Source organism: Pseudomonas fulva, from assembly GCF_023517795.1.
Classification (GTDB): Bacteria; Pseudomonadota; Gammaproteobacteria; order Pseudomonadales; family Pseudomonadaceae; genus Aquipseudomonas; species Aquipseudomonas fulva_D.
Window position 1 is genome coordinate 3,583,768 of the sequence record NZ_CP082928.1, and the last position, 56,159, is coordinate 3,639,926.

Below are 56,159 nucleotides of genomic sequence, written 5' to 3' on the forward strand. Positions count from 1 at the left end.
GCGCAGGCCGCCGCCAAGGAGAAGGACGGCCTGGCGGACGCCAAGGTACTGGAAGAGAAGCTGGGCGCCCAGGCGCGCGGCGAGGAGCAACTCGGTGTGGCCAAGGCCAAGGCCACCCAGGATCTGGGTATGGCCGAAGCTCAGGTGTTGCTGGAGCGCCTGAACGCCGAAGCCGAAGGCCTGGGCAAGAAGTTCGGCGCCCTGGATGCACTCAGCGACAACGCCCGCCAGCACGAAGAGTTCCGCATGCAGCTGGAGAAGAGCTTCGAGGAAGCCATGGCCGCCATCGCCGCCAACAAGGACATCGCCAAGGATCAGGCCGAAGTGCTGGCCACCGCGCTGGCCAAGGCGAAGATCGAGATCGTCGGCGGCGAAGGCGACTTCTTCAACTCGTTCGCCAAGTCCCTGTCGGTGGGCAAGGCCATCGAAGGCGTGGTCGGCAAGAGCCCGGTGGTGCAGGACGTGCTCGCGCGTCTGCTGCAGGGCCGCGCCGCTGAAGCCAAACCGGCGACGGTAGGCGACGCGGACGCGGTGTAAACCTGGGTGCCGGCGTCAGCCCGTGCGGGCTGGCGCCGCTCATGGAATTCGGTGCGGGCCGGGCCCGCGCATTCAGGCCGTTATGGCCTGCCTCGATGACAAGGAAAGTGGCATGTCGCAATCAAGAGATCACCTGGAAATGACCTTTCGCAGCATCCAGTGCTTTGCCGATGACGGCCGTCTGGACGCCGCCGAGCTGGGCTCGCTGCTGGACATCGCCGAGCGTGACGGCGTGATCGATGACGACGAGATCCGCGTGCTGACGCGCATCATCGCCCGCATCAAACCCGAGGAACTCGACCCCGCGATGGGCGAGAAACTCGCCGAGATCGCCCGCAAGATCGGTGCCTGAGCACCGCCTCATCCGTTTCGGCCCCGCCCATGACGGGGCCTTGCTTGCAGACCGCGCAGATTCAGGAAGACCATGATGTCGGACGCCCAAGCCGAAAACACCCAGCAGGACATTCTCGACAAGGCCGTGGCCGAAGGCGGCGCCTACGAGGTGCTGCACAAACGCCTGCAGGAGCAGGGCCTGCGCCTGCGCCAGCGCACCGAGGCGCTCAACGAGCAGCGCCTGCAGGAGTTCGGCAGCAGCCAGATGGAAGTGATCGGGCGGGTGCGCATCCGGACCGAGAACAACTGCATCGCCCGCGACATCGTACAGGTCGGCGACTGGCTGCTGTTCGGCTACAACGTGTTCATGGGCCTGAAGAAGGAAACCGCGGTCGCCGACGTGTTCTCCCTCTATCGCCTGGTCGAGGGCAGCGAGGGTTATGAGGCCGAAGCGGTGGCCCTGGACGACACCTTCCTGAGCCAGAGCGGCTTCGTCAACGACTTCAACGAGCTGTACACCTACTACAAGAACACCCGGCTGCTGCAGCTGGCGATCCGCGACGGCAAGCTGCTCGCCAGCTTCCAGATCGGCGAACGGATCACCGACATCCGCGTGTTCCGCTGGTCGCTGTCCCTCGACGGCAAGGACGTGCGCTACATCGACAACCGCGGCGAGCGCGATATCGCGCTGCCCGCACCCTTCGATTTCGAGTGGCAGAAGACCACCCGCGAGATGACGGTCAACGGCCGCCATCCGCACCTGAACATCCTCGACACGGTGTTCGTCGAGACGGTCGGCGGCGACCTGACCATCAAGGTCGAGAACAATACCGAAAGCGGCCAGGGCATTTACCGCGAAGAGGTGATGGACAAGACCCAGTCGCTGGACGATGCGCAGATCGAATACGCCGCCCTGGGCAGCCTGATCCTGCTCAAGGTGCTGCCGTACCGCGAGGAGCAGTGTCGCTACCTGGTGTTCAACCGCCTGACCCGCAAGGTCGAGCGCATCGACGCCATCGGCCTGGCCTGCGTGCAGCTACCCGAAGACCACGGCATCATCTTTCCCGGCGGCTACTACCTGCAGAACGGCGAGCACAAGACCTTCGAGCAGTCGATGGCCGGCATGCGCTTCAAGCGCTCGGTGCGCTCGCCCAACGGCGAGGACGTGCAGTACATCTTCTACCACCCGGGCGAAGGCCGGGCGGTGCTGCTGACCTACAACATGGTCACCCGCCAGCTGCAGAACCCGATCTTCGGCCACGGCTACGCGCGCCTGGAAGACGGGCGCATGGTGATCTTCTCCGCCGAAGGCGATGAGCCGACGCGCATCCACCCCATGCAGGTCTGGCAGACGCCGTTCGAGAGCGAGGAATACGCCGCCCGCCAGCCGGCGCGCAGCGGCTTCTTCGGGCGCATCGGCAATGCCGAGCTGGTGCGCGGGGTCTCCGATCTGTTCAACCTCAGCCGCGAGATCGACAGCCGCGAAGTGTCGGTGGCGCGCTACAGCCTGTTGTGTCAGAACACCCGCCGGCTGTTCGACATCTACCACTGGCTGAGCGACCCGCAGTGCGCCGAACTGGCGCCGCTGCTGCGCGAGATCGCCGCCACCGGCGAGCTGGTGCTCGACGAGTTCGAGAAGGTCGAGAGCATTCGCCAGCAGTCCGCGGCGGCCATGGCCGAGGCCGAAAGCCGCCAGAAGGCCTTGCTGGAAAGCGTGCGCTCGGATACCTGGGACAAGGTCGAGCAATACGTCGAGGCCCTCAATGCGATCACCGCCCAGCGTGGCCAGCTGCTGACCATCCGCGACTACCGCTACATCGACGTGGCGCGCATCGACGCCATGGAAACCGCGCTGCTCGAAGCCCGCGAGCAGACCGCCGCGGCCACCTCGCGCTTTCTGGCCGGCGACGCTGCGCTGCAGCCCTATCACCACGATCTGCAGCTGTTCGACGAGCAGGCGCAGAAGGCCGAGAGCGTCGCGCAACTGGCCGAACCGCTGGCCGGGCTCAACGAGATGGCCGGCAACCTGGACATGCTGTCCGGGCTGATGGCCTCGTTGCAGATCGACGACGCCACCGAACGCACCCGTATCGTCGACGCCATTTCCGAGGTGTATGCCAAGCTCAACCAGGCCAAGGCCCGCGCCGAGCAGCGCCGCAAGGGCCTGGGCTCGGCCGAGACCGTGGCGCAGTTCGGCGCCCAGTTCAAGCTGTTCAGCCAGAGCATCACCAACGCCCTGGCGCTGGCCCAGGACCCGGAGAAGTGTGACGAGCAGTTGTCGCGGCTGCTGGTGCAGCTCGAAGAGCTGGAAAGCCAGTTCGGTGACCACGAACAGTTTCTCGGCGACATCCTGGCCAAGCGCGAGGAGCTGCTGGAAACCTTCGAGGCGCACAAGCAGAGCCTGCTCGACGAGCGTCAACGCAAGGCCCAGGGCCTGCTCGACGCCGCGCGGCGGATTCTCGACAGCCTTGGCCGGCGCACCGCCAAGTTCACCGAGGCCCAGGAACTCAATGCCTTCTTCGCCGCCGACCCACTGATCCTCAAGCTGCGCGAACTGGCCGAGCGCCTGCGCGAGCTCAGGGACAGCGTCAAGGCCGATGACGTCGAGGCGCGCCTCAAAAGCGCCCGCGACCAGGCCGTGCGTGCGCTGCGCGACAAGAGCGAGCTGTTCGAGGCCGGCGGCGACGTCATCAAGCTGGGGCCGCGCCATCGCTTCGCGGTCAATACCCAGGAACTCGACCTGACCCTGCTGCCCCGTGGCGACGGGCTGTTCCTGCACCTGACCGGCACCGACTTTCTCGAGCCGCTGCATGATGCCGAGCTCGACGGCCTGCGCGATTACTGGCAGGTCAGCCTGGAGTCCGAGTCGGCCGCGCTGTACCGCGGCGAGTACCTGGCCGGCCTGGTACTCGACGCGGCGGTGAATAATACCGACGGCCTGAGCCTGGATCAGCTCAAGGTGCATATGAGCCAGCCGGATGAGCTGATCAAGCGTATCCGCGAGTTCGCCGCGCCGCGCTACAAGGAGGGCTACCAGAAGGGCATCCACGACCAGGACGCCATGGCCATCCTGCTGCGTCTGCTGGCGCTGCGCGAAGCGGCCGGCCTGCTCACCTATTCGCCACGGGCCCGCGGCCTGGCGCTGTTCTTCTGGAACCGCTGGCGCGAAGACGTGGAGGCCGCCCACTGGCCGGAGCGTGCCCGTACCTGTGCCAACATCCGCCAGCTGTTCGGTCGCGACGAGGGCATCCGCCAGCTACGCGAGGAAGTGCTCAAGGCGCTGCATGGTTTTATCGTCCGCCACCCGATGCCGTTCGACGCCGCGCTGCAGCGCGAGGCAGCCGAATACCTGGTCGAGGAGCTGACCGCCCCGCGTATCGAATTCGTGGTCAGCAAGTACGCCCGCGACCTGTTCGAGGGTCTGCGCCAGCATCTGCAGGCCGCCCATATGTGGGAGGGCTACCTGCAGGCCCAGGAGCGCCTGCGCGGGCGCCCGGACCAGCGCTGGGCACTGGCCGAAAACTGGTTGCAGGCCTATTGCGCGCAGCAGGGTCAGGAACATCTGCAGGCATACGTCGCCGAGGCCGTGGCCCTGGGCCTGATCGACAGCGACCTGCCGCAGCGCGTCACCGAGGCCGACCTGCAGGTGCGCGTCGAGGGGCTGCTGGGTGATCACCCACGCATCCAGGACGGCACCCTGAGTTTCGCCCTGCACGATTTCTTCCAGCGCCTGCGTCACCATCGCGAAACCTTCCTGCCCGAGTTGCAGCGTTACCAGAGCCTGCGCCAGGAGGTGGTCAACCGCGAGCGCACGGCGCTGCGCCTGAGTGAGTTCAAGCCGCGGCCGCTGTCGTCGTTCGTGCGTAACAAGCTGATCAACGACGTGTACCTGGGCTTCATCGGCGACAACCTGGCCAAGCAGATGGGCACCGCTGGCGAGAACAAACGCACCGACCTGATGGGCCTGCTGATGCTCATCTCGCCGCCCGGCTACGGCAAGACCACGCTGATGGAGTACGTGGCCCATCGCCTGGGGCTGATCTTCATGAAGATCAACGGCCCGGCCCTCGGCCACGAGGTGCGCTCCATCGACCCGGCCCAGGCGCCGGACGCCACCTCGCGCCAGGAGCTGGAAAAGCTCAACCTGGCGCTGGAAATGGGCAACAACGTGATGCTCTATGTCGATGACATCCAGCACACCCACCCTGAATTCCTGCAGAAGTTCATCTCCCTGTGCGACGGCACGCGGCGCATCGAGGGCGTGTGGAAGGGCAAGACCAAGACCTACGACATGCGCGGCAAGAAGTTCTGCGTGGTGATGAGCGGCAACCCGTACACCGAGTCCGGCGACGTGTTCAAGATCCCCGACATGCTCGCCAACCGCGCCGACATCTACAACCTGGGCGACACCCTGGGCGGCATGCAGGAGGCCTTCGCGCTGTCCTACATCGAGAACGGCCTGACCTCCAACCCGGTGCTGGCGCCGCTGGCCACCCGCGACATGGCCGACGTCTACCGCTTCGTCGCCAAGGCCGAGGGCAAGCCGTTCTCCGCCAACGAGCTGTCGCACAGCTACAGCGGCGCCGAGATCAACGAGATCGTCGCCACCCTGCAGCGCCTGATGCAGGTGCGCGACGTGGTCGGCCGGGTCAACCAGCAATACATCATCAGCGCCGCCCAGGCCGACAGCTACCGCACCGAGCCGCCGTTCAAGCTGCAGGGCAGCTACCGCAACATGAACAAGATGGCCGAGAAGATCAGCGCGGTGATGAACGACGCCGAGCTGCTGCAACTGATCGCCGACCACTACCAGGGCGAGTCGCAACTGCTCACCACCGGCGCCGAGGAGAACCTGCTCAAGCTCGCCGAGCTGCGCGGCAACCAGACGCCCGAGCAGGCCGAGCGCTGGGCGCAGATCAAGCGTGACTTCATGCGCAACAAGGCCATGGGCGGCAGCGACTCGGACGTCGGCGCCCGCGTGGTGGCCCAGCTCAACGACCTGGTCGAGGGCGTACGCGGTCTTGCCCGCAGCGAGCCGGCCGCACCAGCGCCTGCCGCCGTGCCCTGGCAGGAACTGCTGGCCGGCCTGGAGCGGTTGCGCGACGTGCCGCCGAAGGTGGAGGTGGCCGTGCAGGCCGCGCCGCAGCCCGGTGTGCAGGCGTTGCTGGAGCGCCTGGCCGATGGCCTGCAGGACGGCGTGCTGCCGCTGATCAATGCCATGGACAAGAAGATCGACATCGACCTGGGCACCCACAAGCGCATGGGCGACATGGCCCAGCAGCTGCGGGAGATCGCCCGGATGATGGGGCAGGGTGGCGAGACGCCGTGACGCTCTGGCTGTTACCGCGCCTGAAGCTGCTGTTCGGCATCGCCGCGGTGATGGTCGTGCTGCAGCTGATCAACAGCCTGGACGGTTACAGCCTCAACCGCTTTGGGCTGATCCCGCGCGAGGTGCAGGCACTGCCAGGCATCCTGCTGGCGCCCTGGCTGCACGGCAGCTGGCTGCACCTGTTCGGCAACCTCAGCGGTTTCATGGTGCTCGGCGCCCTGGCGCTGCTGGAGTCGCGGGGCGAGTTCATCCGCGCCAGCCTGTTCATCATCGTCGCCAGTGGCGTGCTGGTCTGGCTGTTCGGCCGCACCGGCATTCATGTCGGCTCCAGCGGCTGGCTGTTCGGCTTGTGGGGTCTGCTGCTGGGCCGCGCCTGGTTTCGCCGCAGCCTTGCCGACCTGTTGCTGGCGGCGTTAGCGCTGGTGCTGTACGGCGGTTTTTTCTACGGCCTGCTGCCCCAGCAGGGCGTGTCGTTCGAATATCACCTGGCCGGCGCGCTGTGCGGCGGCCTGTATGCCTCATGGCAACGCGGCGGCCCCAAGCGCCGCACCCGGAAACGGACTCGACAGGGTTAAAAATGGATTTCAATCGCCTTGATCAGCACCTGCGTGACAGCCTCACCGACCTCAAGCTCAGCAACGAGGAGCGCGACGAGCTACGCGAGCTGGGCAACGACCTGACGCCCGACCACGTGCGCTATATGCGCAACCGCGCCTTCGACCTGGTGCGCGAACTAGTCGGCAACCCGGACAATGCCGTGCCGGCCCTGAAGTGGCTGGAGCAGGTGATCAAGACCCTGGAGGTGCGCTGCTCACCGCTGCGCGGGCAGTGCAGTGCGCATTTCAGCCCGGGTGAAAGCTGCCGCCAGCGCATTCGCGACCTGTGCCGCAACGCCAGGAAATCGGTGGACGTGTGCGTGTACACCATTTCCGACGACCTGCTCAGCGACGAGCTGATCGCGGTGCACCGCCGCGGCCTGGCTGTGCGCATCATCAGCGATAGCGAAAAACGCTTCGACGTGGGCAGCGACATCCAGCAGCTGATCGATGCCGGCGTGCCGCTGCGCATCGACAACAGCCCCTTTCACATGCATCACAAGTTCGCTCTGTTCGATGGCCGCCTGCTGCTCAACGGCAGCTTCAACTGGACGCGCAGTGCCAGCACCAGCAACGAGGAGAACCTGCTGGTGACCGACGATCCCCACCTGGTCGCCGAGTACCGCCGCGAGTTCGAGATGCTTTGGGAGCGCTACCGGCCCTAGCGGCGCAGCGCCGGCAGAAGTGCCAGGAGACCCGCTGGTAGCTGCCGGCGCAACGCCTCGCTCATCGCCTCCCGGCGTTTCTGGTAGAGCAGGCCGAGGCCCATCACGCCCAGGCCGATCAGGCTGACTACGACGGGGAACAGCAGCGAGTCCTCGAACACGTTGTGGGCCAGGTAGCCGAGATAGCCGGCCACGCCCAGGGCGCCGAAGACCATGAACAGTGGACGGCGCAGCAGGATCGACAGGCCGATCAGGCCCAGGTTGATCAGGCAGTAGAGCGCCTTGCCCAGTTGGCTGCCGCTGTCCATCAGGCTCAGGCCACCCCAGAATGCCGTCAGCCCGGCCAGGTAGCCCCAGAAGGCGAAATCCTGTTTGCTGCGCCCGTCCACCAGCAGGCTGACGAGCAGGATCACCAGGCCGAACCACAGCGATACCTCGCGGCGCTGCTCCCAATTGAAGTACTCACCGTGCAGCAGCTCGCTCAAGTCCATGGACATGAACCACAGCGCCACGGCGATCGGCATGACGATGAACGGGAAGGGCAGCAGGCGCAGCACCAGTAAGCCGGCCAGCACCGTGGCCACCTCCATGACCAGCCAGCCGCCCTGCACGTAGCGGTAGTAGTCGACGTAGTCCGACTGCGCGTCATCCAGGGGCCACAGGCCCAGCAGCCTTTGTGCGGCGAACACCACCAGCGGCGTCAGGCTCACCGCCACGGCGCCGAGCAGGCCGCCGGGAATCGGCAGGCCGCGGCGCCACAGGCTGCGCCCGCAGAGCAGGAACAGCAGCAGATAAGCCGTGCTGATCACCAGCAACGCCAGGTCGCCGATATTCATCCAGGCTTCGGTAAGCAGCCAACCCATGGCGGCCATGATCAGCAGGGCGCCGAAGTAATAAGCGATATGGGAGAGCTGGAAGCTGGAGCGCTCAGTGGGGATCTGCTGCAGAAAGGCTAGCAGCGCCTGGTCCTGGCCGGGCTGCAGGACGCCGGCCTGAACGGCGCGGCTGAGGTCACTGGAATCAACATTCAGCTTCATGGGCGTGGCCGTCCTCTCTTAGGAGCCTGTTCACGATTCTTATGTGCCTAAAAAGCGGCAAGTACAAAAGCGGCCGTTCGTACTGCGATTTCAAACCTGCTCACATCGGTGGGCTGAAGCGGATCGCCGCCCGGCCCACCCTACGAGGCTGGCACTATCGGTAGGGTGGGCTTTAGCCCACCACTGCAAATGATCGCTTGCGCCAACTAGCCGTCGAAATCAACAAACTTGTACTCAAGAATCATGAACGGGCGCTTAGGGTCGCTGCCCGGAAACTGCAGCGGCGCGCCCAGGCATTGCACCTGGGCGTGTTCGATCAATGCTTGCGCGGTACGGCCTTGAGCAGCTCGTCCGGCGGCATTTCGCAGTGGATCTTGCGGCCGATCAGCTCTTCGATCGGGGGCAGGGCGAAGGCGTCGTCCTCACCGGCGAAGCTGATCGAGGTGCCGCTGGTGCCGGCGCGGCCGGTACGGCCAATGCGGTGCACATAGTCGTCCGGGTCTTCCGGCAGGGTGAAGTTGATCACGTGGCTGATGCCGTCGACATGGATGCCGCGGCCGGCCACATCGGTGGCAACCATGACGCGGATCTTGCCCTCGCGAAAACCTTCCAGGGCGCGAATGCGCTTGTGCTGGGGGATGTCGCCGGACATCTGTACCGCGCTGATACCGTCACGGGTCAGGCGTTCCTCGATACGGCGCACTTCGTCCTTGCGGTTGGCGAAGACCATTACCCGGGTCCAGTCGTTCTGCACGATCAGGTTGTAGAGCAGCTTGTACTTGTCCGCCGAGGCGACGGCGTAGACGTGCTGTTCGACGGTGTCGCTGGCGACGTTTTCCGGCTCGATCTCGACGATGGCCGGGTTGGTGGTCCATTGCTTGGCCAGGTTCATCACGTCTTCGGTGAAGGTGGCGGAGAACAGCAGGGTCTGGCGCTCGCCCTTCATCGGGGTCTGGCGGATGATCTGGCGGACTTGGGGGATGAAGCCCATGTCGAGCATGCGGTCGGCTTCGTCGAGCACCATCACCTCGACCATGTCCAGGTGCACTTCGCCGCGCTGGTTGAAGTCCAGCAGGCGCCCCGGCGTAGCCACCAGAATGTCGCAAAAGCGCGACTCCAGCTGCTTGAGCTGCTTGTCGAAGTCCATGCCACCGACGAAGCTCATCACGTTGAGGCCGGTGTACTTGGTCAGCTCCTTGGCGTCGTTGGCGATCTGCACCACCAGCTCGCGGGTCGGCGCGATGATCAGCGCCCGCGGCTCGCCCATGTAGCGATCCTTGGGCGGCGGGGTCTGCTGCAGCTGGGTGATGATCGAGATCAGGAAGGCGGCGGTCTTGCCGGTGCCGGTCTGGGCGCGGCCGATGGCGTCCTGGCCCTTGAGCGTGTAGCCCAGTACGCCGGCCTGGATCGGCGTGCAGTACGGAAAGCCCAGGTCGTGGATGGCGTGCATCAGCTCCGGCGACAGCTTGAAGTCGTGGAAGCGTGTCTTGCCAGGGGCGGGTTCGACCTTGAAATCCTCGAGCTTCCAGGTGTCGACCGGCTTGGGCGCACGTTCGCGGCGCGGCTTGGCGGGTTTGCTCTGGGGCTTCTGTTCGGCGCTGACTGCTTCTTTGGGCGGGCGCGGCTGGCGCTCCTCGCGGGGAGCGGCGGCGGGAGGCGAAGTGGCTTCGAGGCTCGGGGAGACTGAGCTGTGTGGCTCATTTTCGGCTTTGCCGAATATTTTTTTGAGTGCTTTGAGCACGGTCATCTCGTCGATTGATTAAGGAATGAACGCCAGGGTCTGTTGCCGTTTCAGCGCGAGCCGCGTTGCCGCGAGAAATCTCGCCAGGCTAGGCGGAGGACGCAGGGAATGGTTGTTCCCTTGCCAAGTCCTCCAACAACGCATGGCGAGATTTCTCGCGCAACCCGCAGGGCCGGGCCCGTTTTGCCGCGATACTACGTTTCTCGCCGACTCATTTAGCCAGCTAAACTTCGCGGCTCGTGCCTTGCCTCGCGGCAAAACGGGCTCCGGCGCGGCTGTGCGTGAAGCGGCAACAGACCCTTGCCAGTGTAAAGCAAGACGCGGGCAGGGCGAAGTACTCTGCCACCGCCGTCATGCGTGGCTGTCGATCAGTTCCCGGGCAGGCTGGCGAGTAGCAGGCGCTGGACGTTGCCGCCCATGATCGCGGCGATGTCGGCGCGGCTGAAGCCGGCGCCGAGCAGACCTTCGGTCAGCTGGGCCAGGCCGGTGACATCGAAGGGGGCGTGGATGGTGCCGTTGAAGTCCGAGCCCAGGGCTAGGTGCTTGACGCCCACCAGGTCGGCCGTGTAGCGGATCGCCTTGACGATGGCCGCCACCGAGGTGGCGCACACCGCCGTGTCCCAGTAGCCGATGCCGATCACCCCACCGGTCGCGGCGATGGCGCGGATATGCCGGTCGCTGAGGTTGCGGGTGCCGGGGCAGGTGCCCTCGACGCCGCCGTGGGACACCAGCACCGGGCGCGTGGCCATGGCCAGCACGTCGTCCATCAGCGGGCGCGAGGCGTGGGCCAGGTCGATGAGCATGGATTTATCTTCCAAACGCGCGACGACCTGGCGGCCGAACGGTGTCAGCCCGCCCTTGTCCAGGCCGTGGGCCGAGCCGCCGACCTCGTTGTCGAAGAAATGGGTCAGGCCGGCCATGCGAAAGCCGGCATCGTAGAGCCGGTCGAGGTTTTCCAGCCGGCCCTCCAGCGGGTGCAGGCCTTCGGTAGCCAAGAGGGTGGCGACGCGCTGCGGGTCCTGCTTCCAGGCCTGCAGAAAGTCCGTCAGATCCTCGCGCGTGCGGATCTGCACCAGGCGGCCGTCGCTGCCGGCAGCCGCTTCGCGCAGTTTCTCGGCCTGGTACAGGGCGCGCTGCAGCAGGCTGTTCCAGGTCGCCCGCGGCCAGCGCTGGGCCATGGCGAGCAGGGTGATGGTGTCGCTGTCGGCGCCGTTGCTTTCGTAGTTCAGGCCGCGCGGCGATTGGGTGACCGTGGAAAACACCTGCAACCCGACGCGCCCGTCGAGCATGCGCGGCAGGTCCGAGTGGCCGTGGCTGTAGCGTTTGAGCAGATCACGCTCCCAGAGCAGGGCGTCGTCGTGCAGGTCGGCGATGAACAGGGTGCCGTGCAGGCGCGTGGCGGCCTGGCTGGCCGGATAGGGCGCCGGGGATTCGACGCTGTTCATGCGTCGGTCGAGCACGCCCGGCAGGGTGAAGAACACCGCGGCGGCAAGACCCAGGGCAATCGGGACGATGAGCAGGCGCTTGCGCATGGGGGGCGTTCCACAAAAACGGTGGCCGTCAGCTTGTCACGCGCTCACGGCAATTCAATGACAGAGTCGGTTGCGACCGCTGTTCTTGGCCTGGTAGAGGGCCTTGTCGGCCCGGGCGATGAGGCTGGCGAGGCCATCGCGGGCATGCAGCTGGGCCAGTCCCAGGGAGATGGTCACGCCGGGCTGGGCGCCCAGGGGCGAATAGAAGGAGCCGATGCGTTCCAGGCTCTCGCGCAGGCGCTCGGCCACCTCGACGGCCTGCTGCAGCGCCAGCTCGGGCAACAGCACCACGAATTCCTCGCCGCCATAGCGCACCAGGCTGTCCCGGGCCCTGAGCTGGCGGCGCAGGGTATGGGCAACCAGGCACAGCGCATAATCGCCGGCCAGGTGGCCGTGCTGATCGTTGTAATCCTTGAAGTGGTCGACGTCGAGCATCAGCAGGCACAGCGGCTGCTTGTCGATCACGCAGCGCGCCCGCTCGCGCTCGAACACGTGCTCCAGCCAGCGGCGGTTGAAGGCGCCGGTGAGCTTGTCGACGTTGGCATTCTGTTCGCTGTTGATCAGCTGCCGGTTGCCCTGGCGCACGCGGTCGCAGAGTACCTTGAGCAGGTTGTGCATCATCTGCGGCGATTGCTGGAACAGCGAGTTGAGCGCGTCGCGGTGCAGGCGCAGCACGCTGCTGGGCTCGGTGGCCACCACGTAGGCGCTGGGGTGCTCGTTATCGAGGAAGCTGATCTCGCCCGCACAGTCGCCGGGACCCAGGGTGGTGACCGGCTGGTTGTCCAGCGAGCCCAGGTACACCTTGAGGCTGCCGGTGACGACTATATAAAGGTACTGGTTGCGGTCGAACGGCGAGAGCAGCACTTCGGCCGCGTCCAGCTCGCAGGGGCGAAAGGCGTCGAGCAGTCGGTTGAGGCTACCCAGCGCGACATTGTCGAACAGGCGCAGCTGGCGAATCTGCTGCAGGTCGGTTTGCCAGTGGGCCGCCTTCATGGCATCAGCATCCTTGCTCGAAACGCCTAACGATGCGCATCGCTAACGCTCCCATGGGTCGATGACGGCGTTCGTAATCAATGAACGGGTCTCATTGCCGTGACAGTAGCGTTCGCCACCCGGGCTGACAATCGTCTTGCGACCTGCGCACGACCGGCGGCACGGGGACTGTGAAGGCCGTCACAGGCGCGCCGCCAAAAGCCGCGTTACAGACGGGCGGAGAGCCAGGCGGCGATATCCCGGATCTCCTGCGGTAACACTTCGTGGGCCATCGGATACTCCTGCCAGTCCACACAGACGCCACGGCTGTGCAGCCAGTCGTGAGCGGTACGGCCCATGCTCGGCAGCACCACGCCGTCCTGGGTGCCGTGCAGGCAGCAGACCGGTATGCCGCGCTGGATGTCGCTCAACTGCACGTCCTCCGAGAAGGTTGGCGAATAGGTCGAAAGCGCCAGCACGCCGCCCAGCGGCCCCTCCCAGCGCAGGAAGGCGCTGTGCAGCACCACCGCGCCGCCCTGGGAAAAACCGGCCAGGAAGATGCGCTGCGGGTCGATGCCGTCATCGCGCTGCGCCTCGATCAGCGCGATGACCTGCTGGGCCGACTGCTCGAGCTGCTCGCGATCGATGGCCCTGGCCGGGCTCATGGCCAGAATGTCGTACCAACTGGGCATCGCGTAGCCACCGTTGATGGTCACCGCCCGGGTGGGCGCCTGGGGCAGTACGAAGCGCGTGCTGCGCAGCGATTGCTGCAGGACCTCGGCGACCGGCTGGAAATCGAAGCGGTCGGCGCCCAGACCGTGCAGCCAGATGACGCACGAATCGGCGGGAAGTGGGGGCTGCAGTAGCAATGTGGTATCCATGTGTTGCTCCAATGTGGGGCCTGTGCATTGTTTTGGTGCGTGACTGTTTTCCGTCACTGTACTGATCCATGAACTAGATGTCGCAAGATTACAACTTTGCCCCCTTGACCCGCCTCTCTCGCGGGTAAAAACAGCCTGTGGTATGGCCTTTGCTATAGAGCAGGAGACTGATGTCGCCGGCCTGGCGTGGTAACACCACAGCAGGCCGCGGAGCAGACGGGAAAGCCGATTTGATGGGTTTCCAAAAGGTTCGCCGGGCGCTGCATGCCCGTCGATGTGCAAATTCGCGATCCGTCTCGAGCCCGTTCACCAACGGGCTGGTGCCAGCGCCGAAGGCCTGCTCTCGAACAGGTCGGGGTACTGGCGCCGAGGTCTGGTCACCGGTCTACACTGTTGCTGCCAATAGTGACGACATGCCCCAAAAGGGTACGGCGATCGGGCTGAGACTCCAACACAACAAAAGCAACCGGAGAATGTTCAATGAAGATGGTTAAAACCACCCTGGCGATGTTGACCGCCGCCGCCGTTCTGGGCGCTGCAGGCATGGCTCACGCCGGTGCTACCCTGGACGCCGTAAAGAAGAAGGGCTTTGTACAGTGTGGCGTCAGTGACGGCTTGCCGGGTTTCTCGGTGCCGGATGAGAAGGGCAACTACCAGGGCATCGACGTCGATATCTGCCGCGGTGTGGCCGCTGCAGTACTGGGCGACGCGACCAAGGTCAAGTACAGCCCGCTGACCGCCAAGGAGCGTTTCACCGCCATTCAGTCCGGTGAAGTCGATGTGCTGTCGCGCAACACCACCTGGACCAGCTCCCGCGACGGCGGCATGGGCCTGGTGTTCACCGGCGTGACCTACTACGACGGCATCGGCTTCCTGGTCAACAAGAAGCTGGGCGTTGCCAGCGCCAAGGAACTCGATGGCGCGACCATCTGTATCCAGGCGGGCACCACCACCGAGCTGAACGTCTCCGACTACTTCCGCTCGAACGGCCTGAAATACACCCCGATCACCTTCGACACCTCCGACGAGAGCGCCAAGTCGCTGGAAGCCGGCCGTTGCGACGTGCTGACCTCCGACCAGTCGCAGCTGTACGCACAGCGCATCAAGCTGGGCGCGCCGGATGACTGGGTGGTACTGCCGGAAGTGATCTCCAAGGAGCCGCTGGGCCCGCTGGTTCGTCGTGGCGACGAAGACTGGATGGCTATCGTCAAGTGGACCCTGTTCGCCATGCTCAACGCCGAAGAGCTGGGTGTCGACTCCAAGAACGTCGAAGCCCTGGCCAAGGAAACCAAGAACCCTGACGTCGCCCGTATGCTGGGTGCCGACGGCGAGTACGGCAAGGACCTGAAACTGCCGAAGGACTGGGTCGTCCAGATCGTCAAGCAGGTCGGTAACTACGGTGAAGTGTTCGAGCGCAACATCGGCAAGGGCAGCGAGCTGAAAATCGAGCGTGGTCTCAACGCTCTGTGGAACAAAGGCGGTCTGCACTACGCTCCTCCAGTGCGTTGATTGACCTGTCGCCCGGCAGTGCACTGCCGGGCGATTTTCGTTCCGTTATACCTGGGGCATTCCCATGCAGAAAAACATCGGCGCACCGCAGGGGTTCTCCCTTAGCGATCCACGTGTGCGCGCCTGGCTATTCCAGATCATTACCGTTGTGGCCGTGGTCGCAATGGGCTGGTTCCTGTTCAGCAATACACAGACCAACCTGCAACACCGGGGCATCACCTCGGGCTTCGATTTCCTCGAGCGCAGTGCCGGCTTCGGCATCGCCCAGCACCTGATCAGCTACACCGAAGCGGACAGCTATGCCCGCGTCTTCGTGATCGGCCTGCTCAACACCCTGCTGGTGTCCTTCATCGGCATCGTGCTGGCCACCATCCTCGGCTTCGTCATCGGTGTCGCGCGCCTGTCGCCGAACTGGATGATCAGCAAGCTGGCGACCGTCTACATCGAGATCTTCCGCAACATTCCGCCGTTGCTGCAGATTCTCTTCTGGTACTTCGCCGTGCTGCTGCCGCTGCCCGGCCCACGTGCCAGCATCAACCTGGGCGACAGCTTCTTCCTCAGCAACCGTGGCCTGAACATGCCCGCTGCCGAGGCGACTGGTGCCTTCTGGCCATTCGCGATCGGCCTGGTGGTCACCGTCGTGGCCATCGCGATGATGACCCGCTGGGCCAACAAGCGCTTCGAAGCCACCGGCCAGCCGTTCCACAAGTTCTGGGTCGGCCTGGGCATGGCGATCGTCATCCCCACCCTGGTTGCCCTGGTTTTCGGCAGCCCGCTGCACTGGTCGGTACCGGAGCTCAAGGGCTTCAACTTCGTCGGCGGCTGGGTGATGATCCCCGAACTGCTGGCGCTGACCATCGCGCTGACCGTCTACACCGCGGCGTTCATCGCCGAAAACGTGCGTTCCGGGATCAACTCGGTGAGCCACGGCCAGACCGAAGCCGCCCGCTCCCTGGGCCTGCGCCCCGGCCCGACGCTGCGCAAGGTGATCATTCCCCAGGCCATGCGGGTGATCATTCCGCCGCTGACCAGCCAGTACCTGAACCTGGCGAAGAATTCGTCTCTGGCCGCCGGTATCGGCTACCCGGACATGGTGTCGCTATTCGCCGGTACCGTACTCAACCAGACCGGTCAGGCCATCGAGGTGATCGCCATCACCATGAGCGTCTACCTGGCGATCAGTATCAGCATTTCCCTGCTGATGAACTGGTACAACAAGCGCATCGCGCTGATCGAGCGGTGAGGACCTAGCGCAATGAGCACTCATACTTTCAAACCGGATCTGCCGCCACCGAGCGCCAGCGTTGGCGCGCTCGCCTGGATGCGCAGCAACCTGTTCTCCAGCTGGCTCAATACGCTGCTGACCGTGTTCGCCATCTACCTCATCTGGCTGATGGTGCCGCCGCTGCTCAAGTGGGCGGTCATCGACGCCAACTGGGTGGGCACCACCCGCGCTGATTGCACCAAGGAGGGCGCCTGCTGGGTGTTCATCCAGGCGCGTTTCAGCCAGTTCATGTACGGCTTCTACCCCAGCGAACTGCGCTGGCGCGTGGACCTGACCGCGGTACTGGCGATCGTTGGCGCCGCACCGCTGTTCATCTCCAGGTTCCCGCGCAAGGCCGTTTACGGCATCGCCTTCCTGGTGATCTATCCGGTCGTCGCCTGGTGCCTGCTGCACGGTGGCGTGTTCGGCCTGGACACCGTGGCGACCAGCCGTTGGGGCGGTCTGATGCTGACCCTGGTGATCGCCGCCGTCGGTATCGCCGGTGCACTGCCGCTGGGCATCCTGCTGGCGCTGGGGCGTCGCTCCAACCTGCCGGCGGTGAAGGTGGTCTGCGTGACCTTCATCGAGTTCTGGCGGGGTGTGCCGCTGATCACCGTGCTGTTCATGTCCTCGGTGATGCTGCCGCTGTTCCTGCCCGAAGGCATGAGCTTCGACAAGCTGATGCGCGCACTGATCGGCGTGATCCTGTTCCAGTCGGCCTACATCGCCGAAGTGGTACGCGGTGGCCTGCAGGCGATTCCCAAGGGGCAATACGAGGCAGCCGGCGCCATGGGCCTGGGCTACTGGCGGATGATGGGTCTGGTGATCCTGCCGCAAGCGCTCAAGCTGGTGATCCCGGGCATCGTCAACACCTTCATCGCCCTGTTCAAGGACACCAGCCTGGTGATCATCATCGGCCTGTTCGACCTGCTCAACAGCGTCAAGCAGGCGGCTGCCGACCCGGCGTGGCTGGGCATGGCGACCGAGGGCTATGTGTTCGCCGCCCTGATTTTCTGGATTTTCTGTTTCGGTATGTCCCGCTATTCCCTCCATCTGGAGAGAAAGCTGGACACTGGCCACAAGCGTTAGGAGTTACGTAGATGAGCGAAGCAAACAAGCAACCCAGCGCCGAGCCGATCATTCAGTTGCAGGGCGTGAACAAGTGGTACGGCCAGTTCCACGTTCTCAAGGACATCAACCTGGACGTGCGTCAGGGCGAGCGCATCGTGCTGTGCGGCCCGTCGGGTTCGGGCAAGTCGACCACCATCCGCTGCATCAACCGCCTGGAAGAACACCAGGCCGGTCGCATCGTGGTCGATGGCACCGAGCTGACCCGCGACCTCAAGGACATCGAAACCGTGCGCCGCGAAGTGGGCATGGTGTTCCAGCACTTCAACCTGTTCCCGCACCTGACCGTGCTGCAGAACTGCATCCTGGCGCCGATGTGGGTACGCAAGATGCCCAAGCGCAAGGCCGAGGAAATCGCCATGCACTACCTGGAGCGCGTACGCATCCCGGAGCAGGCGCACAAGTACCCGGGGCAGCTGTCCGGTGGTCAGCAGCAGCGTGTGGCCATCGCCCGCGCCCTGTGCATGAAGCCCAAGATCATGCTGTTCGACGAGCCGACCTCGGCTCTCGACCCGGAAATGGTCAAGGAAGTACTGGACACCATGATCGGCCTGGCGCAGGACGGCATGACCATGCTCTGCGTGACCCACGAGATGGGCTTCGCCCGCACTGTGGCCGACCGCGTGATCTTCATGGACAAGGGCGAGATCGTCGAACAGGCCGAGCCGAACGCCTTCTTCGACAACCCGCAGAACGAGCGTACCAAGCTGTTCCTGGGGCAGATTCTGCACTGAGAACGGGCGGGCAGGGCGCAGGCATCGGTCTGCGTAATGAGCGAAATGAAAAAACGCCGGGGCTCATGCCCGGCGTTTTTTTTGGTTCTTGACATTGTTTGGGCAGCGGGCGGGTTAACACCAGACTGGCAAATAAGTGTTCGCTGTCGATGATTTGGCACTCTCCATTAACCCGCCGCCTGGCCTGTTGGGTTTCGCCCCTTACGGGCGAGTCACTTTCTCTTGCTTGCCCAAGAGAAAGTAACCAAAGAGAAGGGCACCCCACCATCCGGCCCCGGCTGCGCCGGGGTTCCCTCGCTCCATCACTGTTCCAGGGGCACGCTGCGAAGGGCCATCCCTGGCCCATCGCAGCTCTCGCGGCATCCATGCCGCTCAACCCCTTACACAGCGATTCCACTCGGCCTCCTGAAGGGGACTTGGGCGTCGCCTGTGCGATCGCAGCCCAAGCGAACAATTCTCCGCCGGGAGGCGACTCACCGGCACAAGCATGTCGCTGGCCTGCCATGGCGTACTGCCTTCGGCGAGTACGCCCAGTCTGAAACGATGTAACCCTATACTAGGACCTTTTGGGCGGTAATACGCTCAGTCCTCTGCGCGCATTGCCGAGCATCAGGACTTGTCCTGGGGCTTCAGGTAGCTATTGATGATCGCCGAGAAATCCAGGCCACCGTGCCCGTCGCAGCTGAAGCGCTGATAGAGCTGCTGAGCGAGGGCGCCGAGTATCACCGGTTGCTTGATCTGCCGCGCTGCCTCGGTGGCCAGGCCCAGGTCCTTGAGCATCAGGTCGGTGCCGAAGCCGCCGCTGTAGCCCCGCGAGGCCGGCACGTTGTCGAGCACGCCGGGGTAGGGGTTGTTGGTGTCCGAGCTCCAGCAGCGCCCGCTGGAGGTGTTGATGATGTTCGCCAGCACCTTGGCGTCGATGCCCAGTGACACGCCCAGCGCCATGGCCTCGGCGACGCCGATCATGGAGATGCCGAGCAGCATGTTGTTGGCCACTTTCGCCACCTGACCGTTACCGCTGCCGCCGCAATGCACGATATTGCGGCCCATGGCTGCCAGGATCGGCTGGGCCTTGGCGAAGTCCGCTTCGGCGCCGCCGACCATAAAGGTCAGGGTTCCGGCAGCCGCGCCACCCGTGCCGCCAGACACCGGTGCATCGAGCATCGGGTTACCGTGGGCAGCCGCCGCCTTAGCGACTTCCCGGGCAGACAACGGGTCGATGGTCGAGGAGTCGATCAGCAGCACGCTGGGTGCCACCTTGGCCAACAGGCCGTCTTCGCCGAGATACACCGCCTTCACATGGGCCGAGGCCGGCAGCATGGTGATGACGATCTCGGCATCCTGCAGCACGCCGCAGGCGCTGTCGGCACCCTTGGCGCCGGCGTCCACCAGGGCCGCGACGGCGCCGGTAGACAGGTCGAAGACGCGCAGCGAATGACCTGCCTCGAGCAGGTTGTGGGCCATGGGCTCGCCCATGTTGCCCAGGCCGATGAATCCGATATTCATGGTCGTCGCCTCACTTCAGGGTGATGGTGGTGTTCACCGCGCCGCCGACGTCGCTCTCGTCGAACCAGCGCTGGGTCACGGTCTTGGTCTGGGTGTAGAACTGCACCACCTGCTTGCCGTACGGGCCCAGGTCGCCGAGCTTGGAAGCCCGCGAGCCGGTGAACGAGAACATCGGCACCGGCACCGGAATCGGCACGTTGATGCCCACCTGGCCAACGTCGATTTCCTCCTGGAAATGCCGGGCGGCGGCGCCGGAGCGGGTGAAGATCGCCGTGCCGTTGCCATTGGGGTTGGCGTTGATCAGCGCGATGGCTTCATCCAGGGTCGTGGCGTGCATCACGCACAGCACCGGGCCGAAGATTTCCTCGCGGTAGATGCTCATCTGTGGGGTCACCGCGTCGAAGACGGTCGGGCCGACGAAGTTGCCCTGTTCAAAGCCGGCTACCCCCGGGTTGCGGCCGTCGAGCACCAGGCGTGCGCCTTCGCTGGCGCCGCGCTCGATCAGGCTGCTGACCCGGTCCAGCGCCGCGCGGGAAATCAGCGGCCCGACATCGGTGCCGCTTTCCACGCCAGCGCTGACCTTGAGCGTTTCGGCCTTGGCGACCAGCTCCGGCAGCCAGCCCTGGGCCTCACCGACCAGAATCACCACCGACAGGGCCATGCAGCGCTGCCCGGCGGCACCGAACGCCGCGCCGGCCAGGTTGTTGAGGGTCTGTTCCTTGTGGGCATCGGCCAGCACGATGGCGTGGTTCTTGGCGCCCATCATGCACTGCACGCGTTTACCGGCCTGGCTGGCGCGGTTGTAGACGTGGGTGCCGACACGGGTCGAACCGACGAAGGACACCGCCTTGATGTCCGGGTGATCGCAGATCGCATTCACCGCGTCCTCACCGCCATGCACCACATTGAGCACGCCGGGTGGCACACCGGCTTCCAGGGCCAGCTCACAGAGGCGCATGGTCACCATCGGATCCTGCTCGGAGGGCTTGAGTACGAAGGTGTTGCCGGTGGCGATGGCCATCGGGAACATCCACAGCGGAATCATCGCCGGGAAATTGAACGGTGTGATGCCGGCGCACACGCCCAGCGGTTGCAGCAGGGTGTAGGTATCCACCCCCCCAGCCACATTGTTGGCCAGCTCACCCAGTTGCAGGTTGCCGATGCCGGCGGCGTGTTCCACCACCTCCAGGCCACGAAACACGTCGCCCTCGGCGTCGGCGAGGGTCTTGCCCTGTTCGGCGGTGAGAATGGCCGCCAGTGCCTTCATGTTTTCGCGGATCAGTTGCTGGTACTTGAGAAAGATCCGCGCGCGTACGCCGATCGGCGTCTTGCGCCAGGTCTTGAACGCCTGGCTGGCGCTGGCCACGGCGGCGTCGATTTCCTCGCCGGTGGCGAAGGGCACCCGGGCCAGCACTTGCTGGGTGGCCGGGTTGACGACATCGCGCCATTGCTGGGTGCGTGACTCGACGAATTCGCCGTTGATGAGCAGCTTGACGGTAGCGGTCATGGTTCGATCCTTTATCGATCAACGGGCGCGCAGGGGCGCGGGGTGTGCGGTATCCAGCGCGGGGCTGGCGATTGGCTGGCGGGGCGGGTCGCTGCGCATCAGGGCGGTACAGCCCAGGGCGACCAGGCCCATGCCGATCAGGTAGGCGATCACGTAGCGCGGGCTGCCGTCGGCGGCAGCCAGCAGGCTGGTGGCGATCATCGGTGCGAAGCCGCCACCGAGCACGCCGGCCAGCTGTACCGACAGGGAGATGCCGCTGTAGCGAATCTCGGCCGGAAACTGGCGGGCGAACAGTAAAGATTCCGGCGCATAGAGGATCGGGAACACCACGCCCACCGCCAGCACCATGGCCCACCACACCAGCAGCGGCTCGCGGGTGCCGAGCATGGCGAAGAACGGGTAGACGAAGGCGCAGAGCAACAGCAGGCCGGTGAAGTACAGGCGCTTCTGGCCGACGCGATCGGACAGCCAGCCGCAGAACGGCATGGTCGCCAGCGACAGCGCGGCGCCGGCGGTGATGGCGTGCAGCACGTCGGCCCGGGGAATCTGCAACTGGTTGGCGGCGTAGGCGAGGGCGAAGGTGACCGCCATGTAGAACCAGGCGTTCTCGGCGGTGCGCGCGCCGATGATGGTCAGGGTGGCGCGCGGATGTTTACGCACCACCTCCACCAGCGGCAGGCTGACGCGGCGGTTCTGTTGCTTGAGCTTCTCGAAGTCCGGTGACTCGGCGACCTTGACGCGAATCAGCCAGCCCACCGCCAGCAGCACCACGCTGGCCAGGAACGGCAGGCGCCAGCCCCAGGCGAGCATCTGCTCCTCGGGCAGCGTGGCGACCGCGCCCATGGCCAGGGTGGACAGCACCAGGCCCGCGCCCACGCCGGTCTGTGGCAGGCTGCCATAGAAGCCCTTCTTGCCTTCCGGCGCATGCTCGACGGCCATCAACACCGCGCCGCCCCATTCGCCACCCACGGCCATGCCCTGCAGGAAACGCATGACCACCAGCAGCGCCGCGGCCCAGTAGCCGATCTGCTCGTAGGTGGGCAGCAGGCCGATGGCGATGGTCGGGATGCCCATCATCAGCAGGGTGAGCATCAGCATCGACTTGCGGCCGATGCGGTCACCGAAGTGGCCGAACAGGATGCCGCCCAGGGGCCGGCCGATAAAACCGACCGCGTAGGTGGCGAACGCCGCCAGTACGCCGGTGATCGGGTCGAGGGTGGGGAAGAACAGTTTGTTGAAGACCAGGGCGGCGGCGGTGCCGTAGAGAAAGAAGTCGTACCACTCGATGGTGGTACCCGCCATGCTGGCCAGGCCAGCGATGCGATAGTGCTTGCGGCCGGCAGCCGGCCCTTGGGCGTGGGAGTCGTTCATGAGTTGCCTGCTTTTGTTTTTGTCGTAGGAAACTGGAACTGCTGACAGCTGGTAGGCGCTGCGTGTCTGGAGTATAGGTATGCAAACTTTCTGTTCCAGCACCTAAAAAGACAGGTTCGTTATGCAAAAAAGCATGATGTCGGCCGGCCAGATGAACTGGGACGACCTCAAGTTCTTTCTCGAAGTGGCGCGTACCCGAACCGCCAGCAGCGCCGCCAGGCGCCTGGGCGTGGACTACACCACCGTGTCGCGGCGTATCGGCGCGCTGGAGAAGGCGCTCGGCACCCTGTTGTTCGAACGCTCACGGGCCAGCGGCTTCGTGCTGACTACGGAGGGGCAGCACCTGCTGGGTTATGCCGAGGCCCTGGAAAGCACCCTGCAGACCGCCTGCGAGCAGGTGTCGGGCGCCAGCCTGGCGCTCTCGGGCCACGTGCGCATCGGCTCGACCGAGGGCTTCGGCAGCTACTTCGTGGCGCCGCAGCTGGGCGGCTTCCAGGCTATCTACCCGAATATCGCCATCGACCTGTTGCCGGTGCCGCACTTCATCAGCCTGTCGCGCCGTGAGGCGGATATCGCCATCACCCTGGAACGCCCGGAACGCGGGCCCTACGTCTGCTCGCGGCTGTGCGACTACGCCCTGAAGCTGTATGCCACACCCGGGTACCTGGACCGGCACCCGTCGATCCGCCAGGTGGAGGATCTGGGCCGGCATTCGTTCATCACCTACGTCGATGACCTGGCATTCAGCCCCGAGCTGCTCTACCTGGAAGGCATCGTGCCCAATGCCAGCAGCACGCTGCGCAGCACCAGCGTGGTGGCCCAGTACCTGGCCACCTTGCAGGGGCGGGCGCTGGCGATCCTGCCGTGCTTTCTGGCCGGCCCGGATGCCCGGCTGGTCGAGGTGCTGCCTAGTGAGGTGAAGGTCACGCGGCAGTTCTGGCTCTACTACCGCGAGGATCTGCGCAAGCTCAAACGCATCACCCTGGTGGCCGATTACCTGCGCGCCTGCGCCGAGCGCAATCGCGCGTTTCTGCTCGGTGATAACGCCGAAATGGCGTTTGCGTGACTGATCTGCCCATGGCGGTCACGCACGGCTCGGGCGATACTTCGGGCCATTTCCCGGAGGTCATGCCATGTCTGCAGAAAACGCCCAGTTGATCACCCGTTTTTACCAGGCGTTCCAGCGCCTCGACGCCGAGGAAATGGCGCGTTGCTACGCGCCGGACGTGCGTTTCAGCGACCCGGCCTTCGGCCAGTTGAGCGGTGACGATGCCCGCGACATGTGGCGCATGCTGACCTCCCGCGCCAAGAAATTCTCGCTGACCTTTTCCGACGTGCAGGCCGATGCCACCGGCGGCAGTGCCAAATGGGTGGCCACCTACCTGTTCACCCAGACCGGGCGCACCGTGGTCAATCGCATCGACGCATCGTTCGTGATTCGCGGTGGATTGATCGTCGAGCATCGCGACCACTTCGACATGTGGCGCTGGGCCGCTCAGGCACTGGGCTTCCAGGGCATGCTGATCGGCTGGACGCCGTTGCTCAAGAACACCGTGCGCAAGCAGGCGCGTAACGGTCTGCGGCAGTTCCAGGCCGCCCGTGCGTCAGACGGGCAGCACGGCGGAGAAGCGCGCGGCTGAACGGAGTGGTACGCTCTCCGGTCAGAACTTCATCGCTGAATGGCCGAGTGCATGTAAAGGCTGCATTCATCGTGTGAAAGCCCGTCCGCCAGAGTATTTCGATCATGAGTGTTATGTCCCTATCCCCCCGTAAAGCCAAGGCCTGGAGCGTGCACGCGGTCACCGCGAGCGGAGTCATCCTTGGCATGTTGGCGTTGCTTGCATTGATCGAAGGGCGGGCGGAAAGCTGCTTGCTCTGGTTGGGGCTGGCGCTGCTGGTCGATGGCCTGGACGGCACCCTGGCGCGCAAGTACGACGTGAAGGTGGTATTGCCGCATTTCGACGGCTCTACCCTCGACCTGGTGATCGACTACCTCACCTACGTGTTCATCCCGGCGATCTTCGTCTATCGCTTCATCCCGCTGCCCGAATACACATTGCTGCTGTCGGTGGGCGTGATCCTGCTGTCGTCGCTGTTCTGCTTCTGCAACGTCAACATGAAGAGCAAGGACAACTACTTCGTCGGCTTCCCCGCCGCCTGGAACGTGGTGGTGGTGTACCTCTATCTGCTCGACTTCGAGCCCTGGGTCACCTTCGCGGTGATCATGGTGCTGGCCGGCCTGACCCTGACCCGCATGAAGTTCCTGCACCCGTTCCGGGTCAAGCAGTTCATGCCGATCAACATCGCCGTGACCATGGTGTGGATGTTCGCCTGCGCCGGGCTGATCCTGCAGTTCCCCGCCCAGCCGCTGTGGCTGCTGGTGCTCTGGGGTCTGTCCTCGGCGTATTTCGTGGGCATGTGCGTGTGGCGTTCGGCCCGCGAGTGGTTCGCCTGATCGTCAGCGATGAGCGTCACAGCGGCTAAACCCTGGTTCGTCTACCTCGTGCGCGCCGCCAACGGCGCGCTCTACTGCGGCATCAGCGACGATCCGCAGCGGCGCTTCGCCCAGCACCAGAGCGGCAAAGGCGCCCGGTTCTTCTTCTCCAGCCCGGCGGTGGCCCTTGTGTACAGCGAAAGCTGTAGCGGCAAGGGCGACGCCTTGCGTCGCGAGCGGGCGATCAAACGCCTCGGCAAAGGTGCCAAGGAGGCCCTGGTGGCCACCGCCAGCCTGATGCATATGCTTGATGAACAGCCATCAGCCCCGCTGGGTTCTGCCTAGCGCATCGCCAAGCTGAGTTAAGCTGCAAGCCTTATCCGTACCCGGAGGCTTCCATGTCTGAGCTGATCCTGCATCATTACCCCACCTCGCCCTTCGCCGAGAAGGCCCGCCTGCTGCTGGGCTTCAAGAACCTCGCCTGGCGTTCGGTGCAGATTCCGCCGGTGATGCCCAAGCCGGACCTCACCGCCCTGACCGGTGGCTACCGCAAGACACCGGTGCTGCAGATCGGTGCCGACATCTACTGCGACACCGCCCTGATTGCCCGTCGCCTGGAGGCCCATCAGCCGCAGCCGGCATTGCTGCCCGGCGCCCAGGCATTCGCCATCGCCACCTTTGCCCAATGGGCCGACTCGGTGGTGTTCCAGCATGCGGTGAGCCTGGTGTTCCAGCCCGAGTCCATCGCCGTACGGTTCGCCAAGGCGCCGCCGGAGTTCCTGCAGACCTTTATCGCCGACCGCAGCAAGCTGTTCTCGGGCGGCCAGGCCACCCGGATGCCGGCCGAGCAGGCCAAACACCAGTGGCCCGTGTTCATGGCGCGGCTGCAGGCGCAGCTGGAGGCCAGCGGCGGCCAGTTCCTGTTCGGCGAGCAGAGCTTGGCCGATATCGCCATGGCCCATCCGTTGTGGTTCCTGCGTGCAACCCCGGTGACTTCGCCGCTGGTCGATGGCTACCCGGCGGTGGTCGCCTGGTTGGACCGTGTACTGTCACGTGGGCATGGCAAGCCGGAGGAGCTGAGCAGCGAGGCGGCCGTCGAGATCGCACGCGCCGCCATGCCTGCGCCGCTGCCCGAAGAAGCGTTCAGCGATCCGAACGGTTTCAAGGCCGGTCAACGGGTGGCGATTTCGGCTATCGACTATGGCGTGGAGGCAGTCGAGGGTGAGCTGCTTTTCGCCGGCGCCGAGGAACTGATCCTGCGCCGTGAGGATGAGCGCGCCGGCGTCGTGCATGTGCACTTTCCGCGTCTGGGTTTCCGCATCGAGGCGCGTTGAGTTCGTTAAAGATCGCGGCTAAAGCCGCTCCCACAAAGGTACCAGGCGTGGGAGCGGCTTTAGCCGCGAGAGGTTTGGGGGACAGGCCGTAGGATGGGGCGGGCCGCTTAGGATGGGTGAAACCCATCAATCGCCGATGGGTTTCACCTACGCGGCCCGACCCATCCTACGGCTACGACCTATTGCTTCATCGCTGATCCGGCAGCAAAAAATTCCCCGGCCCTTCACCTTCCAGGGTCGGTACTTCGGCCTCGTCTTTCAGATCCACGCCCGACAGCTGGCGGCGGCAGGCCTCGCGCATCAGGTACATCAGCCGGAAGGTGGCCATGCCGTAGCTCAGGCCCTCCAACCGCACGTTGGAGATGCAGTTGCGGTAGGCGTCGTTGAGGCCGACCCGCGGTGCGTAGGTGAAGTACAGGCCCAGGCTGTCCGGTGAGCTGAGCCCTGGGCGTTCGCCGATCAGGATCACCGTCATTTTCGCGCCAAGCCGTTCGCCCACTTCATCGGCAACCGCCACCCGGCCCTGCTCGACCAGGGTGATGGGCGCCAGCTTCCAGCCATCCTCGGTGGTCTGCTCCAGCAGCTTTTCCAGAAATGGCAGGCTGTGACGGCGCACGGCCAGGGAAGACAGGCCATCGGCGATGACGATGGCCAGGTCGTAGCCGCGGCCGTTTTCCTTGGCATAGTCGTCCAGGGCATTGGCGGATGCTCCGTCCAGGCGCCGTCCAAGGTCCGGGCGCTGCAGGTAGGTGTGCCGGTCCGCCGCGGCGCTGTGCAGCAGCAGGGTATCCAGGCCGCGGCCCTGCAGTTCTTCGCACAGGCCTTCATGGTCGAAGGGCAGGTGCACGGCATCCCGGGCCTGGGCGTGGGCGAACTGGAAATCCAGCTGCGCGGCGGTCGGCAAGCTGGTGCCGGCGCGGCCCAGGGCGATACGCGCCGGGGTCAGCTGGCGCAGCTGCTGCCAGGGGTTGGGCGTAGCGGGGGATTTATCGGACATGGCGACCTCTCAAGCCAGTTGCGCCAGGGCCTGGCGAAATGCCGGCGGCAGCTCGTTACCCATATGCAGGCGGCCGCCCTGTTGCTGGAAGATGCCCATGCGCGCCAGCCAGGCTTCGAACTCCGGCGCCGCGTGCAGGCCGAGCACCTTGCGGGCGTACAGGGCATCGTGAAACGAGGTGGTCTGGTAGTTGAGCATCACGTCGTCGGAGCCGGGAATGCCCATGATGAAGTTGATGCCGGCGGTGCCGAGCAGGGTCAGCAGGGTGTCCATGTCGTCCTGGTCGGCTTCGGCGTGGTTGGTGTAACAGATGTCGCAGCCCATGGGCACGCCGAGCAGCTTGCCGCAGAAGTGATCCTCCAGGCCGGCGCGGATGATCTGCTTGCCGTTGTACAGGTATTCCGGGCCGATGAATCCGACCACGGTGTTGACCAGAAACGGCTTGAAGTGCCGGGCCACCGCATAGGCGCGGGTTTCGCAGGTCTGCTGGTCGACGTCGTGGTTGGCGTTGGCCGACAGCGCGCTGCCCTGGCCGGTCTCGAAGTACATCAGGTTGTTGCCCAGGGTGCCGCGCTTGAGGCTCAGGCCGGCTTCGTAGCCTTCCTGCAGCACCTTGAGGGTCACGCCGAAGCTGGCGTTGGCCGCCTCGGTGCCGGCGATGGACTGGAACACCAGGTCCAGCGGCGCACCGCGCTCGATGGCGGCGATGGAGCTGGTGACATGGGTCAGCACGCAGGACTGGGTGGGGATCTCGTAGCGCTGGATGATCGCGTCGAGCATGTCCACCAGGGCGCGGATCGAGCTGGCGCTGTCGGTGGCCGGGTTGATGCCGATCATCGCATCGCCGTTTCCGTAGAGCAGACCGTCGAGGATGCTGGCGGCGATGCCCGCCGGATCGTCGGTCGGGTGGTTGGGCTGCAGGCGCGTGGACATCCGCCCGCGCAGGCCCATGGTGTTGCGAAACTTGGTTACTACACGGGTCTTTTGCGCGACCAGCACCAGATCCTGCACGCGCATGATCTTCGAGACCGCCGCGGCCATTTCCGGGGTCAGCCCCGGTGCCAGGGCGGTCAGGCTGGTTTCGTCGGCGGCATCGCCGAGCAGCCAGTCGCGCAGGCCGCCCACGGTCAGGTGGCTGACCGGCGCGAAGGCCTCGGCATCGTGGGTGTCGACGATCAGCCGGGTGACTTCGTCCTGCTCATAGGGGATGACCGCCTCCTGCAGGAAATGCTTGAGCGGCACATCGGCCAGGGCCATCTGCGCCGCAGCACGTTCGGCATCGCTCTGCGCAGCCACTTCGGCCAGGTAGTCGCCGGAGCGCGCCGGGCTGGCCTTGGCCATCAGTTCGCGCAGGCTGTCGAAGCGCCAGGTCATGTTGCCGATGGTGTGAGTGAATCCAGCCATGAATCATGTCTCCTGTCGCGGCCGCTTTTCAGCGGCCGCTGCAAGGGGTTAACGCAGTGACTGCTCGGCAGCCTGAATCGCCGCGAACTCTTCCTCCGGTGTGCCGGACACCAGGTGGTGGCGGCTGTACAAGGCGAAGTAGGCAATGAACAGAGCGTAGATGATGGCAGCGCCGATCACGACGCGCAGGTCGACCAGGAAGCAGGCCACCAGCGCCACGGCAGCCAGCACCAGCGCCACCGAGGAGGTCAGCACGCCACCAGGGGTGCGATAGGGGCGTGGCATGTCGGGGCGACGGCTGCGCAGGGTGATGTGCGCGGCCATCATCAGTACGTAAGACAGCGTGGCGCCGAATACCGCGACCAGAATCAGCAGGTCGCCCTGGCCGGTCAGCGACAGGCCGAAGCCGATGACGCCGGGTACGATCAGCGCCATCACCGGCGCTTTGTTGCGGTTGGTCAGCGACAGGCTGCGCGGCAGGTAGCCGGCGCGCGACAGGGCGAAGATCTGCCGCGAGTAGGCGTAGATGATCGAGAAGAAACTGGCGATCAGACCGGCCAGGCCAACCAGGTTGACGAACTGGCTCATCCAGGTGGAACCGCCGTAGACCTTGACCAGCGATTCGACCAGCGGGTTGCCCGAAGCCACCAGGGACTGGGCACCGGCGGCGCCTGGGCCGACCAGCAGAATCAGCCCGGCAAATACCAGCAGCACCAGCACGGCGCCGATCAGGCCGCGGGGCAGGTCGCGCTTGGGATCCTTGGTTTCCTCGGCGGCCAGCGGCACGCCTTCCACTGCCAGGAAGAACCAGATGCCGTAGGGCAGGGCGGCCCAGATGCCCAGGTAGCCGAACGGCAGGAAGCTGCTGGCGCCGTTGGCGTCGGTGGCGGGAATGTCGAACAGGTTGGCGACCTGAAAGTGCGGCGCCATGGCGACGATGTACACGCCCAGGGCGATGGCGGCGACGGCGGTGATGGCGAACATCAACTTCAGCGCCTCCCCGGCACCGAGGATATGGATGCCGATAAACACCACGTAGAACACCAGGTAGATGATCCAGCCGCCGACGCCGAACAACGATTCGCAGTAGGCACCGATAAAGCAGGCGATGGCCGCCGGCGCGATGGCGTATTCGATCAGGATCGCCGTGCCGGTGAGGAAGCCGCCCCAGGGGCCGAAGGCGGTGCGGGTGAAGCCATAACCGCCGCCGGCGGTAGGAATCATCGACGACAGTTCGGCCAGGGAGAAGCACATGCACAGGTACATGGTCGCCATCAGCAGCGTGGCGATGAACATGCCGCCCCAGCCGCCTTGGGCCAGGCCGAAGTTCCAGCCGGCATAGTCGCCGGAAATCACGTAGGCCACGCCCAGGCCGATCAACAGGATCCAGCCGGCGGCGCCTTGTTTCAGTTGCCGATTGGCAAAGTAGTCGGCGCTGACCGCTTCGGTTTCCACACCGCCTTGCGAGGGTGTGGCGATTGTCTCTTTGGACATGTTGGGACTCCTTCATGCCCGCCACCGGGGTGGCGGGCGCCGCTTTAAGGGTTGGCTATCTAGGGCAAATCGGCAGTTCAGAAGAAGCCCAGCGGATTGATGTCGTAGCTGATCAGCAGGTTCTTGGTCTGCTGATAGTGGTCGAGCATCATCTTGTGGGTTTCGCGCCCGACCCCGGACTTCTTGTAGCCGCCAAAGGCAGCGTGCGCCGGGTACAGGTGGTAGCAGTTGGTCCACACGCGGCCGGCCTTGATGCCGCGGCCCATGCGGTAGGCGCGGTTGATGTCGCGCGTCCACACGCCGGCGCCCAGGCCGAACTCGGTATCGTTGGCGATCGCCAGGGCTTCGGCTTCGTCCTTGAAGGTGGTCACGCCGACCACCGGCCCGAAGATTTCCTCCTGGAACACACGCATGGTGTTGGTGCCCTTGAGCAGGGTCGGTTGGATGTAATAACCGCCTGCCAGATCACCCTCGAGCTTCTCGGTAGCGCCGCCGGCCAGCAGCTCGGCGCCTTCCTGCTGGGCGATCTCCAGGTAGCCGAGGATCTTGTCGTACTGCTGCTGCGAGGCCTGGGCGCCGACCATGGTGTCGGTGTCCAGCGGGTTGCCGCGCTTGATGGCCTTGATCTTCTTCATCACCTCGTTCATGAACGGCTCGAAGATCGACTCCTGCACCAGCGCCCGGGACGGGCAGGTGCACACTTCGCCCTGGTTGAAGAAGGCCAGCACCAGGCCTTCGGCGACCTTTTCGATAAACGCCGGCTCGGCCTGCATGATGTCTTCGAAGAAGATGTTCGGGCTCTTGCCGCCCAGCTCCACGGTGCTGGGGATGATATTGGCGGCGGCGCATTTCATGATGTGCGAGCCCACCGGCGTGGAGCCGGTAAAGGCGATCTTGGCGATGCGGGTGCTGGTGGCCAGGGCCTCGCCGGCCTCGCGGCCATAGCCCTGGACGATATTGAGCACGCCCGCTGGCAGCAGGTCGCCGATGATCTCGGCCAGCAGGGTGATCGACAGCGGCGTTTGCTCGGCGGGTTTCAACACCACGCAGTTGCCCGCCGCCAGGGCCGGCGCCAGCTTCCAGGCGGCCATCAGCAGCGGGAAGTTCCAGGGGATGATCTGCCCGACCACGCCCAGGGGCTCGTGGAAGTGATAGGAGGCGGTGTGCTCGTTGATTTCCGCCGAGGTGCCTTCCTGGGCGCGGATGCAGCCGGCGAAGTAGCGGAAGTGGTCGGCAGCCAGGGGCACGTCGGCATTCAGGGTCTCGCGCACCGCCTTGCCGTTGTCCCAGGTCTCGGCCACGGCCAGCAGCTCGAGGTTGGCCTCGATGCGGTCGGCGATCTTCAAGAGGATCAGCGCGCGCTCCTGCACCGACGTCTTGCCCCAGGCCTCGGCAGCGGCATGGGCGGCGTCCAGGGCCTTGTCGATGTCCTTGGCGTCGGAGCGAGGGAATTCACCGATGGCCGAGGCATCCACCGGGCTGGTGTTGGTGAAGTACTGACCGCCCACCGGCGCGACGAACTCGCCGCCGATGTAGTTGCCGTAGCGCGATTTCAGGGTGACGACGGCGCCTGCGGTACCGGGTTTGGCATAGATCATTGACATTCTCCCATTGCGAGTTCTTGTAGTTTTCAGGGCGGGCCGCGAGCACGACCGGGGCTCGCGTTGAACTATGAGACGAATTCATGTGGCCGACTTGACGCTAGGCGAGGCTGGCTGTTCTGCAAAGTCAAATTTCCGGAGCGGCTCGAGACCTGTCGTGCCAGGTCAACTGTCACTGCTCTTTTTCGGTGCGAGTGTTTCCGAATGACCCGTTTCGGGGCTCTTGCAACCAGGTTCGCAAGAACGCTATGGCGCAGACCTCGACAGGGCAGGGGCTTGGCGGCTCATGCAATAACCGGCGTACTTCTTGCTTTCAGACATGACTTGTCACCAAGGAGGCGCCATGAGCTCGGTTCTCGTCCAGCCTGACCTGTCCGCCGGCTTGTCCTTGATGGCCGGCGGGCCAACCAATGCCGGAGTCCTGGCCGCTGCGGCCAGCGGCTTGTGCGGCTTTATCGAAAAGCACGGCGGCGATCCGGATCGTATCCTCGGGGTTTCCGGTATCGACCCCGAATCCCTGCGCCATCCCACGTTGAGCCTGGCCTTGCCCAATTACTGCCAGGTGCTGGAGGAGGCGTCGCGCCAGTCCGGCTGCGACAACTTCGGCCTGTACTACGGTCAGCAGTTCAAACCCCAGGCGCTGGGGCTGCTCGGCTATATCGGCCTGTGCTCGGCCACCGTCGAGCAGGCACTGATCAACTTCGCCCGCGCCTTTCCGCTGCACCAGCGCAACAGCCTGATCCGCCTGGTGGACGAAGGCGAGTGCTACCGCTTCGACTACCAGGTGCGCCACGGCGCGATTCTTTGCCGCCGCCAGGATGCCGAGTTGACCCTGGGCATGGCCCTCAATCTGGTGCGCCACGTGCTCGGCCCACAGTGGGCGCCGCGTGCGGTGCACTTCGAGCATCCACACCCGGAGCACTGGCACGAGCACTGCAAAGTCTTCGATGCGCCGGTCTACTTCGAGCAGCCGTTCAATTCCCTGGTCATCCCCAAACGCGGCCTGGATCGCGCCATGCCCCAGGGCGACCCCATCCTGCTGCTGGTGATGCAGGACTCGCTCAGCCAACTCAGCAACCTGAGCGGGCGCGGCGAGCGCGACCTGGCCGATGACGTGCGCGAGCAGATTCGCCAGCAATTGCTGATGGGCGAGCCGGTATTGGAACTGGTTGCCGAACAACTGGGCATGAGCAGTTGGTCAGTGCAGCGCCGCCTGCGCGACCAGGGGCTGACCTTCTCCGCGATGGTCGACAAGGTGCGTTGCGAACTCGCCACCCACTACCTGCGCCAGCACCAATTGCCCATCTCCAACCTGGCGCCGCTGCTCGGCTACTCGGAAGTCAGCGCCTTTTCCCGCGCCTTCCGCCGCTGGTTCGGCGTCAGCCCCCGGCAATGGCGGCATGAGAGTGATGGGGTAGGCGGGCGTCGTCACTGAGTGACTGGCTGCACGGCCCTCCAGTGGCCGTTGTGCAAATAGCTGGCTGGGTTTTGGCTGCCATCAGCCAGAAGGCCGATACGCAAGCTCCCTCTATGGCCCCCGCTACAAGCGGGCATCCAAACTGAATCCCTTCCAGAACAGGGAAACGAAGTCCCCGTGCCCCGAGTCTGAAACCCTACTCGGTAAATGTCGGCAGCGAGGCTTGACCGAGGTGCAGGGTACAGCCGACTTTGCATGGGGTTGCTGATCGCTTTTCGAGCGGCCGCTATCAACGCCCCTTGTCTCGTATCCCATGGAGCCTGCGAATGAACATCGATTTTCGACGTGGTGAATGGCTGAATCGTCCCGCTACATCAGAGGTTTCGGAACACAGTCTGACGATGACAACCGAGCAGAAAACGGATTTCTGGCGCGAGACCCATTATGGCTTTACCCGCGACACGGGGCATTTTTTAGGCATCACCACCGCCGACGGTTTCACGGCGACAATCCGCATTCAGGGCGAATTCCGCTCGTTGTACGACCAGGCCGGCCTGATGGTGCGTATCGACGAGAAGCGTTGGGTGAAGACCGGGGTGGAGTACACCGACGGGCAAGCGTTTCTCAGCACCGTGGTCACCGACGGAAAATCGGATTGGTCGGTCTCACAGCCCTTCAAGGCGTTGGAAGACTTCTATATCCGCGTCACCCTTGCCAATGGCGCACTGCGGATCCAGGCGTCCCGCGACGCAAGCTTCTGGCCACTGCTGCGGCTTGCCCCGTTCCCGGTTGCCGATACCTACCAGGTTGGCCCCACGGCCTGCACGCCGGAGCGAAGCGGGCTTGTCGTGCGCTTCTCGGAGTTTGCAATTGACCCGGCCACCAGCAAAGACCTTCATGACCTGACGTGATGGCGCGGTGTCGCCGTGCGGACACCGCGACTCTTTAGACATGGAAAAGGGCACAGCTTAATTTATCGGGATTCGAGACTGGGCTGATTCGAACAGCGCGACGGCGATGCCTTCGATGTCTGAACCCAGGTGCAACTTTTTCAGCCATCGAGACGGAATACCCGGTTTCGCATAGAACGCACCGGCTATCTGGCCAACGATCGCAGCGGTGGTGTCGGCATCGTCACCCAGATTGGCGGCTTGCAGCACGGCTGCCTCGAAGGAGTCAGTGGACCAGAAGCACCAGAGTGCGGCTTCGAGCGAAGCAATGCAGTACCCGGTTCCTCTGATCTGGTCGCGGTGCTTGTTCTTGAAACTGCCCGAAGCGAGGTCTTTGACTGCCGGTTGGCAATACTGGGCCGGAGAAAGGGCGAGCACATCGCCTTTCTCATGCCCTGCCAATGCCTTGAAAACCACCTCTGCCAACAACTGACACGACTCGATTGCCTCGGGAGCGCCATGGGTTGTGCGGGAACCTTGCTTTGCGGCCCATGCCATCGCGTTCTGGTCCGGAAAGTAGAAGAGGATGATGGGTGCCAGCCGCATGATCGAGCCGTTTCCAGCCGTTTCTGGATCAATGGAGCCAGCGAACGGCTCCCCAGTTTCCTGAAAAGTCATTAGCGCCTGTCTTACTGTCGTCCCGATATCGAAGCATTGCCCCGTCGAACTCCAGTAGCCCCAATGCCACCAATTAAGATACCGCGTCATCTGGTCCCTGGCATCGAAGCCGTTTTTTGAGAGCAGACTTTCTGCCAGGCAAAGTGCCATCGAGGTGTCATCTGTCCATTGGCCAGGGGCCAGAGCGAAGGGCCCACCGCCGACCATATCCGTGATCGGGCTCAGGGTCTCGCGGGAGCTGAATTCGAGGGTGGTGCCGACAGCATCCCCGCAAGCCAGGCCAAGCAGGCATCCGGCATAGCGATCCAGCAGATTGCTCTCAAAGTCCAATGGCTGTCTCCGAAGCGATGCTCAACAACGAGCATCATACGGCGGATGTCGCCTTCTGGCCGATTGCAGCCATCAAAAAGGGCTGAACCGGGCTGACAATTCATCCCGCTTCTGCGCGCGTCTCGAATCACCAGACAATCGGCTTGTTATCCCACGCCCAGAAACTCCCGCTGTCTTCCGGTCCATGGGCACCTATCACCTCGATAATGCGATCTGCCGAGAACGCCGGTTCGAACAGTTGTCCCTCCGGCACTTTCGCTTGGAATGGCTCGGACAGCTGGGTGTCCGTCGTGCCGGGGTGTATCGCCAGGACGGTGGAAGCCGGGTTGAGGCGTTTCAATTCGATACCCGCCGTGTGCAGCAGCTGGTTGAGCGCCGCTTTGCTGGCGCGGTAGCTGTACCAGCCGCCTAGGCGGTTGTCGCCGATGGAGCCGACCCTGGCGGAGAGCGCTGCGAAGGTGGCGGGTTGTTTGCGCAATAACGGCAACAGGTGCTTGAGCAGCAGGATCGGCGCGAAGGTATTGGTCATGAAGCTCGCTTGCAGGCTCGCCAGGGTCAGTTGCGACAGGCTTTTTTCCGCATTTGCACCGTCCTGGTGAAGGATGCCTAGGGTACTGATCACCAGGTGCAGGTGATCGCACTCCTCACGGATCTTGCTAGCGAGTGCGTCGAGAGCGTGTTCATCGCGCGCGTCGCAGTCGATTAGTTTCAGACGGTGCCCCTGTTGCTCGGCAAGCTTGGCCAGTTGCGCGCAGGTGCTGGCGTGTCGCGCCACGGCCCATACCTGCGCCACGTCATCGCGCGCAAGCAACGCCGCGCACAGTGCCAGGCCGATACCTCGGCTGGCGCCGCCTATCAGCACCTGGGCGCCGCCGCTCAATCCGGGAATCAAACTCATAAGGCACCTTCAAGGAGCATGGTCGAAGTAGTCTATGACTTCGGGCCCTGGCATGCCGTTCAGGTGGGGGCGGTCGCCGACAGGGAACCTCGATGCAAACCACCCTGTGCCGACGGTTCCCGTGGCGCTCTTCAACGCTCGTGCGCCGAGGGCAGTGGGGTTGCAGGGCCTTGCCGTGACCGCTCCTGCCGCCAAGAGCAACATGCGGCACCCTGTCGTGGGCGCTTGCGCCCTGCATTTACAACGCCCATCGCCTTGGTTCACCGGCACGCTTTTCGTATGATCGACGCCCCCGATACCTGGAAGCTGCTGGCGTGAAATCGTTACCTGAAGGTGCTCCACCGAGCCTGGCTGCCTCGGCCGGCGCGAAGTGGGATTTGAGCAGTGCGGTCACCCAGCTGTCGTGGGACGATCTGCGCATCATCAAGACCCTCAGCCAGTGCGGCAACCGTAACGACACCGCCAAGAAACTGGGGATCAACGTCTCCACCGTGTCGCGCCGCGTCGCCCAGGTCGAGAAGACCCTCGGGGTGGCGCTGTTCGATCACCGGCGTTCGGGCTACATGCTCACCGCCGAGGGCGAGGAATTGCGTGCCCTTGGCGAGCGCGTCGAGCTGGATATCGTCAGTGTGGCGCGGCGCGTATCGCGCGCCGGCGAAGGGCCGCTGGGCAAGCTGCGCATCACCACCAGCGACTCGCTGCTGCTGTATTTCCTGACGCCGATCATCGCCGACTTCAAGGCCCTCAACGAGGGCATCGCGATCGAGGTGTTGGTCGGTAACCAGACCTTGAGCCTGGCCCGTGACGAGTCGGATATCGCTGTGCGTGCGACCCGAAAGCCGGCGGAAAGCCTGGTGGGGCGCAAGCTGGCCACGATTGCCTGGGCGCCCTATGGCAGCGCGAAAGGGGAACCGGCGAGCGAGCCGTTCGGGGAAGAGCACGCCTGGGTGTCGTATTCCGGTGGTTTGTGCGGGCTCCGCGCAACCAGCTACGTGGAAAGCCGGGTGGCGCCTCACTGCATCGCCTACCGCACCGACTCGGTGGCAGCCGCCAGTGTGGCGATCGCTGCCGGGCTGGGTTTCGGCTTCCTGCCGTGCATGCTGGGCGATATGACCCCTGGCCTGGTGCGCGTCGGCCCGGTGGTGCCCGAGCTTCAGGACGAGTTGTGGCTGCTCACCCACCAGGACATTCGCAGGTCCTGGCGAGTGAAAGCATTCATGACCTTTTGCGCGGCCGCCGTCGCGGAACTCAAGCCCCTGGTCGAAGGGCAGCGGCCGCTTGCGCTCGAATAGCGCGAACGGGCGGGTTGCTCAGTCGTTCCGCGTGCCGATCACTGCCTTGCAGACGATCTCGATCAGCTGCGCGCGCTGGGCCAGTCGCGACACGCCGATGATGTTGCTGGCGCATTGTGGGCGCTCGCTGCCATAGGCGGTCTTGCGCACGTTGCCCACCACGGCGAATGCGGCGTCCATATCCAGTACGTAGAGGGTTTCCTCGACCACGTCTTCGAGCGTTGCGCCGTAGAGCGCGAGCAGCTTGGCGATATTGTCGTAGGCGCTGCGCATCTGCTCGCCCATGGACGAGAAATCGCTGGGTTTGCCGTCGCTGTCCAGCGGCGCAGGGGCAACCAGGTTGCCGTCTTCATCGTGGTTGAACTGGCCTGAGATGTAGATCTCGTTGCCCACCTTCCTCGCCTGCGGATAGCCATAGCTCGCCTCCCACGGCACGCCCCAGTAAGCGGTTTTCTTGTCGAACGGTTGTGTAGCTGGCATTGCAATCTCCTTGCTCTGAAGGCCGCCCAGGTGCGGTCACCTGAGTCGACGGGAAGCAAAGGCTAGCAGCGCAACAGGAAACTCAATGGCGCATTTTTGCATCTTCAGAGGTGCAATCTTGCGCCAGCGGCGCGGCGATCTTTCGGTTAACTTTTTCTCGAACTCGGGCAGCAGCCACCCCCCACGGTGCTGCCGCCTTCCTGGCGAATGCATGGTGAACGTGCCGCCGGGGCCCGTGAAAACACCGACACCCACCGCGAGGACGCTACCCATGAACAATCCCAAGACCGAAGTGCTGACCCCTCACAACAGCCAACTGATCTTTATCGACCAGCAGCCGCAGATGGCCTTTGGCGTGCAGAGCATCGACCGCCAGACCCTGAAGAACAACACGGTGGCGCTCGCCAAGGCCGCCAGGATCTTCAATGTGCCGACCACCATCACCAGCGTGGAGACGGAGAGCTTCTCCGGCCATACCTACCCCGAACTGCTGGCCGTGTTCCCCGATGCGCCGCTGCTGGAGCGCACGTCGATGAACTCCTGGGACGACCAGAAGGTACGCGACGCCCTCGAGCGCAATGGCCGCAGGAAGATCGTCGTCTCCGGGCTGTGGACGGAAGTGTGCAACGCCACCTTCGCGCTGTCCGCCATGCACGATGCCGACTACGAGATCTACATGGTCGCCGACGCCTCCGGCGGTACCAGCAAAGAGGCCCACGACTACGCCATGCAGCGCATGATCCAGGCCGGCGTGGTGCCGGTGACCTGGCAGCAGGTGCTGCTGGAGTGGCAGCGCGACTGGAAGAACCGCGACACCTACGACGCCGTCATGAACCTCGTCAAGGAGCATTCCGGTGCCTACGGCATGGGTGTCGACTACGCCTACACCATGGTGCACAAGGCGCCTGAGCGCGTTGCCCACGGTCCGACCCTGGCGCCGGTTCCGGCCGCCCAGTGAGCCCGGCTGCAGCCGCGCTGCGGGGCTGACCTGCGCTGCCTGGCGCAGCCGACACCCCGGCGCTGCGGCATTCGCCACAGCGCTGAACCAACCAATCGCGAGCACGAAGAACGGGGCGCGCCGAGCGCACACCGGTCTTCGTGGCTTCCGGCTGCGCGGTCAATGGCCCGGGTTTGCACCACGCCTCGATGACGCTGCGCGGATTTGCTCTTCACACAGGTATCGCCATGAACAGGGATCAGTGCACCGTGCTACCCAATATCGCCTGCATTTCGGCCGGGCCGCTGAGGCCCTGGCAGGAACGGCTCGCCAAACAGATGATGCTGGATAACCTGGACACGGGGATTGCGGTGTCCGCCCTTGCCGATGCCTGCGCCATGTCGCGCAGTCACTTCACCCGCAAATTCAAGCAGAGCACCGGGCTGGCGCCTCAGGAATGGCTGCGCCAACAGCGCGTTCAGCGCAGCAAGGAGCTGTTGGCCACCTCGACGCTGCTGCTCGTGGATATCGCCGTGGCATGTGGGTTCTACGACCAGCCGCACTTCTGCCGGGTATTCATGAAGACCGAAGGCATGACGCCCCATACCTGGCAGATGCAGGCCCGCTCGGCAGCTTGACGGGTGTGCCCGGCGCTCAATACGCCGCCAGGATTCCCTGCGGGTTGTAGCCGTGGATCACCGTGCCATTGACCTCCAGCACCGGCACGCCGCGGCCGCCCAGGGCATCGTAGGCACGGCGGGCGTCGGGGGATTTCTCGATGTCCAGCTCGGTGTAGGCGATGCCGCGCTCGCCGAGAAACTCGCGGGTCTGGGCGCAGTAGCCGCACCAACTGGTGGCATAGAGGATCACCTCGCCCTGGCCGGCCACCTGCTGCGGCTTGCCCAGCAGCATCGGCTCGAGGCGATCCCAGTGTTGCCAGGCGGCGAGCACCACGATAATCAGCAAAATCCGTTTCATAAGGGGCGTCTCGGCAGGCTGGTCCAGGGTCTGTGCCCGTTTCACGCACGGCTGAAACGGGCACGGACCCTGGCGTTATCGCTCAATCCTTGCGGCGTTTCAACTGGTCGGTCAGCTGGGTCGGCAGGTTGCGGATGGTCAGGGTGTCGGAGGCTTCGTCGTATTCGATCTTGGAACCCAGCAGGTGGGCCTCGAAGCTGATCGACAGGCCCTCGGCGCGGCCGGTGAAGCGGCGGAACTGGCTCAGTGTGCGCTTATCCGCGGGGATCTCCGGCGACAGGCCGTAATCCTTGTTGCGGATATGGTCGTAGAAGGCCTTGGGGCGTTCTTCGTCGATCAGCCCGGAGAGTTCTTCCAGGGTCATCGGCTCGCCCATCTTGGCCTGGCTGGTGGCGTAGTCGACCAGGGTGTCGGTCTTCGCCCGGGCCTGTTCTTCGGGCAGGTCCTCGCTCTCGACGAAGTCGCTGAAAGCCTTGAGCAGGGTGCGGGTTTCGCTGGGCGAGTCGACGCCTTCCTGGCAGCCGATGAAGTCGCGGAAGTACTCCGAGACCTTCTTGCCGTTCTTGCCCTTGATGAACGAGATGTACTGCTTGGACTGCTTGTTGTTGCGCCACTCGCTGATGTTGATGCGCGCCGCCAGGTGCAGCTGGCCCAGGTCCAGGTGCTTGGCCGGGGTCACGTCCAGCGCCTCGTTCACCGCCACGCCTTCGCTGTGGTGCAGCAGGGCGATGGCCAGGTAGTCGGTCATGCCCTGTTGGTAATGGGCAAACAGCACGTGGCCGCCGGTGGACAGGTTGGATTCTTCCATCAGCTTCTGCAGGTGCTCGACGGCCTGGCGGCTGAAGGCAGTGAAATCCTCGCCATCTTCCAGGTAGGTCTTCAGCCAGCCGCTGAAGGGGTAGGCGCCGGATTCCTCGTGGAAGAAGCCCCAGGCCTTGCCCTGCTTGGCGTTGTAGCTGTCGTTGAGGTCGGCCAGCATGTTCTCGATGGCCTGGGAGGCGCCCAGTTCGCTGTCGCGGGCATGCAGCACGGCGGGCGTGCCATCGGGCTTCTTGTCGATCAGGTGGACGATGCAGTGACGGATCGGCATGGGAAATCCTTGTGACAGCGAGTTGGAGGCGGCGGGTGATTGTACCCGAGCGGGCCGTCACAGGTGCAGCATGCCGGCCTTGTCGTGAACGACGCCCCGCCATAGAGTGCCGGCTGACATTCGATGACCAGGGAAGGGCGCTCCATGTCCGTTTTCAACCCCAATGCGCAGGTCCCTTCGCCAGCCTTGCTGGCGCAGCTCGAGGCGCTGATCGACCGTGGCCTGTTCCTGCAGGCCTTTGCCCTGGCCAGCGAACAGGGCGACCCGCGCTACTGGCAGGGGCCGGAGGCAATGACCTGCATGGCGCGGCTGGCCGGGCACATCGGTGCGCCGCGGCTGGCCGACGTGCTGACCTGGCTGGCCTACCGGCGCTACCCGCAGTCCTTCCATGCCCGCCTGCGTTTCCTGCGCATGCAGATGGCCAGGCGTGGTCACTACCGGGCCTGGCGGTTGCTGCAGGGCTTCGCTGACTGGCTGCCGGCCGAGGCGGCGCAGCAGGCTGAATGGCTGTCGTTCAAGGCTTACCTGTACGCCTCGCTGCGCGATTTCGACACGGCCCAGGCGCTGTACGAGCAGGCGTGCCTGCACGGCGACGGCGATCCGTGGCTGCTGGTCGAGCGCAGTCACGGCCTGGAACTGGAGGATCGCCGCGAAGAGGCCCTGGCGCTGTGCGAGCAGGTGCTGGCCCGCCAGCCCGACTTTCGCTCGGCGCTGAGCCAGGCGGCCGCCCTGCAGCTGCAACTGGGGCAGGTCGACAGCGCCCTGCAGTTGCTGCGCCGCGGCGCTCGGGAGATGCAAAGTGCAGCGATCTGCGCACACCTGGTCAACGTGCTGATCGAACGGGATGAACTCGACGAGGCGCGCGCCTGGCTCGACCACATGCAGACGCTGGAACGCATCAACGAGCGCAGCCCCACCGACTGGATCGCCGCGCGCCGTTGTGACATCGCCTGCCTGCAGGGCGACCATGGCGCTGGCCGGCAATGGGCCGAGAAAGCCGGCGGCGGCTTCTACGAGAAGATTCAGGCGCACCTGGCGAGCCCTACCGGGCGCCGGGTATTGCTGCCGGTGCCCTTCGTGCGCCAGCACCACATGACCTGCGTGCCGGCGACCCTGACGGCAATTTCCGACTACTGGGGCAAGCGCGTCGAGCACCTCGAGGTCGCCGAGGAGATCTGCTACGACGGCACCTCGCACCAGGCCGAGCGCGCCTGGGCCGAGCGCAACGGTTACCTGGCCGTGGAGTTCACCGCGGACTGGGCCACCAGCCGTGCCCTGATCGACCGCGGCATGCCATTCACCCTGACCCTGCAGTACACCGGCAGCGGGCACCTGCAGGCGCTGGTCGGCTATGACGAGCCGCGCGGCACCCTGCTGGTGCGCGACCCGGCGCAGCCCCACCATGGCGAGAGCCTGGCCGAGCTGCTGTTCGCGTCGCAGCGTGCGTCCGGGCCGCGCGGCATGCTGCTGTTGCCGGCCGACCAGGCGGCGCGCCTGGACGGGCTCGACCTGCCGGATCGCCAGCTGTGGGATCACTATTACCGCTTCACCAGCGCCCTGGAGGTGCACCAGCGCGACGAGGCGCTGGCCGCCTACCAGGCCCTGCAAGCCTTGAGCCCCGAACACCGGCTGACCTGGCAGGCGCAGCGTTCGCTGGGCTGGTACGACGGCCAGGAGCGCGAGGTGCTGCAGGGCACCGAAGCCCTGCTCGCGCAGTTTCCCGAGGATGCCAACCTGATCCTCTCCAAGGCCACTTCGCTGGCCCAGTTGCAGCCGCGCAGCGTGCAGCTCGCGTGGCTGGGCGGGCATTGTCAGGCGCGCTGGAACGAGCCGACCATCAGCGTGCGCTATGCCGAGTTGCTTAGCGAGGACGGTCGCTGCCACGGCCAGGTGGCCGAGATTCTCCAGCGCGTGCTGCTGCAGACGCCCACCCAGGCCCGCGCCTGGAACACGCTGGCCAGCCTGCGCTGGGGCGAGAATCGCCGTGAGGAGGCCTGTGAGCTGTATCTCCTGGCGGCCTGCCTGCACGCCTCCCACGAGGGTTATGCCGTGCAGTACTTTCGTGCCCTGCGTGCGCTGGGCCGAGCCGGCGAAGGCCTGCAGTTCCTCGAGCGCCGCCAGGCGCGGCTTGGCCGCCAGGCGGCGGCGCCCAGCCTGACCCTCAGCGAAACGCTGGAAGACATGCAGCGCCCCTACGAGGCACAGGCCGTGCTGGAGCAGGCGCTGGCCTGGCGCCCGGCAGATGGCGAGTTGCTGCTCGGTCTGGCCGAGCACCACGGGCGTAACGGCGATGCCCAGGCCTGCCAGGCGCTGCTCGCACAGGCCGAGCCGTTGTGCCGGCGGGCGGCGTGGCTGCGTGCGGCGGTGCAGGCCGGCATGCGCCGCCTGGAGGACCCGCGTCGGACCCTGGTCTGGGCGCGCGAGGCCGCCCAGCTCGAACCCCTGGCGGTGGCAGCGCACCGCCTGTGCGTGACCCTGCTGGAGCAGGGGCAGGGCAGCGAGGCCGCCGATGCCTATGTCGATGCCCTGGCTGCCGAGTACCCCCACCATCTGGGGATCGCCGAGCTGCAGGTCGAGCGTGCCAAGCGGCACTCCCTGCCCGCTACCGAGCAGGCGTTGCGGCGTCTGCTGGACAATCATCCCGAGCACGCCTGGACGCTGCGCGAGCTGGCCGGCTGCCTGGCGCGCCAGGGGCGGCGCGACGAGGCCCTGGTGGTGTGCCGACAGGCCGGACTGGTCGATGCCCAGAATACCTATTTTCACTCCACCCACGGCTTCGTGCTGCTGCAGGACGGCCAGCGCGAGGCCGCCCGCGAAGCCTTCCAGCAAGCCCTGCGGCTGTTCGCCGACAACGAATACGCCAGCAACATGCTGCTCGACACCTGCGAAAGCCAGCAGCAGGCCGTCGACACCCTGGCCGCGATCCATGCCGAGCTGACCCGCCAGGTGACCTTCGGTGATGGCTGGCTGGCCTATGAACAGCAGGCCCAGCGCCTGCTGGAGCCGCAGGCGCTGCTCGAACAACTGCGCGAGGCCCTCGGCCAGCGCGAGGACCTCTGGCAGCTGTGGGTGGTGGTCGCCCGCCAACAGGCGCGCATGGAGCAGTACGCTGCGGCGGCCGACACCCTGGGCCGGGCCATCGAGCGCTTCCCCCTGCTGCCGCGGCTGGCGCTGGAACTGGCGCGTCTGCACAAGCACCAGGGCGAGCTGGACGCCTGCTGCCAGGCCCTGCAGGAAAGCTTCCGCATCAACCCGCTGTGGACACCCACGGTAAGCCTGTACGTCGACTGCCTGCTGGAGCAGGGCGAGCGCCTCGAGGAGGCCGAGCAGCAGTTGCGCCGGGTGGTCGCGCAAGTGCCCGAGGACACCGAGCTGCGCGCCTACCTGGCCTACGTGCTGGGGCGTCGCGATGCGTTCGCCGAAGCGGCCGACCAGGCCGAGCGGGTGCTGCGTGCCGAGCCCGGCCACGAATGGGCGTGGAATCAGCTCAAGTACTATGCCGAAAAATTGCAGGCCGAAGGGCGCCCCCAGCAGCTGGCCAGGCAACTGGTGGAAAACCGCCCCGGCGACGTCGATGCCTGGCTCGCCCTGGCCGACCTGGATGATGACCGTGAGGCGCGGGAAAACGCCCTGCGCGCGGCGCTGGTTTACAGCCCGCGCAGCCGCGCGATCAACGACCGCCTGCTGCAGCTGCTGATGGAAGGAGAACGCTTCGGCGAAGTCCGCGAGGTGCTCGCCGCGCCCTGCTGGGAAGGAAAGCCGCCAGTGGAAATGGCCCTGTATGGTCCGCGTGCCCTGCGCGCCGAAGGGCACACCGGTGCCATCGAGGCGCTACGCGGGCTGCTGGCGCAGCACCCGGACTACTACGATGGCTGGCGCCAGTTGGCTGACTGGCACGACGAGGATGGCCAGTACCCGGCCTATATCGCCGCCGCTCGGCAGATGGTGCGCCTGGAACCGCGGCTCGCCATGGCCCATGGTTTTCTTGGCCACGCGCTATTGCTCAACGGCGACAAGGCCGAGGCGCTGCCGGCCTTCGAACAGGCCTGGGCACTGGATGCGCGCTACGGCTTCGCGGCGTTCAACAGCTTCGACCTGCTGCGCGAACTGCAGGGGCCTGGCGCGGCCCTGGCACGCCTGGATGCCTTGCTCGACGCGGGCGATCCGGTGGCCGCCTGGCGCCGCGTGCTGCCCCTGGCCAGGGGCAATGGCGACAAGGCGCTGTTGCAGCGCGCGCTGACCATCCTGGCCAGCGAGCCGGCGGCCGAGGCCACTTGGGAGCAGGATGTCGCCGACTTCGCCGTGCGCGAACCGGTGTTGCGCCAGGTGCTGGATGCCGGCGTGGCGGCGGGCGAGTTGCACAGCGCGGCCGTGGAAACCTGGCTGGGCTGGCGCACCCACGACATGCTCAGCAACCTGACCCTGTCGGCGGCCTTCGACAAGGCGCTGCGCAACGATCCCCGGCATGCCGCCAAGTGCGCCATGTTGCGGTTGCTGGGCGGTCACCGGCATGCCAATCGGATCCTGCTGGGCTCCACCCTCAAGCGCTGCCGCCAGGCGTTGGCCGAAAACGCCGATGTGTGGGGCGCCGCCAGCTATGCGCTGATCGAGAGCAAACGCTACCGCCTGATGTTCGAGACCCTGAGCGACTGGCGCCGGCCGGATACCCAGGCCTGGGCCCTGGACAACCTGGCGCTGGGCTACCGGCTGCGCGGCATGGATTCGATTGCCGCCGAGGTGTCGCAGCTGTCGCTGGAGCGTGACCCGAGGGGTGCCGATGGGCTCGTCTGGCTGGCGGTCGATGCGGCGTTGGCAGGCGACCAGGCCGAGCTGAACAGCCTGATCGAGCGCCTGCAGGACGCCTCGCTGCGCGACTACTACCGTGCGCTGTTCAAGCTGGCCCAGTGCGCTGCCACCGCCGACCCCGCACAGGCCCGGGAGGTTTTGCGCCAGGCCGAGGACATGGCCGGCCATGGGCATCTGCCGTTCTGGCGCTTGCGGCAGCGCCTCGGTGTTCGCCTGGGTTGGCACGGCGAGTTTCCGCCGGCGCGTTTGCGCTGGCAGCTAAGGCGCTGGTGGAAGAGCTGACAGCGCCGCGCGCCGGGATGGGCGCAGGCGATCAAGGATCAGCAGGCCGCTCAGCAGGCCGATGGCATACAGCGCATCGAACCCCAGCATCAGCAGGATAGCCAGGCACAACAGCGTGCTGAGGCCGGCCAGCCAGCGCCACAGGCCCTGCAACAGCAGCCAGCCGGCGGCCATGCTGAGCAGGTAGATGACGATGAAGTTGCCGTTGGCGTAGCGGATCAACTGGTCGAGGGACAGCGACAGGCTCCAGATCAGCGTGGTGCTCAGGGCGCAACTGAGTACCACCAGCAGCAGCGCCCTGGCCGGCACGCCATTGGCGTTGCGAACGGCCAGCGCGCGCGGCAGCTTGCCTTCGTCGGCCAGGCTCCAGATCAGCCGCGCGAAGCCCTGGATATAGACGTTCATCGAGGCGAAGCAGGCCAGGTAACCGATGCTTGCGCTGAGCCAGCGCGCCCCGTCGCCGAGCAGGACGTCGAGCATCAGCGGCAGCGAGGCGGCATCGGTGCGCGCATCGCCGTAGGCATGCAAGCTCAGCACCGCCACCGAGCAGGCCCAGTACACCAGGCCGGCGAGCAGCACGCCGAGCAACAGGGCGAGGGGGAAGTCGCGCTGCGGGTTCCTGAACTCCTCGCCCAGGTGGGTGAACGCCTCGATGCCGACGAAGCACCAGAACATCACGCCCAGGGCCACCGGCAGCAATTGCCAGTTGCCAGCCAGGGGCGGCAGCAGCGGTTGCCCGGCGTGGGGCAGGTCGCCCTTGAACCAGATCAGTGCGATGGTGGCGACGATGGCCAGGGCTATGACGATCTGCACGCTGCCCGAGGTGCGCGCCGGCCGTTGGCCGAGCAGCAGGATGACGCCCAGGGTGGCCAGCTGGATGGCCAGGATCGCCAGGTCGTTCAAGGTGAACAGGGCATGCCAGAAGCCGCTGGCGATATTCAGCGCCGCCGGCAGGCCCACCGGAATCACCGCGAGAAACAGCCAGGCGCTGGTGCGCTCCATCGATGCGCCGAATGCGCGGCCGATCAGGTGCGGCGCGCCGCCGGCATGGGGGTAGTGGCGACCGAGCTGAGCGAAGGTGAAGGCCATCGGCAGCACCAGCAGGATCAGCAGCAGCCAGGCCCACAGCGAGATTTCGCCCGCGGCCGTGGCGGCCAGCGCGGGAATCACGAAAACCCCGGTGCCCAGCAGTGACGTACACAGCAGGCCCACGCCCTGCAGCAGGCCCAGTTCCTTGTTCAATCGACTCATGTTGTATGCTCTCGCTCCTGACGCGGCCCCTGGCAGAGCGCCTGCCGGCCCTGTCGGCAATGGTAAGGCCGCCTCGCTTGGGCGGCTGCTGGCGAAGCGTCGCCGATCGCCGACGAAACGGCGGCAATGGCCGTCATCCTGTGCAGAGAGCTTCAGTGGACAAGTTCGATCAACGCATCATCGCCTTGCTGTGCGCCGACGCGCGCCTGACCGTCACCGAGGTGGCCCGCCAGGTCAACCTGTCACGCTCGGCCGTGAGCGAGCGCATCCGCCAGCTGGAAGCCAGCGGCGTCATCCAGGGTTACCACGCGCGCATCGCCGAACCCGACGCGGTGGTGGTCAAGGCCTACCTGGAGCTGTTCTACAAGGGCGGGCGCTGCGAGCAGTACGTCGAGCGCATGCGCGCCTTCCCGGAAGTGCGGCGCTGCTCGGGCATCAGCGGCGAGACCGATATGCTGATCTACCTCGAGGCTGCGTCCATGGAACGCCTCGCCGAAGTGCGCGGGCAAATCGAAAACCTGCCGGGCGTGTTCAAGGTCAAGACCCATATGGTGGTCAAGGATTGGGTGATGTGAGGCGGCGCGGTCCTGCTCCTAGGGAGCATGCTTATCGGTCCATCAAATCATCCAATACCGTCGCCAACGGCCGATAACCTGTTCGCTCGCCAAGCGTATCGGCGACATGCCCTGATCTGCCCTGCTTGCTGGAGGCGCTATGACGATTGTTCGAGGCAGTACAGACTGCGGCAACTCACCAAAGAACCTTTTTGTGCAGAGGGTTGCCGTGGCGTTGGTGAGCGGAGAGTTCATTGCGGATGCGTTCGCCGAAGGCGCCTTATGGCGCCACCCATCCGGCGTGATGGAAGGTCGCTCTGCTATCGGCGAATGGCTTGCGCAGCAGCACAAACCGGTCGAGGTAACGATTACCCATGCTATTTCCCACGGTCGCGTGGGGGCCGCCAATGGCACCCTGGTTCTTGACGGCCAGCCACGTCGGTTCGCCTTCGTATTCGAGTTCACCAGCACGAAAGCCAATCTCGTATCCCGGATCGAGAACTACGAATAGAGTAGGGCCGATCGCGCTTCTGCACACTGTGGCTGGGGTGTCAGAAGCTTTTTGTACCCACTGTCCCAACCATCGCTGCCACGGAGTTCCCGAATGCTGTTCGCTGATGCTTTCAAGTACAAGAAATGGGCGAATGAGGAGCTACTCGCGCTGGGCGAGCGCCAGCTAGAACAGCTTTCCGAGAACAATGCGGAGTTCTTTATCCGCATCCTCAACCACACCACGGTGGTCGACAGCCTGTTTATCAGCCGCCTGTGCAGCGAGGCGGAGCGCTACGTCGCTGACAACACCCGCGAGACGCCGAAATTCGCGGAGCTCAAGGCCCGCATCGCGCAGAACGATGCCTGGCTCGTCGACTTCGCTGAGCGCGCCACCGGCGAAGAACTGCGGCGAGTGATCGCCTTTCGCTTCACCGACGGCGACCTCGGCCAGTTGTCGGTCGAGGAAGTGCTGATGCACCTTCTGACCCATGGCAGCAATCATCGCGGCATGGCGGCACGCACCCTGGCGATCAATGGGCTCGAACGACCGAAGGATACCTTTACGCGGTATCTGCACGAGGCGCAGCCGGGCCGACGAGAAGCTGCCCGGCAAGCACTCAGCGGAACATCGTGCTCGCGCTGAGACCTCTGTTCACAGCCTTTTTAAATGGACATTGAAGAGGCTGCTACAAGGCAGAAGCGGCCGCTCCCAGCGTAGGGTGGACAACGCTCTTTTTGTCCACCATTGCGATCGCAGAGCGGTGGACGGGTAAAGCGTCGTCCACCCTACGAAAGGCCACTTGCGCCACTTTGCAGTCAAGGCGCTGGAGTCCAGCCGAAAGATCGTGAACAGCTTCTAAGCTGCCAGCGCTGCCGTATAGGTCTGCATCAGCAGTTGCCAGTCGCTCTCGGGCATTGCCCCGCAATGACGCTTCAGCTGGCGCATGTCATGGCGCGAAGCATCGGCGGTGCGCCAGCGGCGGCGGCTTTTCTCCAGGTCGAGCAGGGCGATCTCGGCGCTGGGGGAGCTGCCTTCATTGTCGTTAATTTTTATGAAGACATGCTTGGCGTAGCAGCAGCCATGCTGCCAGCCACCGCGATGCATGCGAGCCAGGGTATCGGCCAATGCAGCCAGCATGCGGGCCGACTGCTCGGCGCTGTGTTCTGTTTCGTACCACTGTTCCAGGCTGATGAACCCTGTCAGCGCCTGGGTGATCAACAGCGCCTGCCACTGGCCCTTATGCTTTCGGGCCGAGCCATAAACGAGCTTTGGTACCCGGACGCCCAACTCAGCGAGTGCCTGATAAGCCTGTAGCTCACGCATGATGGTCGGGCGGCCAAGTGGGTGGCGCAGGCTGCGGTACAGGTGGCCGGTTTGGCGTTTGCTGTACAGCATGGGGTGGGACGAGTCACGGGGCCGCAGCAGCTGAACGCCGCTTTCGCCCTCGCGACGTTTGTTGAGGGGCTCCACCCAGGCGCCGCGGCACTGCCACCAGCGCTCGAACATCGAGCCGGCCTGCATGGCCGGGTGTTGAACGATGACCGTCGCCATCACTTCGCCTCACCCTTGCGCAGTACATAGGTGCGCCACATGGCATAGCCGGGTAGGAAGTCGCGGTGGCCGAGCACCTGAAAACCCGCCTCGAGAAACTCGGCCTCGATCTCCCCACGGCGCACCACGAAGCGGTTCTCGCCACTGCCACGGCGTTTCGCCAGGCGGTTGCGGCGCCAGGCCTTGTAGTTGCCATCGACCCACAGCGAGACGATCACGCTATCGCGGGTAACCCGGTGGAATTCGCGTAATGCCGCCAGACGGTGCTCTGCCGATTGGAAATGATGCAGCAAGCGAATGCAGAACACGCAGTCCACCGAATTATCGCTCAGGGCGATTTCGAAGGCCGAGGTCTTGAAGGTCTTTACCCGGTTGACGACCTCGGGCGGCTGGGCGGCGAGGGCGGTGGCGAGCATGTCCGCAGAGTTGTCGGCGGCGAGGATCACCCGGTTCGGGTGCTCGGTGAGCAGCGGCCAGAAGCGGCCCGCGCCGCAGGGCAGGTCGAGCACCAGGTTGGGGTCGCCGGCCAGGCGCAGGGCGCTGCGGCCGACCTGCAGGTCGCGCCAGTGCGACAGCCGCCTGGCCAGGCCGTCCTGGTGCTTGTGCAGGTAGCGCTGGGCGTGCTGCCGGTCGTATTTGCCGGAAAAGGCCAGTTCGATGGAGCGGGATTTGGACATGGCGAGGCACCTCTGGGAGAGTGCCTCGATGCTAGGCGGGCAGTTCTGATGATCCCGTCAAGCAAAGGTGAAAAAAGTGTCAGCTGGCAGGCTGGAGTGTCACCTGAAAGCAGCTGCCGGCCACCGGCAGGCTGTGCACGGTGATCTGCCAGCCCTGGTGGGCGCAGATCCGCTTGACCAGCGACAACCCCAGGCCGAGGCCTTCGCCGCGGGCCTGCTCGCCGCGCACGAACGGGTCGAAGATCTGCTCGTGCTGCTGTTCGGGGATACCCACGCCACTGTCCTCGACACGAAAGCCGTCGGCGAGCAGGGTCAGTTTCACGAAGCCGCTTTCGGTGTAGTGCAGGGCATTGCGCAGCAGGTTGGCCATCACCGTGCGCAGCAGGGTGGGGTTGTAGACGCCCTCGTGCAGCGCCTGTACCTCGACCTGGAAGTCCAGGCCCTTCTCGCGCATCAGCGGCGCCCAGGTCTCCACCTGCTCGTCGGCGATCTGCCCGAGGCTGGCGCTGCCGGCGAACAGGCTCTCGTTGCCCTTGACCCGGGCCAGTTGCAGAAAGGTCTGCACCAGGTCCTGCATTTCCGCGCTGGCCCGTTCGATGCGTTGCACCTGCTTGCGCTGCATTGGCTGCAGGTCGACCTGGGAAAGCAACTCGCAGGAGCTGGCGATGACCATCAGCGGCGTGCGCAGCTCGTGGCTGACGTCGCTGGTGAACAGCCGCTCGCGCTCCAGGGACTGGCGCAGGCGGCCCAGGGTGCTGTCGAAGGCGGCGGCCAGCTGGCCCACTTCGTCGTCCGGGTATTCCGGTGCCAGGGCCGGCGCCAGTGGCAGCAACTGGTCGCGGTGGCGCACCTGGTTGGCCAGCTTGCTGACCGGGCGCATCACCCGCTCGGACATGAACCAGCCCAGCACCAGGGCGCCGAGCACCGACAGCAGAAAGCCCGCCAGCACCACGTTGAACAGCACCTGCTCGCGCTTTTCGAACTCGCTCTGTTCCTGCACCAGCAGGTAGCGGTCGCCGTTGATCAGCTGGGTGAAGATATAGAACGCGCGCTCGCCTTCGAGCTGCTCGCTGAAGCCGACCGGCAGGTCGGCGTAGCGTGGCGGAATGGCGTACTGCGGGTAGTTCGAGGCGAAGAAGCGGGTGCGTGAATCCAGGCGCGGCGCCTGGCCGCTCTTCAGGTCCTGCTGCACCACCACGCCCAGTTCCAGGGCCAGTTCCTCGGACACCAGGTGCTCTTCGATCAGGTGCACGATGGCCACGATGCTCAGGGAAAACACCCCGCTGACCAGGATGGTCATGGTCGCGAAGGCGATCAGGATGCGCCGGCGAAACGGCTGCTTACTTTGCATCGGGGTTCGCCGCCAGGCGGTAGCCCACGCCGTGGACGGTGTGCAGCAGGGGCGCGGCGAAGGGCTTGTCGATGGCCTGGCGCAGCTGGTGGATATGGCTGCGCAGGCTGTCGCTGTCCGGGCAATCGTCGCCCCATAGGGCTTCCTCCAGGGCTTCGCGACGGACCACGGCGGGCGAGCGCTGCATCAGGATGGCCAGCAGCTTCATGCCCAGCGGGTTGAGTTTGATCGGCACGCCGGCACGGGTCACGCTGAGCATGTCCAGGTCATAGGCCAGGTCGGCGACTTCCAGCAGGCGCCGGCGGTTGCCCTGGGAGCGGCGCAGGATGGCTTCGATGCGCGCCACCAGCTCGGACAGCGCGAAGGGCTTGATCAGGTAGTCGTCGGCGCCGGCGCTCAGGCCCTGCAGGCGATCCTCCAGGGCATCGCGGGCGGTGAGCATGAGGATCGGGATGCTGCTGCGCGCCTCCTCACGCAGGCGTCGGCACAGCTGGTAGCCGTCCAGGCCGGGCAGCATGATGTCCAGCACGATCAGGTCGTAATGCCCCTGGGTGGCCAGGTGCAGGCCACTCAAACCGTCCTGGGCGCAATCGGCCGTGTACCCCTTGAGCTGCAGGTAATCGAGGATATTGGCCAGGATGTCGCGGTTGTCTTCGATCACCAGTATGCGCATGCAACGTTCTCTTCACGGGGATTGACGCTTTTTTCACACGGCCATGACGAAGCCCTCACGGGGGCGACACGAGACTGCGCTCGTTCATCCAGCCAGGATCATACGATGCCACAGCTTCGCTACGCCCAACTACGTTACCTGTCGATCGTTCTGTGTGCCTGGGCGAGCGTGTTCCTGCTCACCCGCGGCGCGTTGCTGCTGGCCCACTGGCACGATGCCGGTGCCGGCGGCGCCGAGATCCTGCGCATCTTCGCGGTAGGGCTGGTCTACGACGCGACCTTTCTGCTGTATGCCGCGCTGCCGCTGGCGCTCTACCTGCTGCTCTGCCCGCACCGGCTGTGGCGCCACCGCGGTCATCGCGCCTTCCTGCACCTGCTGCTCGGCATCAGCCTGTTCGTGATGCTGTTTACCGCCACCGCCGAATGGCTGTTCTGGGACGAGTTCGGCGTGCGCTTCAACTTTATCGCCGTGGACTACCTGGTGTACTCGGAGGAGGTGATCAACAACATCCTCGAGTCGTACCCGGTGTATCCGCTGATCGCCGCACTGGCGCTGATGGCGGTGTTCCTGACGCTGGCCATGGCGCGCCCGCTCAACCGGGCACTGGCCGCGCCGCTGCTGCCGCACAAGGCAGCGCTCGGCGCCTGGAGCCTGGTGCTGGCCGGTGCCCTGCTGGCGACCCTGGCGGTCAACCAGAACTTCCCCCGCGGGCTGGGTGGCAATGCCTACCAGAACGAGCTGGCCAGCAATGGCCCGTTCCAGTTCTTCGCCGCCTTTCGCAACAACGAGCTGGACTACATGAAGTTCTACGCCACGCTGCCGGATCGGCAGGTCGGCTCGCTGCTGCGCCGGGAGGTGGCCGAAAGCAACACGCGGTTCGTCAACGACGACCCCGAGGACATTCGCCGGGTGGTCGACAACCCGGGCCCGGAGCAGCGCCACAATGTGGTGCTGGTTACCGTCGAAAGCCTCAGCGCACGCTACCTGGGCGCCTTCGGCGATCCCCGTGGCCTGACACCCAACCTCGATGCGCTGAGCAAGCAGAGCCTGTTCTTCAGCAACCTGTACGCCACCGGCACGCGCACCGACCGCGGCCTGGAGGCGGTCACCCTGTCGATGCCGCCGACGCCGGGACGCTCGATCGTCAAACGCATCGGCCGCGAGTCCGGGTATGCCAGCCTCGGCCAGCAGTTCCGGGACAAGGGCTACGACAGCGTATTTCTCTACGGCGGGCGCGGTTACTTCGACAACATGAACGCCTTCTTTGGTGGCAACGGCTACCGGATCGTCGACCAGAGCAGTGTCGCCAGCACGGACATGACCTTCCAGAACGCCTGGGGCATGTGCGACGAGGATCTGTATGCGCAGACCCTGCGCGTGGCCGACGCCGATCATGCCGCCGGCAAGCCGTTCTTCCTGCAACTGATGACCACCTCCAACCACCGCCCGTACACCTACCCGGATGGGCGCATAGACATCCCCTCCGGCAGCGGCCGCGAAGGCGCGTTGAAGTACACCGACTACGCCATTGGCCGCTTCCTGGCCGAGGCGAAAGGCAAGCCCTGGTTCGCCAACACCCTGTTCGTGTTCGTCGCCGACCACACCGCCGGCAGCGCCGGCAAGGAAGACCTGCCGGTGGCCAACTACCACATTCCGCTGTTCATCTACGGCCCTGGCATCGTCACGCCGGCCGAGGTCACCCGGCTTACCAGCCAGATCGATATCGCGCCGACCCTGCTGGGGCTGATGGGCTTCGATTACACCTCGACCTTCTTCGGCCACGACGTGCTGCGCGGCGACGCGCCGCCCGGCCGTGCGCTGATCGGCAACTACCAGCATCTGGGCCTGTTCGATGGTCAGGACCTGGCGATTCTCAGCCCCAAACGCGCCATGCGCCGTCACGACGATGCCCTGGGCATCAGCCGTGAACAGGCCGCGGCCAAGAGTGACCAGCTGGTGGCGCGCGATATCGCCTACTACCAGGGCGCCAGCCATGACTTCACCCAGGGCCTGCTGAGCTGGCAGCCGGGCCGGTCGGCCGCTGTGGCCAGCCATCCATGAAGCCGGTTGTCGAGGAGCACGCCATGCACACGAGCTTTTCACCACTGCCGTCGCGCCCGTTCGACTTCCGGCTGTGGTTGGGTATACCGCTGGGCCTGATGGCCCTGTTGCTGGTGCTCGACCCCAAGCCGCTGGACTTCGCCCTGGCCGAAATGCTCTACGACCCGGTCACAGGGTTTGTCGGCGGGCGCAGTGCCTGGCTGGAAAACGTGCTGCACGACCAGGTCAAGATCCTGGTCATCTGCCTGGGCGTGGCCTGCATCGCCGCCTTTCTGGTCAGCCTGCTGCCGCTAAGGCTGCGAGGCTGGCGCCGCGAGCTGGGCTACCTGGTGCTGGCGCTGGGGCTGTCGACCAGCATCGTGCCGCCGCTCAAGACGCTCACCGCCGTGCAGTGCCCGTGGAGCCTCACCCAGTTCGGCGGCCATGAAGCCTTCAGCCCGCTGATCGGCGAGCGCCCGGTTACCGACAAGCCCGGGCGCTGCTGGCCAGGCGGCCATGCATCCACCGGCTTTGCGTTGCTGGCGCTGTATTTCGCCCTGCGTGACCGGCGCCCACGCCTGGCCCGTTGGGCGTTGGGTTTCGCCCTGACGCTGGGCTGCGTGCTGTCGCTCGGGCGGATGATGCAGGGTGCGCATTTTCTCTCCCATAACCTGTGGACGCTGCTGCTCGACTGGGTGACCGCCGTGCTCGGTTACCGCGTGCTGCTGTACCGCCGTGCGCCACAGCCGGCCTTGCCGTTGTCGGCCATGGGCCAGGAGCGACCGGCATGAAGACGATGACCTTGCGCGTTCTGCTGCTCGCGCTGTTGTTCGGTGCGCCTTGCATGCCTGCCTGGAGCGCCATGCAAGGCGCTGCCACCGAGGCGCAGTGGGCCACACCGGTGGACAGAGCCTTCAACCTCTACCGCATGCAGCCCGGTCTGTATCGCAGCGCGCTGCCCACTGCCGTTCAGCAGGGTGAGCTGCAGGGCCTGAAGATCGCCACGGTGATCAACTTCTATCAGCGCAGCGATGCCGAGTGGTTGAGCGACTCGTCCATTCGCCAGATCCACCAGCCCTTGCATGCCGATCGCGTCGATGACGCCGATGTGCTGCAGGCCCTGCGCAGCATCCGCCAGGCGCAGGCGCTTGGCCCGGTGCTGATTCACTGCAAGCACGGGCAGAACCGCACCGGCCTGATCGCGGCCATGTACCGCATCGTCTACCAGGGCTGGAGCAAGCAGCAGGCGCTTGCCGAAATGCGTGGCGCCGGCTTCGGCGGCCAGGAGCGCTTCGAGGATGCCGAGCGCTATGTGCGCGAGGTCGATCTGGCGCGCTTCCACCAGGCCCTGGCCAGTGGCGCCTGCAGCACCAGCCCCTGGGCCTACTGCGCATTGCGCGACAAGTTGCTCGACGCCCTCAACGAGTAGCGAGGTGATCACCATGGCCAAAAGAGCCCTGCTTTTCCTGACGATGCTGCTGCCGCTGCTGGGCGGTTGTCAGAGTACACGCGACTACCTGCTCGCCCAGGGCTATCCGCCGGCCTTCGCCTCGGGCTACGCCGATGGGTGCGCCAGCGGCGACAG

At 65.1% G+C, this 56,159-nt stretch carries 49 protein-coding genes (2 of these 49 only partly in view); 27 read left to right on the forward strand and 22 right to left on the reverse strand.

The features are described 5' to 3' along the window. From K8U54_RS16385 to K8U54_RS16405, 5 genes are all read left to right on the forward strand, one after another. Positions 1–537, forward strand: the end of a protein-coding gene (locus tag K8U54_RS16385; protein ID WP_249906806.1) for a flotillin family protein. Its footprint begins 1,515 nt before the window's first position; only the last 537 of its 2,052 coding nucleotides appear in the window; its start codon lies off the left edge, out of view; the stop codon is at positions 535–537. A 112-nt stretch (positions 538–649) separates the two neighbouring features. Further along, positions 650–889 (forward strand): hypothetical protein, encoded by a 240-nt coding sequence (locus tag K8U54_RS16390; RefSeq protein WP_249906807.1) that lies wholly within the window; start codon positions 650–652, stop codon positions 887–889. Between the two features lie 75 nt (positions 890–964). Beyond that, on the forward strand, positions 965–6,199 hold the full coding sequence (locus K8U54_RS16395) for a DNA repair ATPase (RefSeq protein WP_249906808.1): 5,235 nt from the start codon (positions 965–967) through the stop codon (positions 6,197–6,199). A gap of 50 nt (positions 6,200–6,249) precedes the next feature. Then, entirely contained in the window at positions 6,250–6,774 is a 525-nt protein-coding gene (locus K8U54_RS16400; RefSeq protein ID WP_249910458.1) for a rhomboid family intramembrane serine protease, read from the forward strand. A gap of 2 nt (positions 6,775–6,776) precedes the next feature. Beyond that, the gene (locus tag K8U54_RS16405; protein ID WP_249906809.1) at positions 6,777–7,460 is read left to right on the forward strand and encodes a phospholipase D-like domain-containing protein; all 684 of its coding nucleotides are present in this window, start codon (positions 6,777–6,779) and stop codon (positions 7,458–7,460) included. Here K8U54_RS16405 and K8U54_RS16410 read toward each other — a convergent pair. The 5 genes from K8U54_RS16410 to K8U54_RS16430 form a co-directional block, all read right to left on the reverse strand. After that, on the reverse strand, positions 7,457–8,497 hold the full coding sequence (locus tag K8U54_RS16410) for a DUF2157 domain-containing protein (protein ID WP_249906810.1): 1,041 nt from the start codon (positions 8,495–8,497) through the stop codon (positions 7,457–7,459). The two genes, K8U54_RS16405 and K8U54_RS16410, sit on opposite strands and share 4 nt — an antisense overlap. Before the next feature lie 316 nt (positions 8,498–8,813). Then, on the reverse strand, positions 8,814–10,238 hold the full coding sequence (gene rhlB, locus K8U54_RS16415) for an ATP-dependent RNA helicase RhlB (RefSeq protein WP_249906811.1): 1,425 nt from the start codon (positions 10,236–10,238) through the stop codon (positions 8,814–8,816). 368 nt (positions 10,239–10,606) lie between these two features. Beyond that, positions 10,607–11,770: a dipeptidase gene (locus K8U54_RS16420; protein ID WP_249906812.1), complete on the reverse strand. Its 1,164-nt coding sequence runs from the start codon at positions 11,768–11,770 to the stop codon at positions 10,607–10,609. A gap of 54 nt (positions 11,771–11,824) precedes the next feature. Beyond that, positions 11,825–12,763, reverse strand: a complete 939-nt coding sequence (locus tag K8U54_RS16425) for a GGDEF domain-containing protein (protein WP_249906813.1) — start codon at positions 12,761–12,763, stop codon at positions 11,825–11,827. A 206-nt stretch (positions 12,764–12,969) separates the two neighbouring features. Beyond that, positions 12,970–13,623 (reverse strand): alpha/beta hydrolase, encoded by a 654-nt coding sequence (locus tag K8U54_RS16430; RefSeq protein ID WP_249906814.1) that lies wholly within the window; start codon positions 13,621–13,623, stop codon positions 12,970–12,972. 480 nt (positions 13,624–14,103) lie between these two features. Between K8U54_RS16430 and K8U54_RS16435 the strand changes: the two genes are divergently transcribed. The 4 genes from K8U54_RS16435 (at position 14,104) to K8U54_RS16450 (ending at position 18,258) form a co-directional block, all read left to right on the forward strand. Continuing rightward, complete coding sequence (locus K8U54_RS16435) at positions 14,104–15,132, forward strand: amino acid ABC transporter substrate-binding protein (protein WP_070887530.1); 1,029 nt, start codon at positions 14,104–14,106, stop codon at positions 15,130–15,132. A 64-nt stretch (positions 15,133–15,196) separates the two neighbouring features. Beyond that, positions 15,197–16,375, forward strand: coding sequence for an amino acid ABC transporter permease (locus K8U54_RS16440; protein WP_249906815.1), 1,179 nt, complete (start codon positions 15,197–15,199; stop codon positions 16,373–16,375). A 12-nt stretch (positions 16,376–16,387) separates the two neighbouring features. Further along, positions 16,388–17,485, forward strand: a complete 1,098-nt coding sequence (locus K8U54_RS16445; RefSeq protein WP_249906816.1) for an amino acid ABC transporter permease — start codon at positions 16,388–16,390, stop codon at positions 17,483–17,485. Between the two features lie 11 nt (positions 17,486–17,496). Continuing rightward, positions 17,497–18,258, forward strand: coding sequence for an amino acid ABC transporter ATP-binding protein (locus K8U54_RS16450; RefSeq protein ID WP_013790176.1), 762 nt, complete (start codon positions 17,497–17,499; stop codon positions 18,256–18,258). 609 nt (positions 18,259–18,867) lie between these two features. Here the strand turns inward: K8U54_RS16450 and mmsB are convergent. From mmsB to K8U54_RS16465, 3 genes are read right to left on the reverse strand one after another with little or no spacing between them, the layout of a single operon-like run. Further along, positions 18,868–19,764, reverse strand: a complete 897-nt coding sequence (gene mmsB / locus K8U54_RS16455; RefSeq protein WP_249906817.1) for a 3-hydroxyisobutyrate dehydrogenase — start codon at positions 19,762–19,764, stop codon at positions 18,868–18,870. Between the two features lie 10 nt (positions 19,765–19,774). Further along, on the reverse strand, positions 19,775–21,271 hold the full coding sequence (locus K8U54_RS16460) for a CoA-acylating methylmalonate-semialdehyde dehydrogenase (RefSeq protein WP_249906818.1): 1,497 nt from the start codon (positions 21,269–21,271) through the stop codon (positions 19,775–19,777). Between the two features lie 18 nt (positions 21,272–21,289). Beyond that, entirely contained in the window at positions 21,290–22,642 is a 1,353-nt protein-coding gene (locus K8U54_RS16465) for an MFS transporter (protein ID WP_249906819.1), read from the reverse strand. A 121-nt stretch (positions 22,643–22,763) separates the two neighbouring features. Here K8U54_RS16465 and K8U54_RS16470 point away from each other — a divergent pair, with 121 nt between their 5' ends. The 5 genes from K8U54_RS16470 to K8U54_RS16490 all read left to right on the forward strand — a co-directional run bounded on the left by K8U54_RS16470 (position 22,764) and on the right by K8U54_RS16490 (position 26,410). After that, the gene (locus tag K8U54_RS16470; protein WP_249906820.1) at positions 22,764–23,708 is read left to right on the forward strand and encodes a LysR family transcriptional regulator; all 945 of its coding nucleotides are present in this window, start codon (positions 22,764–22,766) and stop codon (positions 23,706–23,708) included. A 67-nt stretch (positions 23,709–23,775) separates the two neighbouring features. Next, positions 23,776–24,282: a nuclear transport factor 2 family protein gene (locus K8U54_RS16475; RefSeq protein ID WP_249906821.1), complete on the forward strand. Its 507-nt coding sequence runs from the start codon at positions 23,776–23,778 to the stop codon at positions 24,280–24,282. Positions 24,283–24,386: 104 nt separating this feature from the next. Beyond that, entirely contained in the window at positions 24,387–25,097 is a 711-nt protein-coding gene (pcsA, locus tag K8U54_RS16480; RefSeq protein WP_249906822.1) for a phosphatidylcholine synthase, read from the forward strand. A gap of 9 nt (positions 25,098–25,106) precedes the next feature. Continuing rightward, positions 25,107–25,421 (forward strand): GIY-YIG nuclease family protein, encoded by a 315-nt coding sequence (locus K8U54_RS16485; protein WP_249906823.1) that lies wholly within the window; start codon positions 25,107–25,109, stop codon positions 25,419–25,421. Between the two features lie 53 nt (positions 25,422–25,474). Continuing rightward, complete coding sequence (locus K8U54_RS16490; protein ID WP_249906824.1) at positions 25,475–26,410, forward strand: glutathione S-transferase family protein; 936 nt, start codon at positions 25,475–25,477, stop codon at positions 26,408–26,410. A gap of 187 nt (positions 26,411–26,597) precedes the next feature. On the opposite strand, the gene eutC is transcribed toward K8U54_RS16490, so the two are convergent. The 4 genes from eutC to exaC form a co-directional block, all read right to left on the reverse strand. Beyond that, entirely contained in the window at positions 26,598–27,407 is an 810-nt protein-coding gene (gene eutC / locus K8U54_RS16495) for an ethanolamine ammonia-lyase subunit EutC (protein ID WP_249906825.1), read from the reverse strand. Positions 27,408–27,416: 9 nt separating this feature from the next. Further along, on the reverse strand, positions 27,417–28,811 hold the full coding sequence (locus K8U54_RS16500; RefSeq protein WP_249906826.1) for an ethanolamine ammonia-lyase subunit EutB: 1,395 nt from the start codon (positions 28,809–28,811) through the stop codon (positions 27,417–27,419). Between the two features lie 48 nt (positions 28,812–28,859). Further along, the gene (gene eat, locus K8U54_RS16505) at positions 28,860–30,305 is read right to left on the reverse strand and encodes an ethanolamine permease (protein WP_249906827.1); all 1,446 of its coding nucleotides are present in this window, start codon (positions 30,303–30,305) and stop codon (positions 28,860–28,862) included. Positions 30,306–30,382: 77 nt separating this feature from the next. After that, positions 30,383–31,903 carry an acetaldehyde dehydrogenase ExaC gene (gene exaC / locus K8U54_RS16510; protein ID WP_249906828.1) on the reverse strand — a complete coding sequence of 507 codons (1,521 nt, stop codon included), beginning with the start codon at positions 31,901–31,903 and terminating at the stop codon, positions 30,383–30,385. 346 nt (positions 31,904–32,249) lie between these two features. Here exaC and qhpR point away from each other — a divergent pair, with 346 nt between their 5' ends. Further along, on the forward strand, positions 32,250–33,341 hold the full coding sequence (qhpR, locus tag K8U54_RS16515; RefSeq protein ID WP_249906829.1) for an AraC-like transcriptional regulator QhpR: 1,092 nt from the start codon (positions 32,250–32,252) through the stop codon (positions 33,339–33,341). Positions 33,342–33,649: 308 nt separating this feature from the next. After that, positions 33,650–34,234 (forward strand): DUF1349 domain-containing protein, encoded by a 585-nt coding sequence (locus K8U54_RS16520; RefSeq protein ID WP_249906830.1) that lies wholly within the window; start codon positions 33,650–33,652, stop codon positions 34,232–34,234. 57 nt (positions 34,235–34,291) lie between these two features. Here the strand turns inward: K8U54_RS16520 and K8U54_RS16525 are convergent, their stop codons facing one another. Together K8U54_RS16525 and K8U54_RS16530 are read right to left on the reverse strand one after the other, a co-directional pair. Then, complete coding sequence (locus K8U54_RS16525) at positions 34,292–35,221, reverse strand: ADP-ribosylglycohydrolase family protein (protein WP_249906831.1); 930 nt, start codon at positions 35,219–35,221, stop codon at positions 34,292–34,294. 127 nt (positions 35,222–35,348) lie between these two features. Continuing rightward, positions 35,349–36,119, reverse strand: a complete 771-nt coding sequence (locus tag K8U54_RS16530) for an SDR family NAD(P)-dependent oxidoreductase (protein WP_249906832.1) — start codon at positions 36,117–36,119, stop codon at positions 35,349–35,351. A gap of 314 nt (positions 36,120–36,433) precedes the next feature. Here K8U54_RS16530 and K8U54_RS16535 point away from each other — a divergent pair, with 314 nt between their 5' ends. Further along, the gene (locus K8U54_RS16535; RefSeq protein ID WP_249906833.1) at positions 36,434–37,411 is read left to right on the forward strand and encodes a LysR family transcriptional regulator; all 978 of its coding nucleotides are present in this window, start codon (positions 36,434–36,436) and stop codon (positions 37,409–37,411) included. Between the two features lie 18 nt (positions 37,412–37,429). Here K8U54_RS16535 and K8U54_RS16540 read toward each other — a convergent pair whose 3' ends face one another. After that, positions 37,430–37,891: a RidA family protein gene (locus K8U54_RS16540; RefSeq protein ID WP_249906834.1), complete on the reverse strand. Its 462-nt coding sequence runs from the start codon at positions 37,889–37,891 to the stop codon at positions 37,430–37,432. 271 nt (positions 37,892–38,162) lie between these two features. Between K8U54_RS16540 and K8U54_RS16545 the strand changes: the two genes are divergently transcribed. After that, positions 38,163–38,849 (forward strand): hydrolase, encoded by a 687-nt coding sequence (locus K8U54_RS16545; protein WP_249906835.1) that lies wholly within the window; start codon positions 38,163–38,165, stop codon positions 38,847–38,849. Positions 38,850–39,076: 227 nt separating this feature from the next. Continuing rightward, positions 39,077–39,466: a helix-turn-helix domain-containing protein gene (locus K8U54_RS16550; protein WP_249906836.1), complete on the forward strand. Its 390-nt coding sequence runs from the start codon at positions 39,077–39,079 to the stop codon at positions 39,464–39,466. 16 nt (positions 39,467–39,482) lie between these two features. Here the strand turns inward: K8U54_RS16550 and K8U54_RS16555 are convergent, their stop codons facing one another. Next, a complete protein-coding gene (locus tag K8U54_RS16555; RefSeq protein ID WP_249906837.1) occupies positions 39,483–39,806 on the reverse strand; it encodes a glutaredoxin family protein in 324 nt (107 codons plus the stop codon). 82 nt (positions 39,807–39,888) lie between these two features. Further along, the gene (yejK, locus tag K8U54_RS16560) at positions 39,889–40,896 is read right to left on the reverse strand and encodes a nucleoid-associated protein YejK (RefSeq protein ID WP_249906838.1); all 1,008 of its coding nucleotides are present in this window, start codon (positions 40,894–40,896) and stop codon (positions 39,889–39,891) included. Between the two features lie 144 nt (positions 40,897–41,040). On the opposite strand from yejK, the gene K8U54_RS16565 reads away from it, so the two are divergent. Next, entirely contained in the window at positions 41,041–45,984 is a 4,944-nt protein-coding gene (locus tag K8U54_RS16565; protein ID WP_249906839.1) for a tetratricopeptide repeat protein, read from the forward strand. On the opposite strand, the gene yjeH is transcribed toward K8U54_RS16565, so the two are convergent. Continuing rightward, positions 45,961–47,235: an L-methionine/branched-chain amino acid transporter gene (gene yjeH, locus K8U54_RS16570; protein ID WP_249906840.1), complete on the reverse strand. Its 1,275-nt coding sequence runs from the start codon at positions 47,233–47,235 to the stop codon at positions 45,961–45,963. The genes K8U54_RS16565 and yjeH overlap by 24 nt on opposite strands. Positions 47,236–47,390: 155 nt before the next feature. Between yjeH and K8U54_RS16575 the strand changes: the two genes are divergently transcribed. From K8U54_RS16575 to K8U54_RS16585, 3 genes are all read left to right on the forward strand, one after another. Further along, positions 47,391–47,810, forward strand: coding sequence for an Lrp/AsnC family transcriptional regulator (locus K8U54_RS16575; RefSeq protein WP_070888008.1), 420 nt, complete (start codon positions 47,391–47,393; stop codon positions 47,808–47,810). A gap of 139 nt (positions 47,811–47,949) precedes the next feature. Beyond that, positions 47,950–48,300, forward strand: coding sequence for a nuclear transport factor 2 family protein (locus K8U54_RS16580; protein WP_249906841.1), 351 nt, complete (start codon positions 47,950–47,952; stop codon positions 48,298–48,300). 93 nt (positions 48,301–48,393) lie between these two features. After that, entirely contained in the window at positions 48,394–48,924 is a 531-nt protein-coding gene (locus K8U54_RS16585; RefSeq protein ID WP_249906842.1) for a DinB family protein, read from the forward strand. Between the two features lie 213 nt (positions 48,925–49,137). On the opposite strand, the gene K8U54_RS16590 is transcribed toward K8U54_RS16585, so the two are convergent. The 4 genes from K8U54_RS16590 to K8U54_RS16605 form a co-directional block, all read right to left on the reverse strand. Then, the gene (locus K8U54_RS16590) at positions 49,138–49,833 is read right to left on the reverse strand and encodes a lipopolysaccharide kinase InaA family protein (RefSeq protein ID WP_249906843.1); all 696 of its coding nucleotides are present in this window, start codon (positions 49,831–49,833) and stop codon (positions 49,138–49,140) included. Continuing rightward, positions 49,833–50,510 carry a class I SAM-dependent methyltransferase gene (locus K8U54_RS16595; RefSeq protein WP_249906844.1) on the reverse strand — a complete coding sequence of 226 codons (678 nt, stop codon included), beginning with the start codon at positions 50,508–50,510 and terminating at the stop codon, positions 49,833–49,835. Before K8U54_RS16595 ends, K8U54_RS16590 begins: the two co-directional genes overlap by 1 nt. 79 nt (positions 50,511–50,589) lie before the next feature. Next, positions 50,590–51,861 carry a sensor histidine kinase gene (locus K8U54_RS16600; protein WP_249906845.1) on the reverse strand — a complete coding sequence of 424 codons (1,272 nt, stop codon included), beginning with the start codon at positions 51,859–51,861 and terminating at the stop codon, positions 50,590–50,592. Then, positions 51,851–52,534, reverse strand: a complete 684-nt coding sequence (locus tag K8U54_RS16605; protein WP_070888013.1) for a response regulator transcription factor — start codon at positions 52,532–52,534, stop codon at positions 51,851–51,853. The genes K8U54_RS16600 and K8U54_RS16605 overlap by 11 nt, the downstream gene beginning before the upstream one ends. Positions 52,535–52,639: 105 nt before the next feature. Between K8U54_RS16605 and K8U54_RS16610 the strand changes: the two genes are divergently transcribed. The 4 genes in view from K8U54_RS16610 to K8U54_RS16625 are tightly spaced (at most 23 nt apart) and all read left to right on the forward strand, a layout consistent with a single transcriptional unit that may run on beyond the window. Beyond that, entirely contained in the window at positions 52,640–54,595 is a 1,956-nt protein-coding gene (locus K8U54_RS16610; RefSeq protein ID WP_249906846.1) for an LTA synthase family protein, read from the forward strand. A 23-nt stretch (positions 54,596–54,618) separates the two neighbouring features. After that, the gene (locus K8U54_RS16615; protein ID WP_249906847.1) at positions 54,619–55,365 is read left to right on the forward strand and encodes a phosphatase PAP2 family protein; all 747 of its coding nucleotides are present in this window, start codon (positions 54,619–54,621) and stop codon (positions 55,363–55,365) included. Next, positions 55,362–56,003 carry a dual specificity protein phosphatase family protein gene (locus K8U54_RS16620; RefSeq protein WP_249906848.1) on the forward strand — a complete coding sequence of 214 codons (642 nt, stop codon included), beginning with the start codon at positions 55,362–55,364 and terminating at the stop codon, positions 56,001–56,003. The genes K8U54_RS16615 and K8U54_RS16620 overlap by 4 nt, the downstream gene beginning before the upstream one ends. Positions 56,004–56,016: 13 nt before the next feature. After that, positions 56,017–56,159: the 5' end (the start) of a hypothetical protein gene (locus K8U54_RS16625; protein WP_249906849.1), read on the forward strand. It continues 223 nt past the right edge of the window; the window shows 143 of its 366 coding nt (coding positions 1–143); it begins with the start codon at positions 56,017–56,019; its stop codon lies off the right edge, out of view.

What these genes read in the sequence shown, in the direction of transcription:
- K8U54_RS16390 (WP_249906807.1), top strand. Translation starts at nt 650, where the DNA reads ATGTCGCAATCAAGAGATCACCTGGAAATGACCTTTCGCAGCATCCAG.
- K8U54_RS16395 (WP_249906808.1), top strand. Translation starts at nt 965, where the DNA reads ATGTCGGACGCCCAAGCCGAAAACACCCAGCAGGACATTCTCGACAAG.
- K8U54_RS16400 (WP_249910458.1), top strand. Translation starts at nt 6,250, where the DNA reads ATGGTCGTGCTGCAGCTGATCAACAGCCTGGACGGTTACAGCCTCAAC.
- K8U54_RS16405 (WP_249906809.1), top strand. Translation starts at nt 6,777, where the DNA reads ATGGATTTCAATCGCCTTGATCAGCACCTGCGTGACAGCCTCACCGAC.
- K8U54_RS16410 (WP_249906810.1), bottom strand. Translation starts at nt 8,497, where the DNA reads ATGAAGCTGAATGTTGATTCCAGTGACCTCAGCCGCGCCGTTCAGGCC.
- K8U54_RS16420 (WP_249906812.1), bottom strand. Translation starts at nt 11,770, where the DNA reads ATGCGCAAGCGCCTGCTCATCGTCCCGATTGCCCTGGGTCTTGCCGCC.
- K8U54_RS16425 (WP_249906813.1), bottom strand. Translation starts at nt 12,763, where the DNA reads ATGAAGGCGGCCCACTGGCAAACCGACCTGCAGCAGATTCGCCAGCTG.
- K8U54_RS16430 (WP_249906814.1), bottom strand. Translation starts at nt 13,623, where the DNA reads ATGGATACCACATTGCTACTGCAGCCCCCACTTCCCGCCGATTCGTGC.
- K8U54_RS16435 (WP_070887530.1), top strand. Translation starts at nt 14,104, where the DNA reads ATGAAGATGGTTAAAACCACCCTGGCGATGTTGACCGCCGCCGCCGTT.
- K8U54_RS16440 (WP_249906815.1), top strand. Translation starts at nt 15,197, where the DNA reads ATGCAGAAAAACATCGGCGCACCGCAGGGGTTCTCCCTTAGCGATCCA.
- K8U54_RS16445 (WP_249906816.1), top strand. Translation starts at nt 16,388, where the DNA reads ATGAGCACTCATACTTTCAAACCGGATCTGCCGCCACCGAGCGCCAGC.
- K8U54_RS16450 (WP_013790176.1), top strand. Translation starts at nt 17,497, where the DNA reads ATGAGCGAAGCAAACAAGCAACCCAGCGCCGAGCCGATCATTCAGTTG.
- mmsB (WP_249906817.1), bottom strand. Translation starts at nt 19,764, where the DNA reads ATGAATATCGGATTCATCGGCCTGGGCAACATGGGCGAGCCCATGGCC.
- K8U54_RS16460 (WP_249906818.1), bottom strand. Translation starts at nt 21,271, where the DNA reads ATGACCGCTACCGTCAAGCTGCTCATCAACGGCGAATTCGTCGAGTCA.
- K8U54_RS16465 (WP_249906819.1), bottom strand. Translation starts at nt 22,642, where the DNA reads ATGAACGACTCCCACGCCCAAGGGCCGGCTGCCGGCCGCAAGCACTAT.
- K8U54_RS16470 (WP_249906820.1), top strand. Translation starts at nt 22,764, where the DNA reads ATGCAAAAAAGCATGATGTCGGCCGGCCAGATGAACTGGGACGACCTC.
- K8U54_RS16475 (WP_249906821.1), top strand. Translation starts at nt 23,776, where the DNA reads ATGTCTGCAGAAAACGCCCAGTTGATCACCCGTTTTTACCAGGCGTTC.
- pcsA (WP_249906822.1), top strand. Translation starts at nt 24,387, where the DNA reads ATGAGTGTTATGTCCCTATCCCCCCGTAAAGCCAAGGCCTGGAGCGTG.
- K8U54_RS16485 (WP_249906823.1), top strand. Translation starts at nt 25,107, where the DNA reads ATGAGCGTCACAGCGGCTAAACCCTGGTTCGTCTACCTCGTGCGCGCC.
- K8U54_RS16490 (WP_249906824.1), top strand. Translation starts at nt 25,475, where the DNA reads ATGTCTGAGCTGATCCTGCATCATTACCCCACCTCGCCCTTCGCCGAG.
- eutC (WP_249906825.1), bottom strand. Translation starts at nt 27,407, where the DNA reads ATGTCCGATAAATCCCCCGCTACGCCCAACCCCTGGCAGCAGCTGCGC.
- K8U54_RS16500 (WP_249906826.1), bottom strand. Translation starts at nt 28,811, where the DNA reads ATGGCTGGATTCACTCACACCATCGGCAACATGACCTGGCGCTTCGAC.
- eat (WP_249906827.1), bottom strand. Translation starts at nt 30,305, where the DNA reads ATGTCCAAAGAGACAATCGCCACACCCTCGCAAGGCGGTGTGGAAACC.
- exaC (WP_249906828.1), bottom strand. Translation starts at nt 31,903, where the DNA reads ATGATCTATGCCAAACCCGGTACCGCAGGCGCCGTCGTCACCCTGAAA.
- qhpR (WP_249906829.1), top strand. Translation starts at nt 32,250, where the DNA reads ATGAGCTCGGTTCTCGTCCAGCCTGACCTGTCCGCCGGCTTGTCCTTG.
- K8U54_RS16520 (WP_249906830.1), top strand. Translation starts at nt 33,650, where the DNA reads ATGAACATCGATTTTCGACGTGGTGAATGGCTGAATCGTCCCGCTACA.
- K8U54_RS16530 (WP_249906832.1), bottom strand. Translation starts at nt 36,119, where the DNA reads ATGAGTTTGATTCCCGGATTGAGCGGCGGCGCCCAGGTGCTGATAGGC.
- K8U54_RS16540 (WP_249906834.1), bottom strand. Translation starts at nt 37,891, where the DNA reads ATGCCAGCTACACAACCGTTCGACAAGAAAACCGCTTACTGGGGCGTG.
- K8U54_RS16545 (WP_249906835.1), top strand. Translation starts at nt 38,163, where the DNA reads ATGAACAATCCCAAGACCGAAGTGCTGACCCCTCACAACAGCCAACTG.
- K8U54_RS16550 (WP_249906836.1), top strand. Translation starts at nt 39,077, where the DNA reads ATGAACAGGGATCAGTGCACCGTGCTACCCAATATCGCCTGCATTTCG.
- K8U54_RS16555 (WP_249906837.1), bottom strand. Translation starts at nt 39,806, where the DNA reads ATGAAACGGATTTTGCTGATTATCGTGGTGCTCGCCGCCTGGCAACAC.
- yejK (WP_249906838.1), bottom strand. Translation starts at nt 40,896, where the DNA reads ATGCCGATCCGTCACTGCATCGTCCACCTGATCGACAAGAAGCCCGAT.
- K8U54_RS16565 (WP_249906839.1), top strand. Translation starts at nt 41,041, where the DNA reads ATGTCCGTTTTCAACCCCAATGCGCAGGTCCCTTCGCCAGCCTTGCTG.
- yjeH (WP_249906840.1), bottom strand. Translation starts at nt 47,235, where the DNA reads ATGAGTCGATTGAACAAGGAACTGGGCCTGCTGCAGGGCGTGGGCCTG.
- K8U54_RS16580 (WP_249906841.1), top strand. Translation starts at nt 47,950, where the DNA reads ATGACGATTGTTCGAGGCAGTACAGACTGCGGCAACTCACCAAAGAAC.
- K8U54_RS16585 (WP_249906842.1), top strand. Translation starts at nt 48,394, where the DNA reads ATGCTGTTCGCTGATGCTTTCAAGTACAAGAAATGGGCGAATGAGGAG.
- K8U54_RS16590 (WP_249906843.1), bottom strand. Translation starts at nt 49,833, where the DNA reads ATGGCGACGGTCATCGTTCAACACCCGGCCATGCAGGCCGGCTCGATG.
- K8U54_RS16595 (WP_249906844.1), bottom strand. Translation starts at nt 50,510, where the DNA reads ATGTCCAAATCCCGCTCCATCGAACTGGCCTTTTCCGGCAAATACGAC.
- K8U54_RS16600 (WP_249906845.1), bottom strand. Translation starts at nt 51,861, where the DNA reads ATGCAAAGTAAGCAGCCGTTTCGCCGGCGCATCCTGATCGCCTTCGCG.
- K8U54_RS16605 (WP_070888013.1), bottom strand. Translation starts at nt 52,534, where the DNA reads ATGCGCATACTGGTGATCGAAGACAACCGCGACATCCTGGCCAATATC.
- K8U54_RS16610 (WP_249906846.1), top strand. Translation starts at nt 52,640, where the DNA reads ATGCCACAGCTTCGCTACGCCCAACTACGTTACCTGTCGATCGTTCTG.
- K8U54_RS16615 (WP_249906847.1), top strand. Translation starts at nt 54,619, where the DNA reads ATGCACACGAGCTTTTCACCACTGCCGTCGCGCCCGTTCGACTTCCGG.
- K8U54_RS16620 (WP_249906848.1), top strand. Translation starts at nt 55,362, where the DNA reads ATGAAGACGATGACCTTGCGCGTTCTGCTGCTCGCGCTGTTGTTCGGT.